The sequence below is a fragment of the Serinicoccus sp. CUA-874 genome, from assembly GCF_001942225.1.
In the GTDB taxonomy this organism is placed as follows: domain Bacteria; phylum Actinomycetota; class Actinomycetes; order Actinomycetales; family Dermatophilaceae; genus Ornithinicoccus; species Ornithinicoccus marinus.
The window spans coordinates 224203-277813 of sequence record NZ_MKJZ01000033.1 but is presented as its reverse complement, the minus strand read 5'-3'; the positions used below and the strand labels follow the sequence as shown (position 1 = coordinate 277813).

Annotated in this window: 57 protein-coding genes and 11 pseudogenes (2 of these 68 running past the window's edge); 30 read left to right on the top strand and 38 right to left on the bottom strand. The window is 73.3% G+C overall.

Annotated features, from left to right (window positions below):
• Window positions 1-570, top strand: the 3' portion of a protein-coding gene (gene hchA, locus BJF80_RS10275; protein ID WP_075813357.1) for a glyoxalase III HchA. The gene continues 288 nt to the left of window position 1, outside the view; only the last 570 of its 858 coding nucleotides appear in the window; its start codon lies beyond the left edge, outside the window; it ends in the stop codon at window positions 568-570.
• Between the two features lie 59 nt (window positions 571-629).
• Entirely contained in the window at window positions 630-1997 is a 1368-nt protein-coding gene (locus BJF80_RS10270) for a cryptochrome/photolyase family protein (protein WP_083673616.1), read from the top strand.
• A gap of 25 nt (window positions 1998-2022) precedes the next feature.
• On the opposite strand, the gene BJF80_RS10265 is transcribed toward BJF80_RS10270, so the two are convergent.
• The 19 genes and pseudogenes from BJF80_RS10265 to BJF80_RS10180 form a co-directional block, all read right to left on the bottom strand.
• On the bottom strand, window positions 2023-2529 hold the full coding sequence (locus BJF80_RS10265) for a GNAT family N-acetyltransferase (RefSeq protein WP_075813353.1): 507 nt from the start codon (window positions 2527-2529) through the stop codon (window positions 2023-2025).
• 179 nt (window positions 2530-2708) lie between these two features.
• Window positions 2709-3587, bottom strand: coding sequence for an aldo/keto reductase (locus BJF80_RS10260; RefSeq protein WP_143554073.1), 879 nt, complete (start codon window positions 3585-3587; stop codon window positions 2709-2711).
• Window positions 3588-3628: 41 nt separating this feature from the next.
• Entirely contained in the window at window positions 3629-3805 is a 177-nt protein-coding gene (locus tag BJF80_RS18860; RefSeq protein WP_158068519.1) for a hypothetical protein, read from the bottom strand.
• 11 nt (window positions 3806-3816) lie between these two features.
• The gene (locus tag BJF80_RS10255) at window positions 3817-4167 is read right to left on the bottom strand and encodes a hypothetical protein (RefSeq protein WP_143554072.1); all 351 of its coding nucleotides are present in this window, start codon (window positions 4165-4167) and stop codon (window positions 3817-3819) included.
• 99 nt (window positions 4168-4266) lie between these two features.
• Window positions 4267-5007 (bottom strand): aminoglycoside phosphotransferase family protein, encoded by a 741-nt coding sequence (locus BJF80_RS10250; RefSeq protein ID WP_237767539.1) that lies wholly within the window; start codon window positions 5005-5007, stop codon window positions 4267-4269.
• Between the two features lie 446 nt (window positions 5008-5453).
• On the bottom strand, window positions 5454-6188 hold the full coding sequence (locus tag BJF80_RS10245; protein WP_237767560.1) for a metallophosphoesterase: 735 nt from the start codon (window positions 6186-6188) through the stop codon (window positions 5454-5456).
• Window positions 6095-6460, bottom strand: a complete 366-nt coding sequence (locus tag BJF80_RS20185; RefSeq protein ID WP_237767538.1) for a hypothetical protein — start codon at window positions 6458-6460, stop codon at window positions 6095-6097. The genes BJF80_RS10245 and BJF80_RS20185 overlap by 94 nt, the downstream gene beginning before the upstream one ends.
• Window positions 6461-6610: 150 nt before the next feature.
• Window positions 6611-7362, bottom strand: a pseudogene (cobS, locus tag BJF80_RS21605) (adenosylcobinamide-GDP ribazoletransferase).
• A 6-nt stretch (window positions 7363-7368) separates the two neighbouring features.
• Window positions 7369-8496 carry a nicotinate-nucleotide--dimethylbenzimidazole phosphoribosyltransferase gene (gene cobT / locus BJF80_RS10230; RefSeq protein WP_075813343.1) on the bottom strand — a complete coding sequence of 376 codons (1128 nt, stop codon included), beginning with the start codon at window positions 8494-8496 and terminating at the stop codon, window positions 7369-7371.
• Window positions 8497-8501: 5 nt separating this feature from the next.
• Window positions 8502-9026 carry a bifunctional adenosylcobinamide kinase/adenosylcobinamide-phosphate guanylyltransferase gene (gene cobU / locus BJF80_RS10225; protein ID WP_022923631.1) on the bottom strand — a complete coding sequence of 175 codons (525 nt, stop codon included), beginning with the start codon at window positions 9024-9026 and terminating at the stop codon, window positions 8502-8504.
• 73 nt (window positions 9027-9099) lie between these two features.
• Window positions 9100-10263, bottom strand: coding sequence for a CobD/CbiB family cobalamin biosynthesis protein (locus tag BJF80_RS10220; protein ID WP_075813341.1), 1164 nt, complete (start codon window positions 10261-10263; stop codon window positions 9100-9102).
• Complete coding sequence (locus BJF80_RS20820) at window positions 10260-10589, bottom strand: adenosylcobinamide amidohydrolase (RefSeq protein WP_158068517.1); 330 nt, start codon at window positions 10587-10589, stop codon at window positions 10260-10262. The genes BJF80_RS10220 and BJF80_RS20820 overlap by 4 nt, the downstream gene beginning before the upstream one ends.
• The gene (locus BJF80_RS20815; RefSeq protein WP_075813337.1) at window positions 10556-10951 is read right to left on the bottom strand and encodes an adenosylcobinamide amidohydrolase; all 396 of its coding nucleotides are present in this window, start codon (window positions 10949-10951) and stop codon (window positions 10556-10558) included. The genes BJF80_RS20820 and BJF80_RS20815 overlap by 34 nt, the downstream gene beginning before the upstream one ends.
• On the bottom strand, window positions 10945-12555 hold the full coding sequence (locus tag BJF80_RS10205) for a cobyric acid synthase (protein ID WP_075813335.1): 1611 nt from the start codon (window positions 12553-12555) through the stop codon (window positions 10945-10947). Before BJF80_RS10205 ends, BJF80_RS20815 begins: the two co-directional genes overlap by 7 nt.
• A pseudogene (gene cobO / locus BJF80_RS20175) lies at window positions 12556-13058 on the bottom strand (cob(I)yrinic acid a,c-diamide adenosyltransferase). It lies immediately after the preceding gene.
• A gap of 68 nt (window positions 13059-13126) precedes the next feature.
• Window positions 13127-13462: an ATP-binding cassette domain-containing protein gene (locus BJF80_RS20170; protein WP_237767563.1), complete on the bottom strand. Its 336-nt coding sequence runs from the start codon at window positions 13460-13462 to the stop codon at window positions 13127-13129.
• Complete coding sequence (locus tag BJF80_RS10190) at window positions 13420-14076, bottom strand: ABC transporter ATP-binding protein (protein WP_075813331.1); 657 nt, start codon at window positions 14074-14076, stop codon at window positions 13420-13422. Before BJF80_RS10190 ends, BJF80_RS20170 begins: the two co-directional genes overlap by 43 nt.
• Window positions 14073-15152, bottom strand: coding sequence for a FecCD family ABC transporter permease (locus BJF80_RS10185; RefSeq protein WP_075813329.1), 1080 nt, complete (start codon window positions 15150-15152; stop codon window positions 14073-14075). Before BJF80_RS10185 ends, BJF80_RS10190 begins: the two co-directional genes overlap by 4 nt.
• A 29-nt stretch (window positions 15153-15181) precedes the next feature.
• Window positions 15182-16039: an ABC transporter substrate-binding protein gene (locus BJF80_RS10180; RefSeq protein WP_237767537.1), complete on the bottom strand. Its 858-nt coding sequence runs from the start codon at window positions 16037-16039 to the stop codon at window positions 15182-15184.
• A gap of 386 nt (window positions 16040-16425) precedes the next feature.
• Between BJF80_RS10180 and BJF80_RS21600 the strand changes: the two are divergent.
• The 3 genes and pseudogenes from BJF80_RS21600 to BJF80_RS10165 all read left to right on the top strand — a co-directional run.
• A pseudogene (locus BJF80_RS21600) lies at window positions 16426-16533 on the top strand (ArsR family transcriptional regulator); the annotation flags it as partial.
• Between the two features lie 49 nt (window positions 16534-16582).
• A pseudogene (locus BJF80_RS20160) lies at window positions 16583-16786 on the top strand (SRPBCC domain-containing protein); the annotation flags it as partial.
• Between the two features lie 235 nt (window positions 16787-17021).
• Window positions 17022-17222 (top strand): hypothetical protein, encoded by a 201-nt coding sequence (locus BJF80_RS10165; RefSeq protein ID WP_075813327.1) that lies wholly within the window; start codon window positions 17022-17024, stop codon window positions 17220-17222.
• Here BJF80_RS10165 and BJF80_RS10160 read toward each other — a convergent pair.
• A complete protein-coding gene (locus BJF80_RS10160) occupies window positions 17206-18117 on the bottom strand; it encodes an aminotransferase class I/II-fold pyridoxal phosphate-dependent enzyme (RefSeq protein WP_075813325.1) in 912 nt (303 codons plus the stop codon). The two genes, BJF80_RS10165 and BJF80_RS10160, sit on opposite strands and share 17 nt — an antisense overlap.
• A 110-nt stretch (window positions 18118-18227) precedes the next feature.
• On the opposite strand from BJF80_RS10160, the pseudogene BJF80_RS20155 reads away from it, so the two are divergent.
• The 3 genes and pseudogenes from BJF80_RS20155 to BJF80_RS10145 form a co-directional block, all read left to right on the top strand.
• Window positions 18228-18347, top strand: a pseudogene (locus BJF80_RS20155) (IMP dehydrogenase); the annotation flags it as partial.
• 130 nt (window positions 18348-18477) lie between these two features.
• Window positions 18478-18750: an HU family DNA-binding protein gene (locus BJF80_RS10150; RefSeq protein WP_022923642.1), complete on the top strand. Its 273-nt coding sequence runs from the start codon at window positions 18478-18480 to the stop codon at window positions 18748-18750.
• Window positions 18751-18895: 145 nt separating this feature from the next.
• Window positions 18896-19720 carry an SGNH/GDSL hydrolase family protein gene (locus tag BJF80_RS10145; RefSeq protein ID WP_075813321.1) on the top strand — a complete coding sequence of 275 codons (825 nt, stop codon included), beginning with the start codon at window positions 18896-18898 and terminating at the stop codon, window positions 19718-19720.
• Between the two features lie 37 nt (window positions 19721-19757).
• Here BJF80_RS10145 and BJF80_RS10140 read toward each other — a convergent pair whose 3' ends face one another.
• From BJF80_RS10140 to BJF80_RS10130, 3 genes and pseudogenes are all read right to left on the bottom strand, one after another.
• Complete coding sequence (locus BJF80_RS10140; RefSeq protein WP_075813319.1) at window positions 19758-20222, bottom strand: GNAT family N-acetyltransferase; 465 nt, start codon at window positions 20220-20222, stop codon at window positions 19758-19760.
• A gap of 80 nt (window positions 20223-20302) precedes the next feature.
• A pseudogene (locus tag BJF80_RS10135) lies at window positions 20303-21564 on the bottom strand (AAA family ATPase).
• Window positions 21565-21737: 173 nt separating this feature from the next.
• Complete coding sequence (locus BJF80_RS10130) at window positions 21738-22499, bottom strand: HEAT repeat domain-containing protein (protein WP_075813317.1); 762 nt, start codon at window positions 22497-22499, stop codon at window positions 21738-21740.
• 126 nt (window positions 22500-22625) lie between these two features.
• Between BJF80_RS10130 and BJF80_RS10125 the strand changes: the two genes are divergently transcribed.
• The gene (locus BJF80_RS10125; RefSeq protein WP_075813315.1) at window positions 22626-23549 is read left to right on the top strand and encodes a cation diffusion facilitator family transporter; all 924 of its coding nucleotides are present in this window, start codon (window positions 22626-22628) and stop codon (window positions 23547-23549) included.
• Window positions 23550-23569: 20 nt separating this feature from the next.
• Complete coding sequence (locus tag BJF80_RS10120) at window positions 23570-23959, top strand: ankyrin repeat domain-containing protein (RefSeq protein ID WP_022923648.1); 390 nt, start codon at window positions 23570-23572, stop codon at window positions 23957-23959.
• Window positions 23960-24052: 93 nt separating this feature from the next.
• On the opposite strand, the gene BJF80_RS10115 is transcribed toward BJF80_RS10120, so the two are convergent.
• Window positions 24053-24985: a LysR substrate-binding domain-containing protein gene (locus BJF80_RS10115; protein ID WP_075813313.1), complete on the bottom strand. Its 933-nt coding sequence runs from the start codon at window positions 24983-24985 to the stop codon at window positions 24053-24055.
• 77 nt (window positions 24986-25062) lie between these two features.
• Here BJF80_RS10115 and BJF80_RS20810 point away from each other — a divergent pair, with 77 nt between their 5' ends.
• Entirely contained in the window at window positions 25063-25185 is a 123-nt protein-coding gene (locus BJF80_RS20810) for a hypothetical protein (RefSeq protein ID WP_269087394.1), read from the top strand.
• Between the two features lie 30 nt (window positions 25186-25215).
• Here BJF80_RS20810 and BJF80_RS10110 read toward each other — a convergent pair.
• A pseudogene (locus BJF80_RS10110) lies at window positions 25216-26072 on the bottom strand (substrate-binding domain-containing protein).
• A 148-nt stretch (window positions 26073-26220) separates the two neighbouring features.
• Entirely contained in the window at window positions 26221-27543 is a 1323-nt protein-coding gene (fucP, locus tag BJF80_RS10105) for an L-fucose:H+ symporter permease (RefSeq protein ID WP_075813311.1), read from the bottom strand.
• A 107-nt stretch (window positions 27544-27650) separates the two neighbouring features.
• Here fucP and BJF80_RS10100 point away from each other — a divergent pair, with 107 nt between their 5' ends.
• Entirely contained in the window at window positions 27651-28463 is an 813-nt protein-coding gene (locus BJF80_RS10100; RefSeq protein WP_075813309.1) for an SDR family NAD(P)-dependent oxidoreductase, read from the top strand.
• A 24-nt stretch (window positions 28464-28487) separates the two neighbouring features.
• Here the strand turns inward: BJF80_RS10100 and BJF80_RS10095 are convergent, their stop codons facing one another.
• Window positions 28488-29180: a response regulator transcription factor gene (locus BJF80_RS10095; RefSeq protein WP_158068516.1), complete on the bottom strand. Its 693-nt coding sequence runs from the start codon at window positions 29178-29180 to the stop codon at window positions 28488-28490.
• 142 nt (window positions 29181-29322) lie between these two features.
• On the opposite strand from BJF80_RS10095, the gene BJF80_RS20150 reads away from it, so the two are divergent.
• From BJF80_RS20150 to BJF80_RS10055, 8 genes are all read left to right on the top strand, one after another.
• Entirely contained in the window at window positions 29323-29952 is a 630-nt protein-coding gene (locus BJF80_RS20150; protein ID WP_075813305.1) for a transglycosylase family protein, read from the top strand.
• A 146-nt stretch (window positions 29953-30098) separates the two neighbouring features.
• Window positions 30099-31253, top strand: a complete 1155-nt coding sequence (locus BJF80_RS10085) for an LLM class flavin-dependent oxidoreductase (RefSeq protein WP_075813303.1) — start codon at window positions 30099-30101, stop codon at window positions 31251-31253.
• 32 nt (window positions 31254-31285) lie between these two features.
• A complete protein-coding gene (locus BJF80_RS10080) occupies window positions 31286-31933 on the top strand; it encodes an FMN reductase (RefSeq protein WP_075813301.1) in 648 nt (215 codons plus the stop codon).
• Between the two features lie 29 nt (window positions 31934-31962).
• Entirely contained in the window at window positions 31963-32673 is a 711-nt protein-coding gene (locus BJF80_RS10075) for a matrixin family metalloprotease (RefSeq protein ID WP_075813299.1), read from the top strand.
• A 279-nt stretch (window positions 32674-32952) separates the two neighbouring features.
• Window positions 32953-33501, top strand: a complete 549-nt coding sequence (locus BJF80_RS10070; protein WP_075813297.1) for a LysR family transcriptional regulator — start codon at window positions 32953-32955, stop codon at window positions 33499-33501.
• Window positions 33399-33860, top strand: a complete 462-nt coding sequence (locus BJF80_RS10065; protein ID WP_083673594.1) for a LysR substrate-binding domain-containing protein — start codon at window positions 33399-33401, stop codon at window positions 33858-33860. Before BJF80_RS10070 ends, BJF80_RS10065 begins: the two co-directional genes overlap by 103 nt.
• Before the next feature lie 47 nt (window positions 33861-33907).
• Window positions 33908-34192: a ribbon-helix-helix protein, CopG family gene (locus BJF80_RS10060; RefSeq protein ID WP_075813293.1), complete on the top strand. Its 285-nt coding sequence runs from the start codon at window positions 33908-33910 to the stop codon at window positions 34190-34192.
• Entirely contained in the window at window positions 34189-34617 is a 429-nt protein-coding gene (locus BJF80_RS10055; RefSeq protein WP_075813291.1) for a type II toxin-antitoxin system VapC family toxin, read from the top strand. Before BJF80_RS10060 ends, BJF80_RS10055 begins: the two co-directional genes overlap by 4 nt.
• Before the next feature lie 25 nt (window positions 34618-34642).
• Here the strand turns inward: BJF80_RS10055 and BJF80_RS10050 are convergent, their stop codons facing one another.
• Window positions 34643-34954, bottom strand: a complete 312-nt coding sequence (locus BJF80_RS10050) for a DUF3072 domain-containing protein (RefSeq protein WP_083673593.1) — start codon at window positions 34952-34954, stop codon at window positions 34643-34645.
• 107 nt (window positions 34955-35061) lie between these two features.
• Between BJF80_RS10050 and BJF80_RS10045 the strand changes: the two genes are divergently transcribed.
• Window positions 35062-36819, top strand: a complete 1758-nt coding sequence (locus BJF80_RS10045) for an AMP-binding protein (RefSeq protein WP_075813289.1) — start codon at window positions 35062-35064, stop codon at window positions 36817-36819.
• Here BJF80_RS10045 and BJF80_RS19330 read toward each other — a convergent pair whose 3' ends face one another.
• The 4 genes from BJF80_RS19330 to BJF80_RS10030 all read right to left on the bottom strand — a co-directional run bounded on the left by BJF80_RS19330 (window position 36820) and on the right by BJF80_RS10030 (window position 41126).
• Window positions 36820-37041 (bottom strand): hypothetical protein, encoded by a 222-nt coding sequence (locus BJF80_RS19330; RefSeq protein ID WP_202817189.1) that lies wholly within the window; start codon window positions 37039-37041, stop codon window positions 36820-36822.
• A gap of 1 nt (window position 37042) precedes the next feature.
• Window positions 37043-37438 carry a TetR/AcrR family transcriptional regulator gene (locus tag BJF80_RS19325; RefSeq protein ID WP_202817188.1) on the bottom strand — a complete coding sequence of 132 codons (396 nt, stop codon included), beginning with the start codon at window positions 37436-37438 and terminating at the stop codon, window positions 37043-37045.
• 221 nt (window positions 37439-37659) lie between these two features.
• Window positions 37660-40437 carry a DUF4153 domain-containing protein gene (locus BJF80_RS10035; protein ID WP_075813287.1) on the bottom strand — a complete coding sequence of 926 codons (2778 nt, stop codon included), beginning with the start codon at window positions 40435-40437 and terminating at the stop codon, window positions 37660-37662.
• Window positions 40434-41126 (bottom strand): response regulator, encoded by a 693-nt coding sequence (locus BJF80_RS10030; RefSeq protein ID WP_075813285.1) that lies wholly within the window; start codon window positions 41124-41126, stop codon window positions 40434-40436. Before BJF80_RS10030 ends, BJF80_RS10035 begins: the two co-directional genes overlap by 4 nt.
• A gap of 90 nt (window positions 41127-41216) precedes the next feature.
• Between BJF80_RS10030 and BJF80_RS10025 the strand changes: the two are divergent.
• From BJF80_RS10025 to BJF80_RS10015, 3 genes and pseudogenes are all read left to right on the top strand, one after another.
• Window positions 41217-42012: pseudogene (locus BJF80_RS10025) on the top strand (PIG-L deacetylase family protein).
• Between the two features lie 37 nt (window positions 42013-42049).
• Window positions 42050-43285 carry an acyl-CoA dehydrogenase family protein gene (locus BJF80_RS10020; RefSeq protein WP_237767536.1) on the top strand — a complete coding sequence of 412 codons (1236 nt, stop codon included), beginning with the start codon at window positions 42050-42052 and terminating at the stop codon, window positions 43283-43285.
• Between the two features lie 119 nt (window positions 43286-43404).
• Window positions 43405-43983 carry a LiaF domain-containing protein gene (locus BJF80_RS10015; RefSeq protein WP_075813283.1) on the top strand — a complete coding sequence of 193 codons (579 nt, stop codon included), beginning with the start codon at window positions 43405-43407 and terminating at the stop codon, window positions 43981-43983.
• Window positions 43984-44002: 19 nt separating this feature from the next.
• Here BJF80_RS10015 and BJF80_RS18450 read toward each other — a convergent pair whose 3' ends face one another.
• Together BJF80_RS18450 and BJF80_RS10010 are read right to left on the bottom strand one after the other, a co-directional pair.
• Window positions 44003-44305: a hypothetical protein gene (locus BJF80_RS18450; RefSeq protein WP_143456563.1), complete on the bottom strand. Its 303-nt coding sequence runs from the start codon at window positions 44303-44305 to the stop codon at window positions 44003-44005.
• A 208-nt stretch (window positions 44306-44513) separates the two neighbouring features.
• On the bottom strand, window positions 44514-45548 hold the full coding sequence (locus BJF80_RS10010) for a saccharopine dehydrogenase (protein ID WP_075813281.1): 1035 nt from the start codon (window positions 45546-45548) through the stop codon (window positions 44514-44516).
• A gap of 79 nt (window positions 45549-45627) precedes the next feature.
• Between BJF80_RS10010 and BJF80_RS20805 the strand changes: the two are divergent.
• From BJF80_RS20805 to BJF80_RS10000, 3 genes and pseudogenes are all read left to right on the top strand, one after another.
• A pseudogene (locus BJF80_RS20805) lies at window positions 45628-46113 on the top strand (SLC13 family permease); the annotation flags it as partial.
• A gap of 173 nt (window positions 46114-46286) precedes the next feature.
• Window positions 46287-47234, top strand: a complete 948-nt coding sequence (locus BJF80_RS20800; protein ID WP_269087393.1) for an SLC13 family permease — start codon at window positions 46287-46289, stop codon at window positions 47232-47234.
• A 45-nt stretch (window positions 47235-47279) separates the two neighbouring features.
• Window positions 47280-48533, top strand: coding sequence for an MFS transporter (locus BJF80_RS10000; protein ID WP_075813279.1), 1254 nt, complete (start codon window positions 47280-47282; stop codon window positions 48531-48533).
• 98 nt (window positions 48534-48631) lie between these two features.
• Here the strand turns inward: BJF80_RS10000 and BJF80_RS09995 are convergent, their stop codons facing one another.
• On the bottom strand, window positions 48632-49783 hold the full coding sequence (locus BJF80_RS09995) for a MalY/PatB family protein (RefSeq protein WP_075813277.1): 1152 nt from the start codon (window positions 49781-49783) through the stop codon (window positions 48632-48634).
• A 35-nt stretch (window positions 49784-49818) separates the two neighbouring features.
• Between BJF80_RS09995 and BJF80_RS20795 the strand changes: the two are divergent.
• Together BJF80_RS20795 and BJF80_RS20790 are read left to right on the top strand one after the other, a co-directional pair.
• A pseudogene (locus BJF80_RS20795) lies at window positions 49819-50418 on the top strand (glycoside hydrolase family 32 protein); the annotation flags it as partial.
• Window positions 50409-51080, top strand: coding sequence for a glycoside hydrolase family protein (locus BJF80_RS20790; RefSeq protein WP_321166380.1), 672 nt, complete (start codon window positions 50409-50411; stop codon window positions 51078-51080). The pseudogene BJF80_RS20795 and the gene BJF80_RS20790, both read left to right, overlap by 10 nt.
• On the opposite strand, the gene BJF80_RS19075 is transcribed toward BJF80_RS20790, so the two are convergent.
• The 3 genes and pseudogenes from BJF80_RS19075 to BJF80_RS21595 form a co-directional block, all read right to left on the bottom strand.
• Complete coding sequence (locus tag BJF80_RS19075) at window positions 51070-51693, bottom strand: hypothetical protein (RefSeq protein WP_143554068.1); 624 nt, start codon at window positions 51691-51693, stop codon at window positions 51070-51072. The two genes, BJF80_RS20790 and BJF80_RS19075, sit on opposite strands and share 11 nt — an antisense overlap.
• Before the next feature lie 62 nt (window positions 51694-51755).
• The gene (locus BJF80_RS09975) at window positions 51756-52760 is read right to left on the bottom strand and encodes an aldo/keto reductase family protein (protein ID WP_075813269.1); all 1005 of its coding nucleotides are present in this window, start codon (window positions 52758-52760) and stop codon (window positions 51756-51758) included.
• Between the two features lie 244 nt (window positions 52761-53004).
• A pseudogene (locus BJF80_RS21595) lies at window positions 53005-53262 on the bottom strand (GNAT family N-acetyltransferase); the annotation flags it as partial.
• Window positions 53263-53309: 47 nt separating this feature from the next.
• Here BJF80_RS21595 and BJF80_RS09965 point away from each other — a divergent pair.
• Window positions 53310-53611, top strand: partial view of a DUF5701 family protein gene (locus BJF80_RS09965; RefSeq protein ID WP_075813267.1) — the 5' portion only. The gene runs 292 nt beyond the window's last position; only the first 302 of its 594 coding nucleotides appear in the window; the start codon lies at window positions 53310-53312; its stop codon lies off the right edge, out of view.

Here is a 53611-nt window from a genome sequence, read left to right as displayed (position 1 = left end):
ACCACTTCCGGTGGGCCGGGCAAGGTCGAGTGGTGGGCCTTCCCCCGCGAGGACGAGGCCGTCACCGGCACCTGGGACGCGACGCGCGCGGCGTTCAAGGCTCCGCACCGGCTGGCCGACGTCATCGACGCCGGCCTGGACGACTACGCCGCGGTCTTCATCCCCGGCGGGCACGGCGCCATGAACGGGCTCCCCTCCAGCCCGGACGTGCAGCGCGCCCTCGACTGGTTCCTGGACCACGACCGCCTCATCATCTCGATCTGCCACGGGCCTGCAGCCTTCGTCGCCGCCGGGATGGGGCGCGAGACCAACCCGTTGTCCGGCTACTCCGTCGTCGCCTTCCCCGACGCCCTGGACTTCGGTGCCAACCTCGACATCGGCTACCTGCCCGGCGAGATGCCGTGGAAGCTGGGCGAGACCCTCACCGAGCAGGGCCTGACCGTGCAGAACGACGACATGTCCGGCGCGACCACCCGCGACCGCACCGTGATCACCGGCGACAGCCCCTTGGCAGCCAACCAGCTCGGCAAGGACGCGGTCCAGGCGCTGCTGGAGTCCTTCGCCGACTAGCGCTGGCCGCCCGCCCCCGGCCGACCTAGGGTCGGGTCCATGACCTGTGAGGTATGCCGTTGACCGCCCTGCTCTGGCTCCGTCGCGACCTACGCCGTGGTGACCATCCGGCGTTGCTCGCGGCCCGCGACGCCTCCGACGACGGCCGGGTCTGCGTGCTCTTCGTCGTCGACCCCGGTCTCTGGGAGCGCGGCGGCCCGGTGCGCCGCGCCTGGCTCGCCGCCAGCCTGCAGGCCGCCAAGGAAGACTTCGACGGCAAGCTCGTGATCCGCCACGGCGACCCGGCGAAGGTCGTGCCTCAGGTCGCCGCCGAGATCGAGGCGGGCTCGGTGCACGTCACCCGCGAGGTCACGCCCGCCGGGGTACGCCGTGACAAGGCCGTCCGGGACGCGTTGCAGGACAAGGAGATCGAGTGGGTGGAGACCGGCACGCCGTATGCCGTCGGCCCGGGCCTCATCCGCAACGGCTCGGGCGACCCCTACAAGGTCTACACCCCCTTCCACCGCGCCTGGCACGAGCACGGCTGGCCCGAGCCCGCGGCATACCCCCGCTCCCTCGACCTGGTCGAGGTCGACAGCCACCAGAAGGCGCTCGACATGCTCGACAAGGCGGTGCGCGAGGACGACCTGCCGACGATGCCCGAGGCGGGGGAGAAGGCCGCGCTGCAGCGGTGGCGCGACTTCCGCGACGAGGCGCTCGACGACTACGACGGCGACCGCGACAAGCCGGCCATCGACGGCACCAGCCGGCTCTCGGCCTACCTCAAGATCGGCGCGATCCACCCGCGGACCATCCTCGCCGACCTGGCAGGCAAGCGGTCCAAGGGCGCCCAGACCTTCGAGCAGGAGATCGCCTGGCGGGAGTTCTACGCCGACGTGCTCTTCCAGAACCCGCGCAGCGCGTGGGAGGACCTGCGCGACGCGCTGCCCGGGATGGACTACGACGAGCCGGACGACGCGATCGAGGCATGGAAGGACGGGCGCACCGGCTTCCCTGTCGTCGACGCGGGCATGCGGCAGCTGCGCGAGGTCGGGTGGATGCACAACCGGGTGCGGATGATCACCGCCAGCTTCCTCACCAAGGACCTGCACGTGTGGTGGCCGACCGGCGCCCGCTGGTTCCTCGACCGGCTCGTCGACGGCGACATCGCCAGCAACAACCACGGCTGGCAGTGGGTCGCCGGGACCGGCACCGACGCCTCGCCCTACTTCCGCGTCTTCAACCCCATCACGCAGGGCGAGAAGTTCGACCCGACCGGCGACTACGTCCGCCGCTGGGTGCCCGAGTTGCGGCACCTGGAGGGCAAGGCGGCGCACCAGCCGTGGAACGCGGACGACGGGTATGCCGAGGGCTACCCCGAGCGTATCGTCGACCACGCCGAGGAGCGCAAGGAGGCGCTGGCGCGCTACGAGTCGTCGCGCAAGTGAGGGCGGGCCGCGTGGGCGAACGCCGTCAGGCTGCCGGCAGGTCGACGACCCGCACCGTCGGTCCGGTGAGCGCCGCGAGCAGCGTGCTGGCCGGCGGCTGGTCGAGGTCCTCCCCGGAGCCGCGCAGGTAGTCGGTGAGGTAGGCCCGGACCGGCGCGGCCGCGACGCGCTCGGGAACCGGGCCCGGGGTGAGCACGCCGAGCAGCATCCCCTCGACCCGTGGTCGACCGGGCGCGACAGGTGGTTGGAAGAACGGCACGTCCAGCGCCCGCACGCCGTGCCTGCGGTAGAACTCGATGCGCCGCCAGGGGTCGCCGAAGCCGCGGTCGGCGTGCGCCCGGGGGTCCTCGATCTCGATGAGCAGCATCGGCCCACGGGCGCGCAGGCGCTCCATGAGCCGGGACCCGACGCCACCGGCGCGGCGGACGGGATGGCTGGCGAGGTAGGACAGCAGCGCCACCGGGGCGTCCGGAGCGACGGCGTCGACGACCGACACCCCCACCGGCTTCGTGCCGTCGAGCGCGACGACCACCTGGCTCCGGTGAACTCCCCGAGGTCGACCCGCGAGGCGTGGATCGCGGTGCGCGTCGCGATGACGTCCCGGTCGCGGTGGAACTCGGTCGCCACCCGCGCCCAGTCGACGTCCATGGCCACGCCCGCCGGTGCGCTCATCCGCCGCAGCCTAGCGACAACCCGGCTCGCGCGGGAGGGTCAGCCGTCCAAGCGGGCCAGCTCCTCGTCGCTGAGCTGCAGGTCGGCGGCGGCCGCCGAGTCCGTGACCGACTGGGGGCGCTTGGCCCCGGGGATGGGAATGACCACCGGCGACTGCGCCAGCTCCCAGGCCAGCGCGACCTGCTGCGGGCTGACGCCGCGCTCCTGTGCGACCTCGGCGAAGGCCGGGTGGTGCTCGGCCAGCTGCTTGGCGTCGTTGAGGCCACCCAGCGGCGACCAGGGCAGGAACGCGAGGCCTAGCTCAGCGCAGACCTCGATCTCGGGGTGGCTGCTGCGGAACTTGGGGCTGAACTGGTTCTGCACGCTCACCAGCGCGTCGCCGAGGACCTCGTGCGCCGCGCGGATCTGTGCCGGGTCGGCGTTGGACAGGCCGATCATCCTGACCTTGCCGGAGTCCGCGATGTGCTTGAGCGTGGCGAACATCTCCTCGTCCGAGGTGTCCGGGTCGGGGCGGTGGTGCTGCCAGAGCGCGATCTGCTCGACCCCGAGCCGCTCGAGGCTGGCGTCGACCGCGGAGGTGAGGTGGCTGCGGGTGCTGTCGGTGGCCCAGTCGCCGCCGTCGGTGCGCACGTGCCCGCCCTTGGTCGCGAGCAGGACCTCGTCACGCACGCCGAGCTCGTCGAGGAGGGAGGCGATGAGGCGCTCGTTCTCGCCCTGCGCGCCGGCTCCCTTGTCGCCCGGGCCGTAGGCGTCCGCCGTGTCGAAGAGTGTCACGCCCGCGTCCAGCGCGGCGCGGACGGTGTCGAGGAGCTGCTCGCGGGGCTGCTCGCCACTCTGGTCGAAGGTCATGAGCCCCAGGCCGATCGCACCGACCTGGTGCTCGCCTACGGAGGAGTTGCCGATCGTCCGTGTCTGCACCCCTCGAGCGTATGCCGGGGGTCGCGGCGGCGCTCAGCCAGTCACCGGGTCCGCTGCTCCAACCTCCGGTGCCAGGCGGTGTGGCCGTCCACGTTGGCGCGGGGGACCAGCGCGAAGCACTCCTCGCAGACCCGCGGGCCGTCGACGATCGCCTGCGCACCCTGATCGCGCGGTCGCAGAGCGAGGTACTCCTTGGTGCGCTCCCATGCCTGGCCCATGAACGCGGAGCCTAGTGCTGTTGCCCGTGATCTGCGGTCAGCAGCGAGCCGCTGCGGCGGGAGTCTGAGCACGTGGCAGCGGCCACCGCCAGCATCCCGCCCGCCGCGAGGTAGCCCACGCCCACCGACAGCAGGCTCGACACCCCGAGGGCGGCATAGCCCGCCACCGCGAGCCACAGGAGAGCGCGACGCGACCCTGCAGAGTCGACCCACCCTGCTGCCAGCGCCGCCGCGGCCGGCAGCACCATGGGGACCGTCCACCCTGCGGCCGCCGTCGCGGTGCCGCTGTCCTGGCCCAGCAGCCACACCTGCAGTGCCGCCGTGCCCAGGCCGCAGCCGCCGCGACGACGACGAGCCGCCACCAGGTCCACAGCTCGTGCGCTGCATCCTCGGGTTGCTGGACCATCTGCTCCTCCCTGGAGTGCTTCCTGTCGAGCCTATGCCGGGGTCCGCGTCGGCGCTCAGTCGGTGAACGCCTTCCCCAGAGCGATCATCCTCGCCCGGAAGTCGTCGGAGGCGGGCGCGTGCGGCGCCGCCCACACGGCGTTGAGCACGAGCCGGACGAAGGTCCAGGCCCGCACCCGGTCCTCATCCAGCCCGGCCGCTTCGGCGACGACATCCGCCCGCAGCCGCGCATGGGTGCGCAGGTTGCTGGCCCGCGCGGCCTCCTCGGCGCGGTTCCAGACGACGGGGGCGACGGCATACGCCCACTCGGCGGCCACCGGCTTGGGGTCGATCGCGAGCCAGTCACCGCGGTTGGTCGCGCCGGGGAGCGGGGCGAGCACGTTGAGGTCGTGCAGGTCCTCGTGCACCAGCGAGGCGGAGGTGCCGGTCAGCAGGTCGGGGAGGGTCGAGGCGGCCTGCTCGGTGAGCCGGCGCGGCACGAGCGGGCTTCCGTGGGAGAGCTGCTCGGCCCAGCGCTGCCCCTTGGTCTCGATCGTGTCGATGCGGGGGAGTGCGGGCCGGTCGAGCGCACGGATGAGGGTGCCGATGACCTCGCAGGCCGCGAGCAGCGGCTGGTCCCGCAGGCACCGCTCGGGGTCGAGGCGCTCCAGCAGCAGCGCGGAGGCGACCGGGTCGGCGGAGAGCAGTCGCACCGCGCCCCGGCCGTCCCAGGCGCGCAGCGCCAGGTGCTCGTGCCGCGCCTCGGCGTGCGGCCAGGTCACCTTGAGCGCGGCCGCCGCGCCCGTATGCCGTCGCACCGGCACCACGAGCGCGCACTCGCCGTGCCGGCTGGGGCCGTCGACGCGCAGCCGCCAGTCCTGCAGCAGCCGGTCGAGCAGCGCGGGGAGCCGTCCAGCCAGGTCGCGCCGTCCACCGCCCGGGGCTGCCCCGCCCGCCCGGGCAGGCTCTGGAGGAGCTCGTCGGCAGGGCGGTCCCGGACCAGGTCGCGAAGGCCGGGGGGATGAGGTCGGGCACCGGGTCAGCCTAGGGCTCGATGGATCGCCACCGGCCCTCCGGCCGACCGGGAAAGTTCTGCCGGGGCAACCTTTCGACGGTCACCCCCGACCGGAGCCCTCCGACTGACCGGGGAAATGGCGCCGGGGCAGGCATTCTACGGTCAGGTGGGAGACGGGCCGGGCTACTGACCGGGGAAGTCGCGCCGGGGCAGGCATTCGACGGTCGGCCGTCACAGCAACCCGACCCGCTACCCGCTATTGAGCGGCGAGTCCTTCCGCGACACCAGCTCGCGCCGTTCCTCCGGGCTCATCTGCGCGAGCTGCGCGGCCACCTCGGCAGGGTGACCCGCCACCTCCGGGGCCGTCGCGACCGGGACGATCGAGTGGACGACGCGGTCGGCATACACGTGGACGACGTTGACCGACTGGTGCGCGTCGACCGCCGAGGTGAAGCGCGCGTCTGGGGCAGGGTCCTCGAGATAGCAGGTCGCCGCGGCCACGCTCACCGGGATCCCCGCGAACGTCGAGTGGGAGGAGAAGTGGAAGTGCCCGCCGAGGATGCTGACGACATCCGTGCCGGCGAGCACCGCGGCCAGCCGGTCCTGGTCCAGCAGCTCGATGATCGCGGCCGCCGGGACCAGCGGGACAGGGATCGGCGGGTGGTGCAGCGCGAGGATGGTGCCGTGCTCGGCAGGTGTCGACAGGACCTCCGCGAGCCAGGCGAGCTGGGCCTCGCCCAGCTCGCCGTGGTGGTAGCCGGGCACCGTCGTGTCCAGCGAGATCACCCGCAGCCCGCCGATGTGGTGCACCGCGTCCTGCGGCTCGTCCGTGGTCGCCTCGCGGTCGAAGAGGCCCGCGGCGTAGGCCGGTCGCTCGTCGTGGTTGCCCATCACCCACACGATCTGGGCTCCGAGGTCCGCGGCGAGCGGGTCGAGGAGGTCGCGCAGCTGCCGGTATGCCCCTGGCTCGCCCTGGTCGGCCAGGTCACCGGTGACGACGATCGCCTCGGGCGCGGGTCGAGCCGGGTGAGCCGCTCGAGGGCGGTGCACAGCCGGGTGGTGGTGTCGATCGCGCCGAACTGCAGCGTCCCGTCGGCGAGCAGGTGGGTGTCGCTGAGGTGGACCAGCGTGCGCAGCGGTGCCGGGTGCTGGCCGAACTGCACCGGGTCGGCCGGCGTGTCGGAGGGGTCGGCATGTTGGGATCGCTGCTCCGGCTCCGGCTGGACTCCTGACTCCGGGCGTCCTGACTCACTCACGTGGGCCAACCTACCCACCGAGGACCCGGGGGCAGCCGGCTCTGCCCTCGGGATAGGTGGCAGCCGGCTCTGCCCTCGGGAGGCGGGACCGGAGAGTCGGTCGGGGCGCACCGTGCATCGAGGCAGAGGCGAGAGACAGTGAGCGGTGGCTCAGAGACCGGGCAGCGCCAGGGCGCCGAGCAGGCCGGCCAGCTGGGTGAGCACCGCGGTGGCCCCCAGCACGTCGCCGGTCACGCCGCCGAGCGTCCGCTCCGCCCACACCTCGACGAGCAGCGGCACGACGAGGGCGGCGAGCAGCACGCATACCCCCAACCAGACCCCGATCGGCCAGAGCGCGAGCGTCGACAGCCCCGCCAGGCCGCCTGCCACGACCACCGGGCCGGTCCGCAACCCCAGCACGAGCGGCCCCGCCGTCCCCTCGGGCCGCCCCGACGCAGCCGCAGCGCTACGGTGAGCATGCCCGAGCGCGACAGCGCGCCGACCGAGGCGAGCACCGCGACGACGCCCCACCACTCGAGCGACCCCAGCAGCGCTTGGACGGCCGCGATCTGCAGCACGAGCGCCAGCACCACTGCGGCCGTGCCGTAGACCCCGACGGCGTGGTCCTTCATGATCCGCAGCCGGCTCTCCCGGTCGCGCCCGCCGCACCCGTCCGCGCAGTCGGCCAGCCCGTCCAGGTGCAGGGCACCGGTGAGCAGGACCTCGGCCAGCACGGCGAGGGTCGCGGCCACGAGGGGCGGCACCAGCAGGCTGGCGCCCCAGGCGAGCGCACCCACGACCGCCCCGACACCAGCCCCCACGATCGGGAACGCCCAGGCCGCCCGGGCCAGGTCGAAGCCCTCGCGCTGTGGCAGCGGCACCCGGGTCAGGAAGCTCGTCGCGTCCCGCAGCGCGGCGATCATCGGTGCTCAGGCACCGTCGGCCGACGCACCGCCGCCGTCCGCGCCCGCAGGCCCGCTGCTCAGATCGGCCAGCTCGCCCATGTCCTGCAGCAGCGCCAGGCTGGAGCGGATGAGCGGGATCGCGAGGGCCGCCCCGCTGGCCTCGCCGAGCCGCATCTGCAGGTCGAGCAGCGGGGTGAGCCCCATCTCCTCCAGCTGCATGGAGTGGCCGGGCTCGGTCGAGCGGTGCGCGGCGATCATCGCGTCGGCGGCGGACGGGCACAGACGCCAGGCGACCAGCGCCCCCGCGGTGCTGATGAACCCGTCCAGCAGCGCCGGCACGCGGTGCGCGGCGCACCCCAGCGCCACTCCCGCCAGCGCGGCGATCTCCAGGCCGCCCATCGCGGCCAACACGTCCCACGGCTGCTCGACGTCGTCGTGCCGCGCGAGCACGGCGTCGACCGTCTCGACCTTGTGCGCCAGCGCCTCTCCCTCGAGCCCGGTCCCGGCACCCACGACGCGTGCCGGGTCGCGGTCGAGGATCGCCGAGGTGAGGATGCTGGCGGTCGTCGTGCTGCCGATGCCCATCTCGCCCAGCGCGATGAGGTCGGCGCCGTCCTCGATGAGCTCCTCGGCCAGGCGGATCCCCACCGCGACCGCCTGCTCGGCCTCGGCACGGGTCATGGCCCAGCCCTCGGCGCTGTTGTCGGTCCCGGCGCGCACCCGCCGGTCCAGCACCGGGGCATACGTGTGCGTGGGGTGCAGCTGCAGTGGCTCGACCACCCCGAGGTCGGCGACGACGAGCTGCGCGTCGGCCTGGTGCGCGAGGATCGACACGGCCGCTCGACCGCTGACGAAGGTCGTCAGCATCTGCGCGGTGACCTCCTGCGGGTAGGCGCTGACGCCCTCGCGCGCGATCCCGTGGTCGGCGGCGCACACCAGGACGACCGGGGAGTCGACCCGGGGCGTGGTGGTGCGCTGGATGCCGGCGACGCGCGCGGCGAGCCCTTCCAGGCGCCCGAGGCTCTGCCGCGGCTTGACCTTGCCGTCGAAGGCGCGGGCGACCGCGGCCGAGCTCTCGTGGTCCGGGCCGCCGATGGCAGCGATCGTGCGGTCGATCAGGGCGCGGTCGGCGCTCTGCTCGGTCTCGCTCATGCTGGTCAGTCCTCCGGAGGGTCGAGGGTGAGGGTACGGCCGGCGACGACGAGCTGCGCGAGGTCGGCCTCCGCGGCCAGGACGGCGTTGACCCGGCCGAGACGGTCACGGTAGTCCCTCGACACCGGGTGCAGGGGGACGATCCCCAGGCCGACCTCGTTGGTGACGACGATCACGCGCCCGCGGTATGCCGAGGCCCACCCTGCCAGCGAGCGTGCCCGACCGAGGGTGGTCGCCTCGTCGTCGCCGTGCTCCAGGAGGTTGGAGACCCACAGGGCCAGGCAGTCGACGACGACGCAGGCGCCGGGGTCGAGCGCCGCGCAGGCGTCGACCAGCTCGACGGGCGCCTCGACGGTGCTCCAGCCCGTCGGGCGCTCGGCACGGTGGCGGGCTATCCGGTCGGCCATCTCCGCGTCCCGCGGCTGGCCGGTGGCGACGAAGACCACCGGGTCGTCGCCGTGCCGTGCCCGGCGGACGGCGAGGGCGGACTTGCCGCTGCGCGCGCCCCCGGTGAGCAGGGTCAGGCTCATGCGGGTGCTCCTCGGCGGGTCGGCGCGGTGGCGGGGCGTGCCGCCCTAGCGTCCCACGCCTGTCGGCGCGGCGTCATCGGTGACTCGATGGCGTCCGGGTGAGCGACCGCCGAGCCGGTAGCGCCGATCCTGCGCCTCTCGGGTGCCGGCGACGTCCCACGAGGGCCGCGGCACCGAGGCACCCGGCGACGACGGCGAGTTCGACCCGACCCACCAGCTGCCGTGCCCGGGCGATGTCGGCCGGACCGGGCCGTGGGCCTGAGCCGAGCCGGGGCCGCTCCTCGCGACGGCCGGCATACTCCAGCGGGCCGCCGAGCTCGACGCCCAGCGCCCCCGCGACGACGCTCTCCGCGACGCCGGCGTTGGGGGAGGGGTGGGCCGGTGCGTCCCGGCGGACGATCTGGAGCACCTCGATCCCGGTCGGCCGCTGACCCGGGCCCGCGCCCTCCTCGTCGACCGACTCCTCGGACCTGTGCACGGTTCCTGCCCCCTGTCCGGACCTGTGCACGCTTCCTGGACCGGAGCGGAGGAAATATCCGCCGCTCTGCCCCAGCAAGCGTGCACAGGCGGCGTCCAGGGCGACGAGGCCGGCGAAGAGCCGTGCCGGCGCCCAGGCCAGGACGTCGTCGGCGCGCGCGGCGACGGTGCCGAAGCGGGCATACCGGGGGCTGCGGTGGCCGACCATCGCATCCATGGTGTTGACCGCGCGGTGGACGAGCACGCCCGGTGCTCCCGCGACGAGACCCCAGAGGGCCGGGGCGATGACGGCGTCCACGGTGTTCTCGGCGAGCGACTCGACCACTGCCGCCGCCACGCCGGACTCGTCGAGGCCGCTCGGGTCGCGCCCGACGAGCCAGGGCAGGCGCTCGCGGGCGGCGGTCAGCTCGCCGGCGCGCAGGAGCTGCTCGATGTCGCGCGAGGTATGCCGCAGCATCCGCCCGGCGCTCGCGACCCCCACCGCGAGCGCGAGGCCCGGGACACCGGCCCGGCCCAGCACGAGCCCGGCCCCGGCACCCAGGCCCGCACCCGCCGCGGCGTAGGCCGCGCCTGCGTCGCGGCGGTCGGCGTACAGGGCCTGCTCGAGACGGCCCATCACCGTCCCGAACCATGCCACCGGGTGCCAGGCGTCCGGCGGCTCGCCGAGGGCGCGGTCCAGCAGCAGCCCGGTGGCGACGCCGAGTGCGCGCCGGGCGAGGACGTGCCGGACCGAGGTCGGCCGCGGGTGGGCGAGACTCACCAGACCACACCTGCCCCACCCGATGCGTCGGGCTCCCACGGGTGGGCGGCCAGTCCGTCGCGGACCGCGCCGTGGACCGCGGAGGCGATCCGCCCGCCCCACTCCGAACGGACCCCGGCGAAGACGACGGTCCCTGCATGCCCCGCGTCGCCCGGTGGCTCCGGGCTGAGCACGACCACCGCGTCGCTGGCGGTGCCGGTGCCGGGTACGCCCGCCTCCACGAGGGCCTGCGCCTTGGCCTCCGTGGTCGTACCCACGGCCTGCACCAGCGCCGAGGCCGACAGCGGCACCGTCACGACGACCACGATGTTGATGGTGCCGGGCACGTAGCCCACCCGACCGGACACACCGTCGTGACCAGCCCGCTCCGGCGGCACCGCCCATGTCGGCTTGGTGACGCGACCGTCGCCCAGACCCGTAGGCCGTCCACCTCGGTCGCCACGACCTGCGACACGTCGGCCGCGGTGAGCAGTGCCGTCCCCGGGCCGGAGACGCCGAGACCGTCGGCGCGGGAGGAGGCATACCGGTCGAGGTCGGTGCGGGTGAAGTCGTCCCCGACGCCGAGGTTGAGCACCCAGCGCGGCCGGACGAGCCCGCCACCGACTGCCGCCGAGCTGAGCCCCCACCAGCCGCGGGGCACCCTCCAGACCAGCGCACCCTCGGCGCGCTCGAGGTCGACGCTCACCATCCGGGCGCCTCGTCGGGCGAGGTCGCGGTGTACGCCAGCGCGCGGACCGCGGCCACGTCGAGGTGCTCCTCGACCCAGTCCGCCAGGTGGTCGAGGTGCGCGTCGAGCGCGGCGGGGTAGGGGACGGGGGAGGGCCGGAAGTCGCGCCCGTGCACCGCCGCGACCGCCCCGAGGAGGGCGTGCCGGAGGTCGTCTGAGTCCAGGACCCCGTGGACCGTCGTGCCGCGCACCCGGCGGTCCGGGCTCACGCACCCCTCGGGTTCGCCGCGCGCCGCCTGCCCGCCGCGCTGTTCGTCGTCCGGGTCAGGAGCGAGCAGCGTGAGCCACGGTTCGCCGTCGCCGTGCCGACGCGCCCGACCGAGGTGGATCTGGTAGCCCGTGACCGGCAGCCCCGGGGGACCGGCGGTCTGTCCGGTCGCCAACCGCACGACCTTGGGCCGGGCGAAGCAGGTCGTCACCGGCAGCAGGCCGAGCCCGCGCACGACGGCGGGCTGAGAGGTCCCTCGGGTGGTCCCCGGCTCCGATCGCGGTGCCTCGAAGCCGTCGTCCTCGACGCTCTCCCCGAGCATCTGGAAGCCGCCGCAGATGCCGAGCACGTGCGGCCCCACCGGGTCCCCTGCCGCCCGGACGATCGCGTCGGCGAGGCCGCGCTCGCGCAGCCAGGCCAGGTCGGCCACGGTCGCCCGCGTGCCGGGCAGCACGACGAGGTCCAGGTCGTGCAGCTCACCCGGCCGCGTCACCCAGCGCAGCTCGACCGACGGCTCCAGCACGAGCGGGTCGAGGTCGGAGGGGTTCGCCAGGTGGGGCAGCGCCACCACGCCGATCCGCACCGGGCGATCCGGCTTCTCGCCCGCGCCCATCCCGAGCCCGGGCCGCCCCGGGGCCCGCAGGTCCAGCGAGTCCTCGACGCCGAGCATGAGGTGGTCGCCCAGGTGCGGCAGCACCCCCAGCACCGGTATGCCCGTGCGCGCCTCGAGGTCGCGGACCGCCGGTCCGAGCAGTGACACGTCGCCGCGCATCCCGTTGAGCACCACCCCGCGCAGGCACGCCCGCAGCCGCTCCGGCAGCAGCGCCCACGTGCCGTAGGCCGCGGCGAAGGCGCCGCCCCGGTCGATGTCGACGACCAGGAGCGCGGGCATGCCGGCCGCTGCGGCGAGCGGGAGGTTGACGACGTCGCGGTCCAGGAGGTTCGGCTCCGCGGCACCCCCGGCGCCCTCGCACACCACGAGCTCGTGCTCGCGACGCAGCGAGGTCAGCGCGTCGAGCACGACCGGCCGCAGCGCCCGCGCCCGGTCGCCGTAGCCGACCGCGTCGTCCACCGCGACCTCCTCGCCGAGGACGACGACGTGCGAGCGGCCACCCGAGGGCTTGAGCAGCACCGGCCCCATCCGCCGGTCGGTCGCCACCCGCGCGGCGAGCGCCTGCATGGCCTGCGCCCGCCCGATCTCGCCGCCGTCCGGGGTGACGGCCGCATGGTTGGACATGTTCTGCGCCTTGAACGGCGCGACGTCGACCCCGCGCCGCGCCAGCGCCCGGCACAGCGCTGCGGTGACCGTGGACTTGCCGGCACCGCTGGTCGCCCCCGCGACGAGCAGCGCGCCCACCTAGTAGTCGATCCCGCGCCGCGCCCGGATGCCCTGCTCGAAGGCGTGCTTGACCGGCACCATCTCGGTGACCGTGTCGGCGACGTCGATCACCGGCTGCGGCATCTCCCGCCCGGTGAGGAAGACGCTGACGTCCGCCGGCCGGTCGCGCAGCGCCGCGACGACGGCGTCGGTCTCGATCCAGCCCCAGTTCATCGGTAGGAGATCTCGTCGAGCATGACCATCCGGTGCTCGCCCGCCGCGATCAGCCCGGCGCTGAACTCCCACGCCGCGACCGCCTTGGCCCGGCTCTCGTCGAGGTCGGTGCTGTCCCAGGAGAAGCCGTCGCCGGCGCTGAACCACTCCACCCCGAGCTGGCGCAGCATCGCCTCCTCCCCGGTCCGCCACTTCCCGGACTTGAGGAACTGCACGCACGCGGTGGGCCAGTCGCGCCCCCGGCTGCGCAGCAGCGTGCCGAAGGCGGCGGTCGACTTGCCCTTGCCGTGCCCGGTGTTGACCAGCACCAACGACGGCGCTGAGCGCAGCTCGCGCCGGTCGTAGGGCCGCTTCGTGCGCGGTGCGTCGTGCTCGGTCACGAGACCTCCTCGATGGCGCCCCGCTGACGGGGACGTCCGGACATCGGCCCCCGAGGCCCGTCGTCCACGGTGCTCGGTCCAGGACGGCGAGGGGGCGGGGTGGCCCGGTCCGGCAGGGAGATCGGCTCCGCCGCCGGGGTATGCCCGCTGCGCGCCTCCGGGAGCACCACCAGGTGGCCGTCGACGTGGTGGACCCGGACCGGGTGGGCGTAGACGCGGCTGAGCAGGCCCTCGTCGAGGACCTCCTCGGGGGTCCCGAGCGCCACCGGGGTGCCGCGCTCCAGGAGCATCAGGCGGTCGGCATACCGGGCGGCCATGCCGAGGTCGTGCATCGCGGCGACCACGGTGAGCCCGTCGCTGCGCCGCAGCTCGTCGACCAGCTCGAGGACCTCGACCTGGTGGCCGACGTCGAGCGCGCTCGTCGGCTCGTCCAGCAGCAGCACCGGGCTCTGCTGCACGAGGCGCGGGCGATGACGACCCGCTGCGCCTCGCCGCCGGAGAGGTTGCGGACCTCACGCCGGCCGAAGGACGCCAGGCCCAGGCGCCGCAGCACGTCGGTCGCGATGCGGCGGTCCTGCCGCGACTCCAGCGCCAGCCAGCCCAGGTGCGCGGTGCGCCCGAGCAGGACGTACTCCACCACGCTCATCCCGGGCGGCAGCTCGGGGGACTGCGGCATGAGTGAGAGGTCGGTGGGCCCGGGCTCGCTGCCGTCGCCCAGCTCGACGGACCCGGTGCGCGCGACCAGCCCCACCAGCGCCCGCAGCAGGGTCGACTTGCCCGAGCCGTTGGGCCCGATGAGGCCGAGCCACTCGCCGGCCCGCAGGTCCAGGTCGACCCCGCCGACCACCTCGGCGCCGTCGAAGGCGACCCGCACCTCGCGGGTGCGGACCGCGTGGGCGGGGGTGAGCGGCCGGACCTCGCCGTCGCCGACGGTCTCGCTGGTCACATCCCCGCCTTCCGTCGCCACAGGACCACGCAGAAGAAGGGCGCTCCGACGAAGGCCGTGATGACCCCGACCGGCAGCTCGGCGGGTGCCACGAGGGTGCGCGCCCCGATGTCCACGGTCGCCAGGAAGGCCCCGCCCAGGATGGCCGACAGCGGCACGATGAGGCGGTAGGAGTGCCCGACGAGCAGCCGCACCAGGTGCGGCGTCACCAGCCCGACGAAGGCGATGAGGCCGCTCACCGACACCGCGGCCGCGGTGATGAGCGTCGCCGCGCCGACGACGACCAGCCGGGACCGCGACGGCTTCAGCCCGAGCGACCTCGCCTCGTCGTCGCCGAGCCGCAGCACGTCCAGGTGCCGCGCGTGCAGCCACAGCACCGCTCCGGCGAGCAGCACGTAGGGCAGGAGCAGCGTGACCGGCCCCCACCCGCTCGTCGCGAGCCGGCCGAAGAGCCAGGAGAGCACCTCGCGGGAGCGGGTCTCGTCGAGCCGGGTGAGGGCATACGTCTGCGTCGCGGAGAAGAGCGCCGCCATCGCGACCCCGGCGAGCAGCAGCGTCGCCGGGTCGCGGAACGAGCCCCGCGCCACCAGGACCGACCCGGTCACCGCGAGCAGCGCGCCGAGGAAGGCCGCCATCGGCAGCGCCGCGATCGGCCCCCACGACAGGTCGAGCCCGAAGCCGAGGGCGAGCACCGCTCCCAGCCCGGCCCCGGCGGACACGCCGAGCAGGTAGGGATCGGCCAGCGGGTTGCGGAAGACGCCCTGGTAGCCGGCTCCCGCCATCGCCAAGCTCGCGCCGACGAGCGCCGCCAGCATCGTGCGCGGCAGCCGGATCTGCCAGAGCACCGCCTCCTGCGTCGAGCTGAGCGTCTGCGCCGGCTCCACACCGGGGAGGGCACCCACGAGCGCCCGGACGACACCCTCGACCGGCAACCCGGCCGCGCCCTGGGTGACCGAGGCGAGCACCGTGAGCACGAGCAGGGCGGTGCACCCGACCAGCGCCGGCACCGACAGCCGGAACGCGCGGTCGGCCGCCTCGTCCAGCGCGTCGGTCGGCGCGTGCGTGCGGGTGCTCATCGGGTATGCCCGTGCCCAGGTGTCGCCGGTCAGCGGCCCGCCGGGACCGTGACCTCGCTCATGGCCTCGGCGAGGGTGGACACCAGCTGCGGCAGGCGCGGCCCCCAGCGGGAGGCGATGTCGGCGTCGACGGTGACGATGTTGTCGTTCTGCACCGCGCTGATCTCGGACCAGCCGGGGCGCTGCGCGACGTCCTCGGCGGTGTAGGACACCTGGTCGGTGATGACGATGAGCTGCGGGTCGGCCTCGATGATGGCCTCCTCGGTGAGCTGCGGGTAGCCGGTGCCGTCGGCGTCGGCCTCGTCGGCGATGTTGACCGCGCCGAACTGGCTGTAGACGTCGCCGATGAAGCTGTTGCTGCTCGCGGAGAAGTAGGTGTCGTCCAGCTCGTGGTAGACCCGCAGCCCTTCCGCCCCGTCGAAGCCGGCGAAGGCGTCGTCCACCTGCTGGCGCAGGTCGGCGATGGTGTCGGCGGTCTCGTCGACGTGGCCGGTGGCCAGGCCGAGGGCGGCCATGCCGTCCCAGCCGGCCTCGATCGTCGTGGGCGCGGGGTTGTCGATGACGGGGATGTCGAGCTCGCCGAGCGAGGCGGTGAGGTCGCCGGTGTCGCCGGAGATGACGACGAGGTCGGGCTCGTAGCCGGCGATGGCCTCGACGTTGGGCTCGTAGCCCGACAGGTCCGTGGTCGGTGCTTCCTCCGGGTAGGTGGAGAAGGAGTCGGCCGCGACGACCTGGTCGCCGGCGCCGATCGCGAAGAGGATCTCGGTGGCCGACGGCGACAGCGAGACGATGCGCTGCGGCTGCTCCTCCAGGGTCACCTCACCGGCGGCGGTGTCGACGGTGACCGGGAAGTCTCCGGAGCCGGCCATCTCCCCCTCGGAGGTCATGTCGGCGTCGTCGCCCGCCTGGTCCGAGGCGCTCTCCTGCTCGGAGGCGGTGTCGCCGGCGTCGGAGTCGGTGCTGCCGCCGCCGCAGGCGGCGAGGGTGAGGCCGAGCGCCAGGGCGCGACGAGCGGGAGGGGCTGGCGGAGGTGCATACGGTGTCTCCTGTCGGTCGAGGAGGGAGTGCTCGAGCGACCGAAGGGTTCCTCCGCCGTCCGAACCGGCCCTGGGTCCTCGCGGGCGTGTGGCTTCGGATCGCCGGGCAGCTCGACCGGACTCGGCCACCTGCTGCCAGGCGGCTCCACCGTTGCGGGACAGTGCCGGGTTCGCACCGGACTTCGTCTGCACGACGAGCGCCAGTGTAGCGCCGCGGCGGATCCGCGCGCCGCGACCTCGTGGCGCGGCTCGCCGACGGGGACGCCACCGTCACCGAGCTGTCCGCGCCCTACGACATCAGCCTGCAGGCGGTGTCCAAGCACCTCAAGGTGCTCGGGGCCTGCGGCCTGGTGAGCCGGACCAAGCCCCACCGAGATCAGCGCGGACCCCGACGTGCCCGGCGTCCGGATCCAGCGCGTCTTCGACGCCACGCCCGAGCAGCTGGTGCGGGCGCATACCGACCCCGACCTCGTCGTCCGCTGGCTGGGCCCGCGGGACCTGACGATGACCATCGACCGGTGGGAGGCCCGGACCGGCGGGGAGTACCGCTACGTGCACCATCGCGGTGAGGAGGAGTACGCCTTTCACGGCTGCTTCCACGAGGTCGGGCCGACCCGGATCGTCCAGACGTTCACCTTCGAGGGCTACCCCGAGGGCGTCAGCTGGAGTGGCTCACCCTCACCGACCTGGGCGAGGGGCGCACCCGGCTCGAGGTCTTCTGCATCGTGGAGGGCTTCGAGGCGCGGGACGCCATGCTCGCCTCCGGCATGGAGACGGGCGTCGTCCAGGGCTACGAGCAGATCGACGAGCTCCTCCTGGACGGAGCGCTGTGATGAAGTACCGCCTCGAGGTCCTCGTCCTCCCGGCCTCCGACGTCGACCGCGCCAAGGAGTTCGGCGACCCCTTCCACTTCGGCGAGAGCGGCCAGGGGCCGGGGGTCCACCCCGAGCGCATCGACGACGGCAGCTACGCCAACCTCGAGGACCCGGACGGCAACACCTGGCTGCCGCAGGGGGTCAGCGATCGCGGCTGACCCGCAGCGCCGACCCCAGCCGCGTGAGCCCCGCCGCGTCGGGGACCGCGACCCGGGCGACGCCGGGCATACCGAAGGAGGCGCAGTCGCGCACCAGCACCCCGTGCGGTGCGAGGGTCTCCCGCAGCCCTTCCTGGTGCACCAGCACCCAGGGCGCGTCGGTGTCGTCGGCGGTGAGGCCGTGCCCGCGCAGCAGCGTCAAGAGACCGGCCCGGAGCTCGCGTATGCCGGCCGCCCACCCCGGCAGGTCGGCGGCGGTGAGCAGGTCGGGCAGCACGGCCAGGGCCAGCGAGCTCACCGACCAGCGCGGCTGCCGACGACGCAGCCGCTCGACGAGACCGGGGTCGGCGATGACGTAGCCCAGCCGCAGGCCGGGGCAGGCGAAGGTCTTGGTCAGCGAGCCGACCGTCACACCGGGCCGGCCTGCGGTCCAGCGCCCGGTGGCCAGGGCGTAGAACGCCTCGTCCCAGACGTCGGCCTGCTCGTGCGACGCGGCGAGCCGGCCGCTCGGGCTGTGCGGGTCCGAGCGCCAGCGCGGGCCGTCCGGGTGGCGCGGGTGCAGGCCGAAGTCTGGCTCCTCGCGGACCCCGCCGCCCAGCTCGGCCGCCACGAGCGAGATCGCCTCGCTGCCGCCGTTGGTCAGCAGCAGCGCCTCGGAGTCCACGTCCAGCGCCCGGGCCAGCTCGCGGGTCGCGGCGCGGTCGTCCGGGTAGGCCCGGAGCGCGCCCAGGTGCCGCCCGACCAGTGGCTCCACGGGCGGGGCCAGCGGGTTCATCGTCTGGCTGAGGTCGAGCAGGTCGGCCGGGTCCAGGCCCAGCGCCCGGGCGACCGCAGGCCCGTCCCCGCCGTGCTTCCCGGCGGGCGGGATCGCCGGCACCCGGCGCACGCTGCTCACGCGGCCCAGCCTATTGCCGGGCCGGGGGGCACCAGCAGTCCCTCCCACGGCCCTGGCGCACGGGCATACCGTGGACGGCGACCCGGGCGGATCCCTGCCCGCCCGGCCGGCTCATCTGGGACGGCACGATCGACCCGGGCAAGGTCGTCCACCTGACCCTGCCGCTGGAGGAGGCCGCTGAGGGCTACCGGGCGGTGGACGAGCGTCGTGCCACCACGGTCATGCTGACGTTCGGAGGGGCCCACGACACACCGTCGAGAGCCAGAATTCCGCGACGCGCCGGGCTTCGGAGTTGGCAAAACGCGCTGGTGTCTGCCTACGGTGTGGCCGACTCATTGGCTCTATCGAAAGGCTGTCAGCATGAGCAAGAAGGTTATCGTTGAGGCCGTCGCCCGCGAGGCGGGCATGACCCAGGCCGCTGCCGACAAGATCGTCAGCTCCGTGCTCGAGGCCATCTCGGCCGAGCTCGCCAAGGGTGAGAAGGTCTCCTTCCCCGGCTTCGGCACCTTCGAGGTCCGCGAGCGTTCCGCCCGCACCGGCCGCAACCCGCAGACCGGCGCCGAGATCCAGATCGCCGCGAGCAAGGCCCCCGCCTTCAAGGCCGGCTCCAAGCTCAAGGAGCGCGTCTCCTGAGCTGAGGCTCCACGCACCATCCACGACGCCCGGTCGGCCCGCGAGGGTCTGCCGGGCGTCGTGCGTCCCGGCACCATGCCGTGGGGGAGGTCGCCACGCCGGTCCGGCTTCCGCCTGACGCAGCGTCAGTTCTTATCCTGCCGGTATGCCCACACGCCCTGACTCCCCGCAACCGCGGGTCTGGGAGCGCTTCGTGGCCCTGGGGGACTCCTTCACCGAGGGCCTGGTCGACGCCCATCCCGACCGCCCGGACGACCACGTCGGCTGGGCCGACCGTGTCGCGGCGGCGCTCGCCGCCCGCAACGCCAAGCTCGACCGGCCCTTCGGCTACGCCAACCTCGCGATCCGCGGGCGCCTCATCGACGCCGTCATCGGTGAGCAGCTCGAGCCCGCCCTGGCGCTGCGCCCCGACCTGGTCAGCCTCTCGGCCGGCGGCAACGACGTGCTGCGGCCCCGGGTGTCGCTGCCCGCCGTCATGGAGCGGCTGGAGGAGGCCACGCTGCGCATCCGGGAGACGGGCGCCGATGTCATACTCGTCACCGCTCCGGACGTCTCCTGGGCGCCGCTGGTCAACCGGGTCCATCCACGCATGGTGGAGTACACCGCCCACCTGTGGGCGGTCGGCCAGCGCACCGGGTCCTTCGTCGTCGACGTCTACACCCTGCGCGCTCTGCACGACGCCCGGATGTGGGGTCCGGACCGCATCCACTTCAGCAGCGAGGGGCATACCCGGATCGCGTCGCAGGCGCTGTGGACCCTCGGCCTGGAGCAGGAGCTCGACTGGACCACGCCGCTGGAGGCGGCCCCACCGCTTCGCCGCATCGAGTCGCTGCAGGCGGACCGGGAGTGGGTCGCCGCCCACCTGCGGCCCTGGATCCGGCGGCGCATCCGCGGCGAGAGCTCGGGCGACAACCGCGTGCCCAAGCGCCCGCAGATCACACCGGTGGACGACCTGCCGGCGGCCCCCTGAGGTCTCGAACCGCCTGGCCACGGGTCGTCACGGGTGCTCACCCGCCGAGGTCGCGGGTCAGCACGACCTCCTCGGTGACGTAGCCCAGCGCCGCGTAGAACGACCGCGCCGCGGTGTTGGTGGCCCCGGTCTCGAGCGTCAGCCGGGTATGCCCCCGCTCGCGCGCCCACCCCTCGGCCCGGGACATGAGCCGGCGTCCCGTCCCGGTGCGCTCGTGCGTCGGCGCCACCACCAGCTCGCCGACGTAGGCGTCGACCTCGCCCGACCAGTGCACCCGCGTGCCGGCGTGCACGACGCCGACGACCGCGTCCCCGTCGAGCGCCACCCAGACCGGCCCGGTCTCCGGGTCGACGACGTCGAGCGCCTCGGCCACCCAGGCGGTGACCGTGCGCCGCACCGCGACCGGGTCCCGCCACGGCGCCGTCCCCGTGGTGAGCCGTGCCGCGAGGGACAGGACGGCGTCACGGTCGTCCGGGGCGTAGGGGCGGATCGAGACATCCATGGCAGGACTGTGTCACGCGGGGGCCACCCTAAAAAAAGGGGCGCTGAGCTGCGTCTTCGCACTCGCGCAGGGTCTGGCGCTCACCTCCGGCCCCACTCCCAGGTCGGGGTGGTGAGCAGCCCCTGGCCCGCGACGACGGTCTCGCCCAGGTCCTTGGTCAGCTCGTGGACCAGCAGCGGGGTGGGCCGACCCGGCTCCACGTCGACGTCGCGGGGGTCACCCGCGAGACCCCGCTGCTCGCGGACGGCCTCGGCGAGGGCGTCGACCAGGTGCCGCGAGTGGGTGACGACGACGACCTGGGTGCGCCGCGACGCCGTCGCCGCCGCGCGGGCCAACGGCGGCACCAGGCTGGGGTGCAGGCTCGTCTCGGGCTCGTTGAGCGCGAGGAGCCGCGGTGGGATCGGGGTGAGCAGGGCCGCGAGCCACAGCAGGTAGCGCAGGGTGCCGTCGGACAGCTCGGCGGACCGCAGCGGCCGCAGCATCCCTGGCTGGTGCACCTCGAGGTCGAACAGGCCGTGGGACTCCGCCACCGAGAGCCGGGCACCGTCGAAGGCGTCGGAGACCGCGTCGTCCAGGAGGGACCGGGAGCCTCCCGGATGGTCTGCAGGGCCGCGGCGACGTCGGAGCCGTCCTCGGCGAGCGACCAGGTGCGGGTGCCCACCTGCGGGCGACGGGCGGGTGCGGCGGCATCCACCCGGAAGCCGTCGTAGAAGCGCCACGTCTGCAGCGCGTCCCGCACCGCCCACAGCTCGGGAGCCCCGTGCGGGTCGACCACCTCGGTCAGCAGGCTGGTCCAGGGTGGCAGGCTCGCCGGGGCCTGGCCCCAGCGTCCCTCGTCGTCGCGCAGCTCCACCCGCTGGTGGCGGCGTCGGGCGACCTGCCGAGCGGGGTGCATCACCGGCCCCCGCCAGACCACCTCGCGCTTGATCTCCGGATCGCGGTTGAACAGCGTCGGTCGCGGGTCGGGGTCACCGGTGTGCAGCAGCGGGGTCTGCGACTGGACCGGGATGCCGAGGTCGACGAGGTAGGACAACTCGTCGTCCTGCCCACCCACCCCGAGCCGGAGCGAGACAGGACCGGACCGCATGGTGCCCTCCACGGCATACCCGCGTCGTGCCTGCGCGAGCGACTCCGGCCCGGCCCAGAGGACCGAGACCAGGCCACCCTCCTGCGCCAGCGCGCGCACCGCCTCGCCGCGCCCGCAGGCGCCGAGCAGGCGCAGCGCCCGGTAGACGCTGCTCTTGCCCGAGCCGTTGGCGCCCGTGATCACGGTGAGGTCGCCCAGCGGCAGCACCACGTCGCGCAGCGAGCGGTAGCCGCTGACGGCGACGGTCGAGTACATGCCCGCGACGCTAGGGCTCACCACCGACATCCCACCGAGCGTCGCGAGTGGTTGTCCTCACACCGACCGAGCGCCGCGAGTGGTTGTCCTCTTACCGACCGAGCGTCGCGAGTGGTTGCCGGTATGCCGACGGCGACCACCTCAGAGGCAGTCGCCGTCGGGGAGACCGGTGCTCAGTCGCTGCGGCGCTCGGCGCGGTCGGCCAGGAGCCACTGCGCGGTGAGCGAGCGGAACCTGTCCTCGCCGTCGCGCAGCCGCTCCAGCGCCGGCTCCACCTCGGGGCTGTCGAGGGCGGCCAGTGCCTCGAGGGCGACCATCGCGACCTCCTGCTCGTCACCCTCGGCGGCGGCGACGAGGGCCGCGGCGGCGGGTCGGGCGGCGGGGTCGCCGACCAGCACGAGGGCGCGGGCGGCGTGCAGCCTGACCTCGACCTCCTCGTCCGCGAGCGCGGCGGCCAGGCCTGTCACGCCGGGTTCACCGAGCTGCTCCAGCGCGCGCGAGAGCTCGCGCTGCTGCTCCTCGCCACCGCGGCCGAGATGGGGCAGCAGGGCAGGCGCGGCCTCCGGGGTGCCGGTGCGGCCGAGCGCCCACCACGCCTTCATCGCGACGGCGGGGTCGTCGTCCTCGGCGAAGGGTAGGATGCGCGCCACCGCCTCGGGCGCCTGGATCTTGCTCAGCGCGTGCAGCACCTGCACGCGGGACCCCGGGGAGGAGTCCAGGGCCGCCAGCAGGTGCGGCAGCGCCACCCGCGGGTGGCGGCAGACCGCCCACGTCAGCGTCTCGCGCACGAAGAAGTCGGGCTCGGCGACGAGGAGCGCGACGAGCTCGGCCGTGTGCGAGTCGTCACCGTGCGTCCCGAGGTGCACGGCGGCACGCTGGCGGGTGGTGGGGCTGACGTCGTACACGGCCCGGCGGGCCTGCTCCAGGGTGGTCACTGGTCTCTCCTTCGTGTGCTCCGACGCGGAACGCGTCTGCCCTCATCCTCATTCCTCACGCGGCGTGAGGGTCAAGCGGATGTATACCCGTGGGGGGGTATGTCTGTCCTGTGTCATACTCGGACCATGAGCGCCGAGCACAGCCACGACCACGCGGCCGGGGCGAGCAGCGCACGACTCCTGCTGGCCTTCCTCATCACCGCCACGATCCTCGTGGCCGAGGTGGTCGGCTCGGTGCTCACCGGCAGTCTGGCGCTGCTCGTGGATGCCGGGCACATGCTCACCGACGCCGGTGGCCTGCTCCTCGCCCTGCTCGCCGCGCGGCTCATGGCCCGGCCCCCGTCGGAGCGGCGCACCTGGGGCTTCGCGCGGGCGGAGGTGCTGGGGGCGGGGGCGCAGGCGACCGTCCTCCTGGCGGTCGGGATCTACGCCGTCGTGGAGGGTGTCCAGCGGTTGCTGAGCAGCGAGCCGACCGAGGTGACCGGCGGACTGCTGCTGGTCTTCGGTGTCGTCGGGCTGCTCGGCAACATCGCCTCCCTGCTCATCCTGGCCGGCGGGCGGGACAGCAATCTCAACCTGCGCGCGGCCTTCCTCGAGGTGGCCGCTGACGCGCTGGGGTCGGTCGCGGTCATCGTCTCGGCCGTGCTCATCCAGACCCTGGGTTGGACCAGGGCGGACGCCGTCGCAGGTCTGGTGATCGCCGTGCTCATCATCCCGCGAGCGGTCTCCATCCTGCGCGAGGCGGGCAGCGTGCTGCTGGAGTCCGTGCCCCCGGGGCTGGACCTCACCGAGGTGCGCGAGCACATCCTCGGGGTCGACCACGTGCTCGACGTGCACGACCTGCACGCCTCCCGCATCGGCACCGGCACCCCGGTCCTCACGGCCCACGTGGTGGTCGAGTCCGGCTGCTTCGAGGACGGCCACGCCCCGCAGATGCTGGATGCGCTGCAGACCTGCGTCGCGGGCCACTTCGACGTCAGCGTGGAGCACTCGACCTTCCAGCTCGAGCCGCCGCAGCACGCCGAGCACGAGCACGAGCACCACCGCTGACCCACGTAGGCTGCGCGACCATGACCGACTCCGAGCAGCCCGATCCCGCCGCAGCGGCGGTGGAGCTCGCGCACGCGCTCTTCGACCTCGCCCGGGCGGGGGACACCGAGCGGCTGGCGGCGTATGTCGACGCCGGCGCCCCGGTCGACCTCACCGACCCGGCGGGCAACACGCTGCTCATGCTGGCGGCCTACCACGGGCATCCGTCCACGGTCGCGGAGCTCGCCGACCGCGGCGCCGACGTCGACCGGCTCAACGACCGGGGTCAGTCGCCGCTCGCCGGGGCGGTCTTCAAGGGCGAGGCGGAGGTGGTCGCGACCCTGCTGCGGCACGGCGCCGACCCCGAGGCCGGGCAGCCGACCGCGCGGGAGACGGCTGCCATCTTCGGCCGCGAGGATCTGCTCGCCTGACACACCGCGCGGCCGGTTCTGCCTCATGCCGTGCGGTCGGTCCGCGCAGAGCGCGCGGCCGCTGGGTGCATACCGTGCGCTCGGTCGGGGGAGTCAGGTGTCGGTCGGGGGCACCGGGCGCGGCAGGAGGCCGGCCTCGGCGCGGTCGAGGACGTGGCGGCGGAAGAGCTGGGCCGCGGGCAGCAGCCGGCGGCCGGGGGCCCAGGACAACCCGACGTCCCGGGTCGCGGTGCGGTCGCTCAGCTCGAGCACGTGCAGCCCGGCCACGGGGGCTGCGACCGAGCCGCCCCACCGCGTCGGCGCGACCCCGACCCCGAGCCCGGCCGCGACATACCCCCGCAGCGTGGGCAGGTCGGCGGCGACGAAGGCGACCTCGGGCGCGAAGCCGGCCTCGCGGCACAGCTGGTCGGTGTGCTTGCGCAGCACCGAGGTCGGCACCATGGCGACGAACGGATCCTGCGCCACCTCGGCGAGCTCGGCCCGGGACCGCCCGACGAGCCGGTGCTCCGGCCCGACGAGGAGGCGCAGCGGCTCGGCCACGAGCGCCCGCCAGCGTGGCTGGTCCTCGCCCGGGTGCGGGCGCAGGGTGGACAGCTCCAGGTCGACCGCGCTGTGCGCCCCGACCGCCGCGAGCGTCTCGTCCTCCTTGGACCGCAGGTCGAGCCGCACGTCCGGGTGCTCGGCGCGGAAGCTCGTGACGAGGTCGGGGACGAGCCACGTCCCGAGCGAGGGTTGGAAGGCGACGGTGACGGTGCCCGTCTCTGGGTCGAGGAGCTGGTGGACTGCGGCGAGCCCGTCGTCGAGCTGGTGCAGCACCCCGTCGACGTGCCGCTTGAAGACGGTGCCGGCGTGGGTCATCCGCAGCACCCGCCCCTCGCGGCGCAGCAGCGGAGCCCCCACCTCCTGCTCCAGCCGGCCGAGGGCTCGCGAGACCGCGGGTTGGGAGACCATCTCGATCTCGCTCACCTCGGTGACGGTCACCCCGTCGGCGACGAGTTGGAACCAACGCAGGGAAGCGACGTCCATACCTATGACGCTAGCGCATGATTTGGGCTCACGACCGACATTGGACGTATGGGTGGCTGCTGCCGGATCGTAGAGGCATGGCCAAGTTCCTGCTCTCGCTCATGGTCGCCGGCTCCCGCCACGACATCCGTTCTCTCCCCGCGACGCGCAGCGCCGCCGTGGTCGCCTGGCCGACCGCCGCGCGGCGCAGCACCCGCTGAGCCCGGCTCGGCGCCTCGCCTGCTGAGGTCCTAGGACCCCCAGCAGGTCCGCACCCCGAACTCGACCCGGCGCGACTCCACGCCCTCTGCGGGGTGGTCGCTGATCAGCTCGGTCCCGGTGTCGAGGTAGCCGGTCGGCTCATCGCCCTCGCGCACCGCGTCGACGATGGCCTCCACGCCCTCGCGCGCCATGTTCTGCGGGTACTGCGACGCGGTCGCGTCGATCAGCCCGGGGCGCACGCCCTCCCGCATCGTGCGGCAGCCTCCGTCGACCGACACCAGGACGATCTCGTCCATGTCGGCACCGGCGTCCTCGAGCGCGGCCAGCGCCCCGAGCGCTGCCGGCTCGTTCACCGTGTAGACCACGTTGACGTCCGGGTTGTCGGCGAGCACCTGCGTCATCGCGACGGCGGCGTTGTCGCGGTCGCCCTCGGTGTCGACCGAGGCCACGATCGCGTCGTCGCCCTCCTCGATGCCGAAGCCGGACAGGAAGCCGGTATGCCGCTCCTCACCCGTGCTGACGCCTGGCGTGAGGTCGAGGGTGACGATCTGGGGGTCGAGCCCGAGCTCCTCGGCCTTGGCCGCGGCATACTCTCCGATCAGCTCACCGGCCCGCTCGTTGTCCGTGGCGAAGGTCGCGTCGACCGCCTCCGGGGGATCGGTCGGGGTGTCCACGGCGATGACGAGCACCCCCGCCTCCCGCGCGGCGGTGATGGCCGGGTCGAGCGCCTCGCGTCGGTGGGCGCGATGAGGATGCCGTCGGCGCCCCGCTCCACCATGTCCGCGATCGCGGCTTCCTGGGAGGCCACGTCGGTGTCGCTGGTGCCGGTCGCGGTGAGCAGCTCGGCGTCGAGCTCCTCGGCCGTCTCCTCCGCGACCTCGCGCATCTCGACCCAGTAGGGGTTCTCCTCCTGCTTGGTGATGAGCCCGACGGTGACCGGCTCCTGCTCCTCACCGGTGCAGCCGGCGAGCCCGATCCCGGCCAGCAGTGCCGCTGCCGTCGTCCATGTCCGCGTCCGCATGGTCGTCATCACCTCACGCCTCCATCGTCTGCTCGCCCACGGCTGGTCGGGTGTTGCGCAGGTCGAAGACCGCGTACCCCGCGACCAGGAGCAGGCATACCCCCGGCACGACGTAGCCCGCCGAGGAGCCGTAGCCGTCCATGACTGCCGCCTGGATCATCGGCACCAGTGCCCCGCCGAGGATCGCCATGACCAGCCCGGCCGAGCCGAACTTCGCGTCCGGCCCGAGCCCCTGCAGCGCGAGCCCGTAGATCGTCGGGAACATCAGCGACAGCCCGGCCGAGATCGCCACCACCGCGACCAGGCCCACGATGTTGAGGACGAACATCGAGGTGAGGCAGCAGGCGGCGCCGAAGAGCGCCATGACGAGCAGCAGCTTGGCCGGCCGGAAGATGCCCAGCAGCCAGGTCATGACGAAGCGCGAGACCAGGAAGATCAGCAGGCTGGCCTGCAGCCACCAGCCCGCGGCGTCCTGGCTGAGCCCCACGACGTCCTGGGCGTAGAGGATCGTGAACGTCCAGGTGCAGGTCTGGGCCGCGACGTTGAAGAACTGCGCGACCACGCCGTAGCGGTAGTGCCGGTTGGCCCACAGTCGGGCGAAGGTCCCGCCCCCGCCGGAGGTGAGGTCGACCGCCTCCGGCTGCGTGGGCAGGTGCATCTTGCGGAAGGCGATGAGCAGCCAGATGAGCACGAGCACGCTGGCGATGAAGACGTAGGGGCGCAGCACCTGGAAGAGGTCCGCCTCCTGCGCGGCGAGGAGCTCGGCCTCGCTCATGATCGTCTTGCTCTCCTCCGGCGTGAGGTTGGGCAGGATGAGCACCGCACCCATGAGCACGCCGAGGTTGGCCCCGACCGGGTTGAAGGACTGCGCCAGGTTGAGCCGCTGGGTCGAGCTCGCCTCGTCGCCCATGGCGATGACGAAGGGGTTGGCCGAGGTCTCCAGGATCGACAGCCCCGCGGCCAGCACGAAGAGCGCCAGGAGGAACATGTTGTAGGCGAGCATCTGGCTCGCCGGGATGAAGAGGAAGCCGCCGAGAGCCGCGAGCCCCAGGCCTACCAGCACGCCGGCCTTGAAGCCGAAGCGGGAGTTGATGAAGGCCGCCGGGATGGCCAGCAGGAAGTAGGCGCCGTAGTAGGCGAACTGCACCAGTGAGGACTGGAAGTTCGACATGTCGAAGATGCCGCGGAAGACCCCGACGAGGACGTCGGTCAGGTTGGCGGCCATCCCCCAGGCCGCGAAGCACAGCAGCAGCAGGATGAACGGCACCCGCAGGTGCTTGGCCACCAGCGGTGCTGCGCGCTCATCCGTGCTCGTCTCGGTCGGCACCGTCGCCATACCGTCCCTCCTGACGCAACGTCAACTCTGTCGTGCGGCTGACTGTAACCCAGTGACGACGCGCGCACTACCCTGAGCCCTCTAGCCAGCGACGAGACGGAGCACCCGTGCAGATCTCCCACCAGACCTTCGTCGTGACCGGCGCCGGCAACGGCATCGGGCGCGAGATCGCCCTCGAGCTGCTGCGCCGGGACGCCCGGGTCGCGGGGGTCGACCTGCGGGAGGAGGCACTCGCCGAGACCGCCCGGCTCGCGGCGGCGGGGGAGCGGCTGTCGGTGCACACGCTCGACATCACCGATCGCGAGGCAGTGGCGGCGCTGCCCGAGGCCGTGGTCGCCCACCACGGCCACCTGGACGGCCTGCTCAACGTCGCCGGCGTGATCCAGGAGTTCGTCCCCTTCGCCGAGCTCTCGCCCGAGGCCATGCACCGGGTCGTGGACGTCAACCTCTGGGGCACGGTCCACACCACCCAGGTCTGCCTGCCGCACCTGGTCGAGCGGCCCGAGGCCTGCGTCGTCAACGTCTCCAGCATGGGCGGCCTGGTCCCGGTGCCCGGGCAGACGCTCTACGGCGTGAGCAAGGCCGCCGTCCGGCTGCTGACCGAGGGCCTGTATGCCGAGCTGCGCGGCACAGCGGTCGCGGTGAGCGTGGTCTTCCCCGGCGCGATCGGCACCGAGATTACGACGAACTCCGGCGTGACCGTCCCCGGTGGTGATGCCGAGGCGCGCCGGGAGCAGGGCGGTCACCGGACGCTGTCGCCCGCGAAGGCCGCGAGCATCATCGTCGACAAGGCGGTGGGCCAGGGTGGCTTCCACGTGAGCGTCGGCTCCGACGCCGCGCTGCTGGGTCGCCTGTCACGGCTCTCGCCGCAACGGGCGACCGACCTCGTCGCGAGGCGTATGGCCGACCTGCTCGGCTGAGCCGCGCTGTCGTGCCGACCCGGCTCAGGCGGCCGGGTCGAGGCGGTAGCCGCGCCCCCGCACGGTCTGCAGCGACCGGCGGCCGAAGGGGGTGTCGATGCGTCGACGCAGGGCCGCGACCGACTGCTCGACGACGTTGGAGGTCGGGTCGTGGGCCGGGTCCCACACCGCCTCGACGAGCACCGCGCGGGTGAGCACCTGGCCGGGGTGCCGGGCGAAGGTCTCCAGCAGGGTGAACAGGTGCGGCGACAGCTCGATGGTGTCCTCGCCCCGACTCACCCGCTGTGCGCCGAGGTCCAGCGTCAGGTCCCCGACGACGAGCCGAGGCGTCGGCACGACCGGCTCGCGCCGGGCCAGGGCCCGCAGCCGGGCGACGATCTCCGGGAGCCGGACCGGTCGGCAGACCACGTCGTCGGCACCGCTGTCGAGGGCCGCGACGACATCGTCGGTGGCAGCGCGCCCGGCCACCACGAGCAGCGGGGTGGCGATCCCGGCCGCGCGCAGGCGCAGCGACAGGTCGCGCTCGACCCGGCCCGTGGTCGGCACGCAGGCCACGGCCACCGCGATGCCCCCTGGGCTCTGCGGGGGCGACTGGCCGCAGACCCATACCGCCTCGGCGATGCCGCCGAGCACGTCGACCACGCACCCCTCGGCATGCAGAGCACGAGCCAACCGCTGCGACCCCTCGTCGCCCAGATCGATCAGCAGGATCCTCATGTCTCCCACCGTCCCGGCGCTCGCTGTGCCCGTCCTGTGCTGCGCGCCGGTCCGAGATGTGGATCCGGCACACGGACGGCACATCGACGGCACACCTGTGCGGGTGAGCCTGACAGCGCAACCCCGATCGAAGGAGTGACAGATGAAGCTCATCACCCGCACCCTGGGCACCGCTGGTGCCACCGTGGCGCTCGCGGGCGCCGGCGTCGTGATCGCCGGCTCCGCCTCGGCCGCCGACACCGGGATCCCGGTGCTCGAGGCCATCAAGCAGTGCGAGAGCGGCGGCAGCTACACCGCGCAGAACCCGACGTCCACGGCGTCCGGCGCCTACCAGTTCCTCGACAGCACCTGGCAGGGCATGGACGCCGCCGCCGGCTATGCCCGCGCCGTCGACGCGCCGGAGTCGGTCCAGGACGCCGCCGCGATCGAGCTCTACACCGAGCAGGGCACCACCCCGTGGCTGGCCTCCGCCTCTTGCTGGCAGGGCATGGGCTTCGAGTCGACCAGCGGCTCGGGCGAGATGGCGACCGCGACGGACACGACGTCGGCCGACACGGGCACGGCGGCCACCGTGGGCGACACGAGCACGACGACCGCCGCGGGCGACGCGGGCGGCGCGCCGAGCTCAGCAGCAGACCCGGCATCCCGGAACGGCGGGGCCGAGGGCGCGGCCCCGCAGGGCCCGCGCGAGGGCGGACCGGGCGCGCAGGGCGCGGCCGGGGCCCACGGCGCGGGCCGCGGTGGCGGAGCGGCGGGCGACTGCTCCCGCTGACGCCACCGCATACCCGGCCGGGCCACCGACTCCCCTGCGGTGGCCCGGCCGGTGCGCGTGGAATATCTCGGGCGGTCCTGCGTTGATATAGTTGATTCGTCAATCAGACGTCGATCAGCCGCTCCACCTCCGGAAGGGTGAGTCAGATGCAGTTCGGGATCTTCAGCGTCGGTGACGTCACGCAGGACCCGACGACCGGCCGCACGCCGAGCGAGGGTGAGCGCATCTCCGCGATGAGCGCGTATGCCCTCAAGGCCGAGGAGGTCGGGCTCGACGTCTTCGCGACGGGCGAGCACCACAACCCGCCCTTCGTGACCTCCGCCCCGACGACGCACCTCGCGTGGATCGCGGCGCAGACGCAGCGGCTGCAGCTGTCCACCTCGACCACCCTCATCACGACGACCGACCCAGTCCGGATCGCGGAGGACTACGCCTTCCTCCAGCACCTGTCCGGCGGCCGCGTCGACCTCATGACGGGCCGCGGCAACACCGGCCCGGTCTACCCGTGGTTCGGCAAGGACATCCGCCAGGGCATCCCGCTGGCGATCGAGAACTATCACCTGCTGCGTCGGCTGTGGCGCGAGGAGGTCGTGGACTGGAAGGGGAAGTTCCGCACCCCGCTGCAGGGCTTCACCGCCACCCCGCGACCGCTGGACGGCACCCCGCCCTTCGTCTGGCACGGGTCGATCCGGTCCACCGAGATCGCGGAGCAGGCCGCTTACTACGGCGACGGCTTCTTCCACAACCACATCTTCTGGAACATCGAGCACACCGCGCAGATGGTCGACCTCTACCGCCGCCGGTTCGAGCACTACGGGCACGGGTCGGCCGACCAGGCGATCGTCGGGCTCGGCGGGCAGGTCTTCATGGCCGGCTCCGAGGCGGAGGCGAAGAAGGCCTTCCGGCCCTACTTCGACGAGGCCCCGGTCTACGGCCACGGCCCCAGCCTGGAGGAGTTCACCCGGATGACCCCGCTCACCGTGGGCACGCCGGAGATGGTCATCGAGCGCACCCTCGGCTTCGCCGACGCGGTCGGCGACTACCAGCGGCAGATGTTCCTCATCGACCACGCGGGCCTGCCGCAGGACGTCGTCCTGGAGCAGATCGAGATTCTCGGCCGGGAGGTCGTGCCGGTGCTGCGCCGCGAGTTCGAGGCGCGTCGCCCGGCCCACGTGCCCAGCGACCCGCCCACGCACGCCTCGCTCGTCGCCGACGGCCCGGGCGCGCCGCACCACCTGGTCGCTCCGGCGGCCAAGGTCGACCTCACCGTCCCCACCACCGGGGCGCGCGCCACCGCCTGAGCGGCGCGCGGCATACCGAAGGGAGCACGCCCATGACCAGGCGCATCGTCGTCCTCACCGCGGGCCTGTCGCAGCCCAGCTCCACCCGGCTGCTCGCCGACCGCCTCGCCGACGCCGTGACCACGCAGGTCTCGGCACGCGGCGAGGCCGCGAGCGTCGAGGTGATCGAGCTGCGCGAGCTCGCCCACGACCTCGCGACCACCATGACCACCGGCGGGCTGCCGACGCCGGCCGTGGAGGCGGCGCGTGAGACCGTCGCCGCAGCCGACGCGGTCATCGCCGTGACCCCGGTCTTCGCTGCGAGCTACTCCGGGCTGTTCAAGATGTTCATCGACGTGCTCGACCCCGAGTCGATCACCGGTATGCCGGTCCTCATCGCGGCGACCGCGGGCACCGCCCGGCACCAGCTCGTGCTGGACCACGCGCTGCGGCCGCTGTTCAGCTACCTGCGCGCGGCAGTCGTCCCGACCGGCGTCTTCGCGGCCACCGACGACTTCGGTGGGCCGGGCTCGCCGGACCTGGGGCACCGGATCAGCCGCGCCGCGGGGGAGCTGGCCACCGCCGTCGTCTCGGCTGGGGTCGAGGGCTTCGGCCAGGAGGCGCGACGTCGCTCGGTCCGCAGCGTGACCGACGGCGAGGTCACCGACTTCGAGGACCTCCTCGCCGGGCTCGGTCAGTAGGACCGCGTCCGCCCCGGCACACTGGAACCATGAGCGAGCGGCGCGGCGGCGGGTGCACGAGCGTGCTGAGCCTGCTCCTCGTCCTCGGCCTGGTCATCAGCATGGTGGTCTACGTCTCGCCCGGCCTCGACCTCGGCAACGTCCGCCGGGCCGTCTCTCCCGACCGCGCCGCGGGCGTGCCGGGATCCGGTGGCGAGGGCTACACCTTCATGGAGGTCACCGACGGAGGTGGCCCGGTCACCTGGGAGTGCGGCGCGGTCATCGAGCTCGAGGTGAACCCGCAGGGGGCGCCAGAGGGGTATGCCGACCTCGTCGCGGCCGCCGTCGCGCAGGTCGACGAGGTCTCGGGCTTCACCTTCGAGGTGATCGGCGAGACCGACGACCGCGAGTTCACCGGCCGCGGCAGGGGGCCGGTCCTGCTGGGCTGGGCGGACGAGGGTGAGGTGCCTGAGCTCACCGGGCCGACCGCCGGCCTGGGCGGGGCGTCCTACGTCATCGGCCCCGGTGGCGGGGCCAGGTCGGTCGGCGGCATGGTCGTTCTCGACACCGACCAGCCCGGCGGGTGGCTCGGGGGCCTGGACGACCAGACCGTGCTGGTGCACGAGCTCATCCACGTCCTGGGGCTGGGCCACTCCGAGGACCCGGACCAGCTCATGGCGGCCGAGAACTCGGGGCAGGACGAGCTCGGCGAGGGCGACCTGGCCGGTCTCGCGGCGCTGGACGACGCGGCCTGCGGCTGATCCCCGCCACCGGCGGCACCCGGATGCGACAAGAGCCGCCCTCGGACCAGGTCCGGGGCGGCTCTCGCGGGTGCTGAAGGGTCAGCCGCGCAGGTGCTCGATCGGGCGCCAGGAGCGACCGATCTCGAGGATCACGTGGGTGCTGCTGCGGAGAGCCTTGGACAGAGCGGTCATGATGGCCACCTTTCTTCGTGTCGGGGTCTGACAGGTACTACTCTGACAGGATTTTTCTGTTAGGACAAGCGAACATTTCTTACGAGTATGTGTCAGACTTGCTACATGTTTTCTCCCGAGCAGCTGGTCAGTCTGAAGGCCGTCGTCGAGGAGGGCACGGTGCTCGCCGCGGCCGACCGGCTGGGGCTCACCGCCTCGGCTGTCAGCCAGCAGCTGAGCCGCCTGCAGCAGGAGGCCGGGCAGCCCGTGCTCGTGCGCCGCGGACGCAACGTGGTGCCTACGGACGCCGCCGAGGTCCTGGTCCGGCTCGCCACCCAGGTCGAGCAGCTCGACGAGGCCGCGCGGGCCGAGCTGGAGCACCTGACCAGCGACGTCTCCGGGCCGCTGGTGCTGTCCTCCTTCGCGACCGGGGTCGTCGGGCTGCTGTCGCAGGCGCTCCCCGGACTGCTGCAGACCTACCCGCTGCTGCGTCTCACCGTCCGTGAGCTGGCGCCCGAGGCCTCGCTCGGGGCCGTGCGACGCGGCGAGGTCGACCTCGCCCTCGTCCACGACTGGACCGACCACCACATGACCTTCCCCGGCGGGCTCACGCGACCGAGCTCGGGCACGACGTCGTCGACCTCATCGCGCGCGAGGACCACGGCCTGCGACTGAGCCGCAGCGGCGCGGTGAACCTCGCCGACCTCGACGGCCGGGAGTGGGTGGACGACTCCCCGGGCGTCTTCAGCGAGTGGCTGCTCTCGGCGCTGCACCAGCGGAGCCTGGACTACCGGATCGCCGCGACGGCCGACAGCTTCCCCAGCAAGATCGCGCTCGTGGCCGCTGGCTTCGGCATCGGCCTCATCCCCCGCCTCGGCCGCCCCCCGCTGCCGGACGGGCTCGTGTCCCTCCCGGTGCGCAACCCTCCCACCCGTCGCATCATGCTCGTCCACCGCGACTCCAGCGTGCGCCGCCCCGCGGTCGTCGCCGTCGGGCGCGAGATCCGGCGCATCTGGTCGGACCAAGAGGGCTGAACCTGCATACACATGAGCATGCGCATGCCGCCTGCTACCCTGGATCGATGTCGGTCATGGATCGTCGGTTGCAGCTTCTGCTGGACGCGGAGCGGTATGCCCGGGTGTCCCAGGAGGCGGCGGCCTCTGGCCGGAGCGTGGCGGCGGTGATCCGCGAAGCCATCGACGCCCGCTTCGCCCCGGACGACGACGCGGCTCTCCGCACGGCCGGGAGCGAGCTTCTGGAGCGCGCTCGTCTCGCCCGGGCAGACGCGCCACATCCTGGCGAGGGTCCGGATGATCTCAAGCGGGCCTACGCGACGTCGGTAGACGCCAAGCTGGCTCGTCGATGAAGGCCATCTTCGTCGACTCCTCCGTCCTGCTCCTCCCCTTCGGTGGCGAGCACCCGGACCGCGCGGCCTGCTCCCGGCTCCTCGAGCTGGCCGCGACGGGGCGGGTCCGGCTGCACGCCAGCGTCGAGGCCGGGCAGGAGTTCCTCTTCCACCGCCTCCGGCGTGGTGCGACCGCCGTGGCCGTCGAGGACTTCGACGCCCTCGATCGGCTGGTTGTCTGGTATGACTTCGACTCCGCCGTCCTGCGCCGGAGCCGGGATCTCGTCGAGGCGGAGGAGGCCCGAGGCCGTGACGCGGTCCACGCGGGCACGGCGCTGTGCGCGGGATTCGCCCAGATCGTCACCACCGATCAGGACTTCGAGGGAATCACCGGTCTGGATCGCGTCGATCCACGTGACCTCGGGCCGGCGGACGCGACGAGCTGACGCCGGCAGGAGGCCGCCCGTGCCGTCAGGACTCGCGCGGCTGCATCCCGGTCTGGCCCTGGAGCCGGTCGATGTGCTCGGAGGCCTGCGCCTTGGTGAGGCCGTCGGCGGGGATCTGCTCGCCGGCAGCACTGGCCAACCGGTCGAGGTAGGACTTCTGCGCCTCGGTGGCGGGGTCGTCACCGGTGGCCCAGTCCTCGGGGTCGCGCTCGACCTGCTCCTGCGGCGACTGCGGGCTGCTCGCACCGAGCATCTCGGCCCCACCAGGCTGCTGGTCGGGCTGGGCTCCGTGGTCGGGGTCGGTCGTGGGGGTCGTGTCGTCCGTGGGGTTCGTCATGCCCCCGACTGTAGGTGCGGGGTCCGACAGCGTCGCGACGAAGCCGTCGGCCGATCGGGCCCGGGCCCGGCTGGCAGGCATCCGGGCGCGGGTGTAGGCATGGGGTCATGACGCCGACGTCCACGGACCAGCCGACCACCGCGGCCTACCGGGCCGCCCGCGACCAGCTCGTCGACCTGCACGGAGACCCCGAGCGCGCCCGCGCGGAGTTCCGCTACCCCGACGTGGGGGAGCGCTTCAACTGGGCGGTCGACTGGTTCGACGCGATCGCCCGCGGCAACGACCAGCCCGCGCTGATCGTGGTCGAGGAGGACGGCAGCGAGGTCACGCTGACCTTCGACGAGGTCGCCACCCGCTCCGACCAGGTCGCCGCGCGGCTGGCCCACCTCGGCATCGGCAAGGGGGACAGCGTCATGGTCATGCTCGGCAACCAGGTCGAGCTGTGGGACACCATGCTCGGCGTGATGAAGCTGGGCGCGGTCATCATGCCGACGACGACCGCCGCCGGGCCGGCCGACCTGCGCGACCGGCTCGAGCGCGGGGCTGCCCGTGCCGTCGTCGTCAACGCCGCCGAGGTCGACAAGTTCGACGACGTGCCGGGTGACTACCTGCGGGTGAGCGTCGGCGAGGCATACGGCTGGGAGGACCTGCGCGCGGCCTACCGCGAGCACGTCGAGCCGGTCGAGCATCCGGGCACCGCACCGCAGGACCGGCTGCTGCTCTACTTCACCTCCGGCACCACCAACCGGCCCAAGCTGGTCGAGCACACCCAGGTGAGCTACCCGGTGGGGCACCTGTCGACGACCTACTGGCTGGGCCTGCGGCCCGGCGACGTGCACCTCAACATCTCCAGCCCCGGCTGGGCCAAGCACGCGTGGAGCTGCTTCTTCGCGCCGTGGATCGCCGAGGCGACGATCCTCGTCTACAACTACTCCCGCTTCGATCCTGCTGCCCTGCTGCAGGTCATCCGCAGCCACCGGGTCACGACCTTCTGCGCCCCGCCCACGGTCTGGCGGATGCTCATCAACGCCGACCTGTCCGGTGGGCCGGGCGCGCTGCGGGAGGTCATCGGCGCCGGGGAGCCGCTCAATCCCGAGGTCATCGCGCAGGTCCAGAAGCAGTGGGGGCTCACCCTGCGCGACGGCTACGGCCAGACCGAGACCACCGCGCAGATCGGCAACTGCCCGGGCGGGCGGGTCAAGCCCGGGTCGATGGGTATGCCGCTGCCCGGCGTCCCCTCGGTGCTCGTCGACGTCGAGAGCGGGCAGGTGCTCGACGGCCCGGGCGAGGGTGAGATCTGCCTGGACCTGTCCGCCTCGCCGGTGGCGCTGATGACCGGCTACCAGGGTGACGAGGGGCGCAACGCCGAGGCGATGGCCGGCGGTTTCTACCACACCGGCGACGTCGCGGAGCGGGACGCGAACGGTCTCATCACCTACGTCGGGCGCACCGACGACGTCTTCAAGGCCAGCGACTACAAGATCAGCCCCTTCGAGCTGGAGTCGGTGCTCATCGAGCACCCGGCGGTGGCCGAGGCGGCCGTCGTGCCCGCCCCGGACGAGGTCCGGCTGGCCGTGCCGAAGGCCTACGTCGCGCTGGTCGAGGGTCACGAGCCGACCGCCGAGACCGCCCGCACGATCCTGGCCCACGCGCGCGAGCACCTGCAGCCCTGGCAGCGGGTGCGCCGGGTCGAGTTCTACGAGCTGCCCAAGACGATCAGCGGCAAGATCCGCCGGGTCGAGCTGCGGGCCCGTGAGGAGGAGCTGGCCGGCGGCTCCGGCGAGGCAGCGGGTGGCGCGTCCGGTGGTGGTGCGCAGGCTCAGACCGAGTGGCGCGACAGCGACTTCCCGGACCTCAAGGGCTGATCAGGCCAGCAATCGAGGGAGCACCGCGGCCACCCGCTCGCCGAGCTGGTCCGCGGCCGCCTGCGGGTCGTCAGCCGCGGCGACCAGGGCCTGCTCGAAGAGTCCGTCCAGGAGGGCATACACGCTGGGGGCGTCCAACAGCGCCGTCGTCCCGGCGAGCGCGGCGTAGCGCGACACGATCCGCCAGGTCATCGCCTCGAGCAGCTCGTCGATGGCGCGCACGTCATCGCGCAGCGCCCCCCTCGAAGAGGCTCTGCGTCCGTAGGTCGTACCAGTGCCGGTGCATCGGCGTCTCCTCGACCAGGGTCCGGGTCATCCGCTCCAGGAAGCCCGCGGCCAGCTCCTCCGGCGTGACGGCCGACTCCACGACCTCGTCGTAGCGGCGCGAGCAGATCGTCTTGTAGTGCCGGACGCAGTAGGAGATGAGCTCCACCTTGTCGCGGAAGTAGTAGTGGACGACGCCGTGGCTGAACTCGGAGTTGCTCGCGATCTCGCGCAGCGACGTCCGGGCATACCCGAGCTCGCCCAGCGTCTTGAGGGCCGACTCGGCGAGCTCGAGCCGACGCCGCCCGACCTTGTCCAGGGGTGCGGGTGTCCCCTCGGTGGTCGCGATCCCCATACCGGCCTCCTTCGCCGACACTCCAGCCTAGCCCTCCACCGCGCCGGAGCCGTTCCTTGACGATCGTCGACCGGGCCAGGGACATGATCATCAGCCGCGGCTCCAACGCGTCGCCGCCCATCGCCGACTCGTGGCGCCTTGGTGTTCTCGTGCCCAGATGCAGCCGGCCATAGGAACACGAAGGCGCCACGAGTGCGGGGCCTCACCGTCGTTCGGCCGCGTCAGCGGCCCGGGAGCTCCACGGGGCACGTGCCGAGAGCGTATGTCGGGTAGCCGGTCCCGTCGATGGTGGTCAGGCTCACCGCGCCGGCCGCCTCGGCCCTGGCCCGGCCGAGGTTCCAGCTCAGCGCGTCCTCGGTCAGCTCGTCGTCCGGGCGCCAGCCGACGGCGCAGTCGGCCAGCATCACGCCGTCGTCGTCAGCCACCGTCCGGCCGACGACCTGCTCGTCCCCCAGGCCCTCGCGGATCGTCGGCACCGCGTCGGCCCCGAGGGTCTGCAGGTAGGTCAGGTCGAGGCGACCGGATTCGGCATACCGGTCGATGTTGCGCTGCGCCACCCACGCCTCGGGGTTGGCCAGGCCGATGACGAGCAGGAAGGTCGCGCCCGAGGCGAGCGCCGCACGCGGCACCCAGCCGCCGCGCAGCCGCCAGCCCGCCACCATGACCAGCACGACCAGCAGCCCGAGCCACAGCTCGAAGGCGTCGACGAGCACGCGCAGCACGGTGAAGCCGTAGGCCTCCTGATAGACGTGCATCCGGTAGAGCGCCGAGCCGACCACGACGAGCGTGAGGCCGCAGAGGACGCCGAGCACGCTGCGCAGCAGCACCCGGTCGCGCGCTGTCTCCCGCGAGGCCCGGCGGCCGACGATCGCGACCGTCACCAGCGTCAGCGCGGTCGCGAGCGTCAGCTGGCCGAAGCCCTGGTGGACGGACTCGGCATACGTCATGCCGGTGGTGCGCTGCACGAAGTCGTGCCCGCCGAACATCGCGGCACCCTGCGCGAGCAGGAAGACCACGAAGGTCGCGATCACCACGCCGACCGGCACGACCCACTCCCACGCGCGGGCCAGCCGGCGCCCTGCCGGCAGCTCGACCAGGTCGACCCTCGGCGGGTTGAGCGCGAGGTAGCACGCCGCCAGCACGATCCCGCCGACGACGAACCACGTGAAGCTGCGGAGCACGAGGGACTCGGCGATGTCGACCTCCGGGAGCAGGTCGCTCACCCAGGCCCCGACCACCGCGTCGCCGGAGGCGAAGAGCCCGCCGAAGACCACGAGCGCGACCAGCGAGATCGCGGCCGTGCGCACGACCGGCCAGAGCAGGGTGTGCCGGGACGTCGCCGTGATCGTGCGGCCCAGGAGCGGCAGCCCGCGCAGCCCGCTGAGCACCCACGCCGCGGCGCCGGCGACCATCGCGGGCATGCCGCGGGCGCCGGTCAGCGCGGTCGTGACGAGCAGGGCCGCGGTGAGCAGCGCCAGGACCGCGAGCCACTCGGCGGCCCGGAGCACGAGCAGGCTGGCGAGGCCGACGCAGAGCGCGGCCGAGGCGAGGGTCCACGGGTCACGCCGCCGCGGCGAGAGCCGCAGGACGAGGGCGCCCGCGGCGAGCAGGACGAGGGCATACGCGATCCCGATGCCGCGGTAGGGCAGGAGCACGGCGGCGAGCGCCCCGATCCCCACCGAGGCCCACAGTGCGACGGGTGCGGTCCGCAGGGGTGTCGGCTCCGGCCAGAGCCGGCCGAAGAGGGTGTCGAAGACCGACGGGGTCGGCACCGGGATGGGGGTGCCCGAGACCGGTGGCGCGGGCACGTGGGCAGGCCGGTCAGCGGCGTCGTCGGCGGTGCGCTGCGCCGGGAGCGGCGGGCTGTCATGCGTGGCCATCGGGCTCTCCTCGCGGTCGTCGGTCGTCTGAGCTGTCGTTCTGGACATCGCTTCCTGGGGAGGGGGTCCCACGTCCCGCTGTCCACGTCGGTATGCCGGGGGCGTGAGCGGCAGCTCGACCCGCACGACGGCTCCGGTCGCCGTCTGGCGCGGCTCCGCCTCGAGCGCCCGGACCGTGCCGCCGTGCAGCTCGCACACCCAGCGGACGATGGAGAGCCCGAGGCCGGTGCCGCCGCCGGCGTCGTCGCCGACGCCGAACCGGGCGAACATCTCCTCGCTGCGGCCGGGCGGGAAGCCCGGCCCCTCGTCGTGGACCTCGAGCGACCAGCCGGTGCCGGTGACGTCGGCCACCACGCGGACCGTCCCGCCTGCGGGGCTGTGCCGGACGGCGTTGTCGAGCAGGTTGGTGACCACCTGGGCCAGCCGGGCCCGGTCGGCCCGGACCCCCAGGTCCTCGGGGACGTCGACCTCGACGGACACCTCGTGGCCGCGGGCGGCGACCGTGGCCCGGGCCTCGTCGGCGCAGCGCGCCAGCAGGTCGGCGACCTGCACCGGCTCGACGTCCAGCGTCGCGACGCCGGCCTCCACCCGGCTGAGGTCGAGCAGGTCCTGCACCAGCGCGCTCAGCCGCTCCGACTGGTCCAGCGCGGTCTGCAGCGCGCGGTCGTCCGGGGTGACGACGCCGTCGACGAGGTTCTCCAGCAGCGCCCGCTGCGCCGCCAGCGGCGTCCGCAGCTCGTGCGAGACCGTGGCGAGCAGCTCGCGCCGCTGCCGGTCGGCGCCGTCCAGCTCGGCCGACATCGTGTTGAAGGCGGTGCCGAGCTGGCCCACCTCGTCGCTGGCGCTCGCGGTGACCCGGGTCGAGTAGTCCCCACCGGCCATCCGCCCGGCGGCCACGGTCATCTGCCGCAGCGGCGAGGTCATGCCCCGGGCCAGCCACTGGGTGACGAAGAGCGCTGCCGCGACGGACACCGGGATCGTCAGCCAGGCCGAGACCCCCGCGCGGTCACCGACCTCGGAGACGACGACGGCGGCCAGGATGCTCAGCGTGACGAGCACGCCGATCTTGACCGTGATCGAGCCGACGCCGTCGAGCGGGCGCTCGGGTGCCCGGCTCACCGGCCGCTCTCCAGGGCATACCCCACGCCGTGCACGGTGCGGACCCGGGCGCTGCCGATCTTGGCGCGCAGGGCCTTGACGTGGCTGTCGAGGGTGCGGGTGCCGTGCGCGTCCGACCAGCCCCATACCTGCGTCATCAGGTCCTCGCGGCCGCGCACGCTGCCCGGCCGCTCCGCGAGCGCACCGAGCAGGTCGAACTCCAGCGGCGTCAGGTGGATCTCCTCGCCGGCAACCCGCACCCGGCGCGCGGAGGCGTCGATCTTCAGGTCGCCGACGGTCTGCACCGGCAGGCGGGTGTCGGCGAGCTCGGTGGCCCGCTCGACGCGCCGGAGCAGCGCCTGCACCCGGGCGACGACCTCCCGCATCCGGAACGGCTTGGTGACGTAGTCGTCGGCGCCGGCGGCAAGGCCGACGAGGATGTCGGTCTCGTCGGTCTTCGCGGTGAGCATGAGGACCGGGACCGGGCGCTCGGTCTGCAGCCGACGGCAAACCTCCAGGCCGTCCAGGCCGGGCAGCATGAGGTCCAGCACGACCACGTCCGGGGTGTGCCGGGCCGCCTCGGTCAGGGCGGTCGGCCCGTCGACCGCCCGCGCGACCGCGAAACCCTCGGCGGTGAAGCGGTCGGCCAGCGCCTGGTTGATCGTGAGGTCGTCCTCGACCACCAGCACGGTGCGCGTCGTCTCGGTCATGGGTTGGAGCCTAGGTCTGCGCTGGTGGAGAGGGTGCTGGGCAGATGTGGAGGTTGTGTGAATGTCGCTGCCTGGCCCTAGGTTGGCGCCGTGAGCACCATCGTCTTCCTGCACGCGCACCCCGACGACGAGGCGAGCCAGACCGCGGCCACGATGCGGCTGGCCGCCGACGCCGGGCACCGGGTGGTGTGCGTCTACGCCACCAACGGCGACCACGGCACCGTGCCCGCGGACCTGCGGGAGGGGGAGACGGTGGCGGACCGGCGTCGCGCCGAGGCCCAGGCGTCGGCCGTCGCGCTCGGCACCGCGCGGGTCGTGTGGCTCGCTACGCCGACTCCGGCATGACCGGGTGGGAGCAGAACAGCCACGAGCAGTCCTTCCACGCCTGCAGCACCGACGAGGCCGCGGCGCGGCTGGCGCGGGTCCTGGACGAGGAGGACGCCGACGTGCTCGTCGGCTACGACTGGCACGGTGGCTACGGCCACCCCGACCACGTCAAGGTCCACGCCGTCGTGCACCGGGCGGCGGAGCTGGCGGCACGGCGACCACGGCTGCTCGAGGCGACGATGAACCGCGACCACATGCGGCGCATGTTCGAGGCGGCCACGGCGGCCGGGATGGCGCCCGAGGACGCGGACTGGGATCCGGACGCCCCGCCGACGACGGCAACCCGGTCGGCACCCCCGAGGCGGAGATCCACTGGCACGTCGACGCCCGGCCGGTGCTCGCGGCCAAGCGGGCGGCGCTGTCGGCCCACGCCAGCCAGGAGGACGTCGGCTGGATGCTGGGTATGCCGGAGGAGCAGTTCGCCGCGGCCTTCGGGGACGAGTGGTTCATCGAGCCCGGGCGGGATCCGGGGATGACCGACGGTCACCCGGTGGGCTGAGGGCGCGACCGGGGGAGGCCGCGCCTACCCTCGAAGGATGAGCGACGAGCCGCAGCCGATGCCCGAGTCCGACCGCGCGGTGCCGGACGGCGCCGACCTGGGTCGGTCCCTGGGCACGGACTTCATGCACCTGGACGACCTGCTCACCAATACCGAGCGCGAGCTGCGGGACGGCGTGCGCGCCTGGTGCGACGACGAGGTCGTCCCGGCGGCGCAGGAGTGGTGGGAGGCGGCGCGATACCCCGTCGAGATGGTGCCGGGGTATGCCGCGACCCGGGTCGCCGGTGCCTCGATCGAGGGCTACGGCTGCGCCGGGGTCTCCACCCTCGCCGACGGGATGATGTGCGCCGAGCTGGCCCGGGGGGACGGCTCGATCGCGACCTTCAACGCGGTCCACTCCGGGTTGGCGATGACCTCGGTGCACCTGCTGGGCAGCGAGGAGCAACGGGAGCGATGGCTGCCGGGGATGGCCCGGGTGGAGACGGTCGGCGCGGTGGCGCTGACCGAGCCCACGCACGGGTCCGACGTCGTGAGCATGGAGACCCGCGCCCACCGCGACGGCGACCACTGGGTGCTCGACGGCGCGAAGCGGTGGATCGGCAACGGGTCGGTGGCCGACCTCGTCGTGGTCTGGGCGCGCGACGACGACGGCGACGTGGGTGGCTTCGTCGTCGAGTCCCCGCAGCAGCTCGACGGCTGGGACGCCCAGGTCATCCAGGGCAAGATCAGCAACCGCGGGGTATGGCAGGCGCACATCCGCCTCGACGGCGTGCGGATCCCGGCCGACAACCGGCTCCCCCAGGCGCGCACCTTCGCCGACACCAACCGGGTGCTGGCCCGGTCGCGGCAGGCGGTGGCCTGGGAGGCCATCGGCCACGCGGTCGCGGCCTACGAGGGCGCGCTGACCTATGCCCTGCGCCGCGAGCAGTTCGGTCGTCCGCTGGCCAAGAACCAGCTCATCCAGGACGATCTGGCCCGCATGGTCACGCTCATCACCACGATGCAGCTCACCTGCATGCGGATGAGCCAGCTCGAGGACGAGGGCCGCTGCACCATCGAGCACGCGGCGATGGCCAAGCTGCACACGACCACGGCGGCGCGGGAGGTCGTCGGCATCGCCCGCGACATGCTCGGGGGCAACGGGATCCTGCTGGACCACCACGTCGCCCGGCACTTCGCCGACCTCGAGGCGACCTACACCTACGAGGGGAGCCGCACCGTGCAGTCGCTGCTCGTGGGCCGCTCGGTGACCGGCACCAGCGCCTTCCGCTGAGCCGCCCCCGACCCCATGCCGACCGGGCGTCGTGAGTGGTTGGCTCCGGTCCGACCGGGCGTCGCATCTGGTGACGGCTGTCATGTCCAGCGGTCACGCGGCCTGACTAGGGTGACGGTATGCCCGATCCCGCCGCGCCCGACCCCTCCGCCCAGGGACCCTCGGACGTGCCGCCCGACTGGCGGCCCGACATACCGGTCCCGGGGCAGCGCCCCGCACCTCGCGAGGAGCTGCCGGCGCAGTGGCGCGGCAACCACCCCGCCGCCGCTGCGGACCGGGACGCGCCGGTGCCCATGCGCGCGCCGACCCAGACGCTGGGGACCCTCATGGGAGACGTCGTGCGGACCGGCGCGTGGGACGCGGCGGAGCGCACGACCACGATGCTGCTTGTCGGCGATGTCAAGCTCGACCTGCGCGAGGTGGTCCGTCCCGGCGAGACGCTGGAGATCTCCTCCTTCACCGGGATGGGCGACATCCGGATCGCGGTGCCCCCCGGCACCCGGGTCGAGCTGTCGGGCTTCAACCTTCTCGGCGACCTGCGGCACGACGTCGACCCCCAGGCCCAGTCCTCGGCCGACACGGGTGCCTGCGTCCGCATCAACGCCACGAGCCTGCTCGGTGACGTCTCGGTGCGCACGATGCCGCCCGACGACGGCACCAAGCCTCCCCGCGGCTGGCGCTGGACCCGGAAGCGCTGAGCGCCGGTGGGTCGGGTCTCTACCAGAGCGGCAACATGCCCCAGCGGCCGAATACCAGGATCGGCACCAGGAAGACGACGACGAGTAGGCCGAAGAGGACGAGCAGCCGTGGGCGAAGGGCCGAGCCGGTCACGGTCTGCACCGAGACGATGAGGAGACCGATCACGCCCAGCGCCACCCCGAGCGCAGGGGCCAGTGCACCGGCGAGGAGGGCGGCTACCGCGAGCGCGGCAAGGCTACCCGTAGATGTGGCAGGTTCCGCTGCTGTTGTACGCCGCATTTGCGTACCCCTTTGCCCGGATGCAGAGGTGCCTGTGCTCATCGACGGGACCTCTAGCGACGAACTGTCTTTGATACAAGGCTCTAGCGATGTTGTTGGACAGGACATGGTGGTTGTTGAGCGTCACGCCTGCATCACACGTGAGGTGAGCATCTTGCGACTGTCCGCTCATCCACGGTGAGTAGACTCGTGGTCCCATTCCGGACGCCCTCGCGCTCATATCACTGAACACAGGCCCACGATGTTCGAGTCAGCCCAGGGGCACGTGCCGGCGGAACCACTCCAGGCTCGCCGCCCACGGGCCACGCCGCTCGGCGAGATCCTCCAGCAACGGCGTCAACTCCGCGGAGAAGCTGATCGAGGACTCCAGCGGCAGCAGCGACGGGAGGTTGTCGATGGCGATGACGTCGAGCGGGGCGTCGGCGGTGCCGACCTGACGCACCGGCTCGGCCCATGTGGTGACCGCGGTGTTGACGGGGAGCAGGTTGTTGTCGGAGGTGACGTCGCAGGTCACGTCACCGATCGTGCGCAGGCGACGGGTGGCCGCCACGTCCTCGCCGCCGACGAAGGGCTCGCGCGGGGTGCTGCTCACGACGCAGTTCACGAGGATGTCGTGGTCCAGCAGCGCTGCCTTGTCCAGCTCGACGGTGTCGGCCCGGTCCCAGCGGGTGACCGCGCAGCCGGCCAGCTCCAGCGCCTCGACCGCGCCGCGGCCGGAACGCCCGCGGGAGCCGATGACCAGCGCGCGCTCCGGCTCGTGACCGGCCGCGCTCTCGCGCAGCTGGCCGTCCAGCTCCTCGCGGCCCATCGGTGCGACCCCGCCGGTCAGCAGGCCGCGGTGCCGGAGCACGGCGAGCGCGGCACCGACATACCCCGCCCAGAAACCGAACGCGACGACCCGCTTGCCGTCGAGCGTGAGGTACTCCACGTCCAGCAGCTCGCCACCACCGCGACGGAATCGCTCGAGCGTGACGTCCGCGCCCTCCTGCCCCTTGTAGGCGTGGGCGAAGAAGACGTGCGTGTGCGCCAGGTCGGGCGGGTCCTGCGGCAGCTCTTTGATCCCGACGACGACGGCGCCCTCGGGGGCGTCGGTCCACGAGCCGTAGGGCGCGACCGAGCACCCGGCCGCGACGTAGTCCTCGAGGTCGACGACGCGGCTCGGTGACTCCTCGACGGTGACGACATAGCCGTCGGCGACGAGGCGCTGCGCGTCGGCGGGGACGATCGGCACGCGCTGCTCGCCGGGGCGGGCCTCGGCGCGGATCCACAGGTGCGGTCGGGTCATGGAGCCAGGGTATGCGCCCGCGCAGGTTGTCCTTGCGTTAGGTTGAGCCGATCACACACCGGAGTGGAGGGGTTGCGAGATGAGCGGCGAGGTCGTGCGCGAGCAGGGCGAGTTCGACAACGAGCCCAGCGACCGGGAGCCACCACGCGCCGCCGGTCGCACTTGGGCCTTCCGGCTGGGTGGGCTGGCGCTGGCCGTCGTGGTCTACCTCCTCCTGGGTGGCGCCGAGATGTCCGGCGACGCCCGCTTCGTCGCTGCCATCGCGGTGCTCATGGCCGTCTGGTGGATGACCGAGGCGATCCCCCTCGCGGCGACCTCGCTGCTGCCGATCGTGCTCATCCCGCCGCTCACCGGGTTGGGCGTCTCCGACGCGACGGCGCCCTACGCCAACTCGATCGTCTTCCTCTTCCTCGGCGGCTTCCTCATCGCCATCGCCATGCAGAAGTGGAACCTGCACCGCCGGATCGCGCTGCTCACGCTGCGCCGCGTCGGCACCCACCCGCGCCGGATCATCCTCGGGATGATGATCTCGACGGCCTTCCTGTCGATGTGGGTCTCCAACACGGCCACCACGCTGATGATGCTGCCCATCGCGATCTCGGTGCTGGCGCTCGTCGTGGAGAACAGCCAGCGTGGCGTGGCCGCCGCCGACGGCGACGTGGCCGAGGAGGTCTCCAGCGGGCGGGCGGTGAGCGACGTCGTCGACGACCCGGACGTTCGCATCTTCGGCGTCGCCTGGTGCTGTCCATCGCGTGGGCCGCCTCGATCGGCGGGCTCGGCACGCTGCTCGGCAGCCCGCCCAACGCCATCGTCGCCGGATATCTCGCCGACGAGGTCGGCCAGGACGTGGGCTTCCTCGCCTGGATGGTGCTGGGCGTGCCGATCGTCGTCGTCTTCATCGGGATCGCCTGGCTGCTCATCACGCGGCTGATGTTCCGCTTCACGCTCGAGGAGATCCCCGGCGGCCGCCAGCTCATCGACACCGAGGTCGATGAGCTGGGCCCGATGAGCCAGGGGGAGAAGGTCGTGCTCGCGGTCTTCTGCGGCGCCGCCTTCCTGTGGATCGTCCCGGGCCTGCTGTCCAACATCCCCGCCCTCGGCGAGGCGCTGCCCTGGCTCGGGGAGCTGGACGACACCGCCATCGCCATCGGCGCGGGCATCGTGCTCTTCCTCATCCCCGGCGACCGCGAGGGCCGGATGACGCTGGAGTGGGACGACGCGGAGGAGGGCCTGCCCTGGGGCGTGCTGCTGCTCTTCGGTGGTGGCCTCAGCCTGGCCGCCGCGGTCGCCGGCACCGGCCTGGACGAGTGGTTCGGCCAGCAGGTCACCGGGCTGGGCTCGCTGCCGATCGTGCTGCTGCTCGCCGCTGTCGTGACGATCGTGCTCTTCCTCACCGAGGTCACGAGCAACACCGCGACCGCGGCGACCTTCATCCCGGTCCTGGGCGGTGTCGCCGTCGGCATCGGTGTCGACCCGATGACGCTGCTCATCCCGGCCGCCCTGGCGGCGACCTGCGCCTTCATGCTGCCGGTCGGCACCCCGCCCAACGCGATCGTCTTCGGCACCGGGGCGGTGAAGATTCAGGAGATGGCCCGTGGTGGAATCGTCCTGAACGTCGTCGGGGTGGTGCTCATCACCCTCTTCACCGTCCTCATCGGTCCCTTCGCCCTGGGGCTCGTGCTGTAACGGCCGGCGGCGGGTCCGGATCACGGGAGGAGGACGCGGCATCGCATGTCCCCTGCCCCCCGCCGTGGCCGGTCCGCCCTGGTGATGGCGGTCGCCTCCGCCGTCACCACGCTGGGCGCCCTCCCGCCGTTCCTACTGGGGGCTCAGGCGGTGGCGATCCGCGACGACCTCGGCTTCGGGCTCGGAGCCTTCGGTGTCGCGGTCAGCCTGTTCTTCGCCACGGCGGCGGTGGCCACGCTGTCCACCTCGACGTTGGTCGACCGGATGAGCCGCGGCCTGCTGCTGCTCCTGGCCGGAGGTGTCGTGACCGCCGGTGGCCTCGCCATGAGCCTGCTCGTCTCCGGGTGGTGGTCGCTCATGGCGGTCATGGTGGTGCTCGGCCTCGGCAACGCCGCCTGCCAGGCCACCGCGAACTCGTTGATGGCGCGCACCCTCCCGCCCGGTCGGCGCGGGCTCGGCTTCGGCGTCAAGCAGTCCGCCGTGCCGCTGGCGATCATGCTGGGCGGGCTCGCGGTCCCGACGACCGGGGCGCTGTGGGGGTGGCGCTCGACCTTCGTCGTGACCTGCTGCCTCGGGGTCGTGGTCATGCTCGGCGCGGTCGGGCTGCTGCTGCGGGGCCGGCGTCGCGGATCGCGCAGAGCCGCTGCGTCCAACGCCGACCTGCTCGAGTCCCCGCCGACCCTGCCGCTCGTGCTCGCCGCCCTGGCGATCACGCTGGCCAGCGCGGCCGCCAACTACGTGGGCGCCTTCGCGGCCTCCTGGGGCTTCGAGGTCGGGCTGACACCCTCCCAGACCGGTGTGCTCATGGCGGTCGGCTCGGGTGGCTCGATCGCGATCCGGGTCTTCTCCGGGTGGCGCGCCGACCACCGGCACGGGGCGAACCTGCCCGTCGTCGCCACCCAGATGTGGGTCGGCGCGCTCGGGTGCCTGGGCCTGATGATCGACGCACCCTGGGCGGTCTGGGTCTTCGGGCTGCTCGCCTTCAGCATCGGGTGGTCCTGGCCCGGTCTGCTGCTGTATGCCGTCGCCCGGCTCGGGCGCGACAACCCGGCCCAGGCGTCGGCTGCGATCCAGGCGGGCGCCTTCGCGGGCGGGGCGCTGGGCCCGGCGGTCCTCGGTGGGCTCTCGGGAGCCGCCGGCTTCCCCGTGACCTGGGCTGTGGCCGCGGGCTGCTTCGCGCTCGCCGGCGCCCTCATCCTGCTCTCCCGCCGGCTCTTCACCGCCGACCTGCTGGCCCGGCCTCCCCGCGAGCCCTTCACCTACGGACGCTCCAAGGTCACGCCGCCGCGCGAGCCGTGAGCCAGGAGGTCGCGCGTTCCGGCGACACGCCGACCGCGACCGGCTCAGCCGCACACGTGAACGCCTGAGTCGCTCTCCTCCGGCGTGTCGTCAGCACGTCAGTGCAGGGCCTCCGCCATCCGGCGGACCGCCTCGCCCATGAGCTCGGCGCTCGTGCCGATGTTGAGCCGGGCGAAGCCCTCGCCGGTGGCCCCGAACGCCGGCCCCGGCGACAGCAGCACCCGGCCCCGCTCCAGGAAGGCCTGCGACGGGTCGTCGCCGAGGCCGAGGGCGCGGCAGTCCAGCCAGGCGAGGTAGGACGCGTGCCCCGGATGGAAGCGCACCTGCGGCAGGTGCTCCTGGAGCAGGGCGGGCAGCTCCTGGGTGCGCGCCTGCAGCTCGGCCACCGTGCCGGCGAGCCACTCGCGGCCCTCGGTGTAGGCGGCGATCGCGGCATACTGCCCGAGGATGCTGGGTGCCCAGTCGGTCTCGGCCTGCGCCTGCGGCCAGCGTCCCTCCACCGCCGTGAGGCCCAGGGCGAGCTTGAGGCCCGCGGTGTTCCACGCCTTGGAGGGCGAGTGCAGGGCGATGCCGACCTCGCGGGCCGCCTCGCTCACGGTGAGGAAGGGCACGAAGGGCCGCGGGCTGCCGGGGTGCACGAGCGGGGCGTGGATCTCGTCCGAGATCACCACGGCGTCGTGCTCGGCGGCCATCTCGGCCAGCGCGGCCAGCTCCTCGCGCGAGTAGACGTAGCCGAGCGGGTTGTGCGGGGTGCACAGCAGGACCACCTTCGCCCCGTCGGCGAGCGCCGCGCGCATGCCGTCCAGGTCGAGGCGGCCACCGGAGGCGACGTCGAGCATCGGCACCTCGAGCGGCTCCAGGCGCAGGTCGCGCAGCCAGGGGTAGAAGGAGAGGTAGACCGGGGGGTTGAGGACGACCCGGTCGCCGGGTGAGGTGAGCGCGCGCAGCGTCTCCTTGGCCCCCTGGCCGACGTCGGCGAAGAGCCGGGTCCGCCCCGGCATGCCCTGCGGGTCCCAGCCCCAGGTGTCGCGGGCGAAGCCGGCGAAGGCATCGATCACGGCAGAGGGCTCACCGGCATACCCGAAGTCGGAGCGCTCGATCGCCGTCTGCAGCGCCTGCGCGATAGCGGGGGCGGTGCTGACGTCCATCTCCGCCGTCCAGGCGGGGAGCACGTCGTCCGGGACCCGGCTCCACTTGGCGCTGCGGTGGGTGCGCATCTGCTCCAGGGACAGGTCGAAGGGTGAGTTCATCCGCCCAGCCTGCCCTACCCGTCACAATCATCGGTATGCCCCCCGCGACCCCCGGCCACGCAGTTCACTCCACGCCTGGCTCCACACCGCTCGTACCCGAAGCTGGGCCGGGTGCGACGACGACCTTCCACCTGCGCCCGGCGCAGGGCTGGCTCAACGACCCCAACGGCATGGTCCGGCACGAGGGGCGCTGGCACGCCTTCTTCCAGCACAACCCGGACGCGCCCCGGCACGACGCCATCGCGTGGGGCCACTGCAGCAGCGCCGACCTCGTGACCTGGCGCGGGCACCCGGTCGCCTTCACCCCCACGCCGGGAGGTCCGGACGGCTCCGGCTGCTGGTCCGGGGTCTTCGTGCCCGGGTTGTCGCGCCCGGCCGTCGTCTACTCCGGGCTCGCCGGGCCGGGCTTGACCAGCACGGTCTGCCTGCGCTGGGGGTCCGGTGCCGACCTCGACGAGTGGTCGGCACCCGTGGTGGTGGCCCGCCAGCCGCAGGCTGACGGTGTCGCGGTCATGCGCGACCCCTTCGTGCTCACGCACGAGGGTCATCGGTTCGCCCTCGTGGGCGCCGGCCTCGACGACGGGACGCCCGCGGTGCTGCTCTACTCCTGCGACGACATCGAGGCGTGGGACTACCTCGGCGTCTGGCTGCGCGGCGCGGACCTGCCGTCGCCGGGAGCGGCCCGGCCGACGTGTGGGAGTGCCCGCAGCTCGCGGTCGAGGGTGAGCGTGCCGCCCTGCTGCTCTCACTGCACGACGACGGCGTGCTCGGCGACGTGGTCGCCTGCGCGGGCCGGCTCGTCGACGACGACGGGCGTCCACGTCTGGAGGTCGAGGACGTGGGGGTGCTGGACCGGGGTGACGCGTTCTACGCACCGCAGATCGCCGACGACGGCGGCGAGGGGTGGTGGCTCATGGGATGGGTCCGCGAGGACGGCCAGCAACCCGGCGGCAGGGACCAGGCGGGCTGCCTGACGCTGCCGCGACGGCTGACGGTCGACCCGTCGGGGGTCCGGCTCGAGCTGGACCTCGCGGTCGGCGAGACGCTGCCCCTCGGCCCGGCCTGTGCCGCGGAGGGCGAGCTCCCGCCCGCGGCGGTGGTCGAGGTCGGGCCAGGCGAAGCCGTGCTCGTGCACCCTGAGCTCGGCGCCCGGCCCATGCCCGAGGGGACCAGGGCCGTCGTCGACGGGGACGTGCTGGAGGTCTACCGGCCCGACGGCGTCCCGGCGACCTTCCGGCACCCGGTCGCTTGGCAGGTGCGGGGCGACGCCGAGCTGCGGCCGGTGCTCAGGCCGTGAAGGCCCAGCGGTCGAGGACGCGCTGCAGCTCGTCGACGTGCCACCGGGGGACGTAGGCGACGGTGATCCGCTGCCCGTGGCGGACGTGCGCGCTGGCCTGGCCGGGCAGGCATACCGCGTCGACGAGCCAGGGCAGGACCTCGAGGTCGGCGCGGTCGTGGTCGAGGCGGGGGTGCAGCTCGCGGGTGACGCGACCCACGCGGAAGCGCACCACCCACCGGTTGCGCTCGCGGTCCTGGCTGCCGCGGACCTCGCTCAGCTGCGGGGTCGAGCCCGCCGCGGCCGCGAGCTTGCGCACCAGGTCGGGATAGGAGTCCGGTCCCACCACGTGTTCCAGGTCCACGGTGGTCACCCGCGGGTGGTGGGTGAGGTTGCCCTCGGGGTCACGGGCGAGGCAGTGCATCGCCGCGACGAAGGGGTGGTCGTGCAGCGCCTGGGCGATCTCCCGGTCGGCGCGCAGCTCCTCGGCCGTCACCCCGTCCTGCGCCTCGAGCCCGAGGCGTTCCAAGGTGGTGAGCTGGTCACGGGGTGTCGGCCGCCGTGCGGGAGTGACCAGCGCCGTGCGGTCCGGGCTGCCGTCGCTGCGCCGGGCGAACACCTCCGTGATGTTCATGCTCCCGAGTCTGCCACCGGCGCCGGCCGCGCACAACGGTGCGGCCGGCACCGGCCGTGAGCTCAGGCGACGCGGGTCTGGGGCGCGTTCGCCGCGGTCTTGCCGGCGTCCATCTCCGCGACCCCGCCGATGACGTCGTCGATCTTGGCCATGAGGTCGGCGTCGAGCTTCACGCCGGCGGCCTTGACGTTGTCCTCGACCTGGGAGGGCTTGGAGGCGCCGACCAGCGCGGCGGCGACGTTGGGGTTCTGCAGCACCCAGGCGACCGCGAGCTGCGGCATCGTGAGGCCTGCTTCCTCCGCCAGCGGCTTGAGCCCCTGGACGGCGGTGAGCACCTCCTCGCGCATGAAGCCCTGCATTCCCTTGCCCATCGACTCGTCCGCGGCGCGGCCCTCGGTCGGGGCCTGGCCCGGCTGGTATTTCCCGGACAGCACGCCCTGCGCCATCGGGCTCCACACGATCTGCGAGATCCCGAGCTCCTCGCAGACGGGGACGACCTCGGGCTCGATGACCCGCCACAGCATGGAGTACTGCGGCTGGGAGGAGATGAGCTGGATGCCGAGGTCCTTCGCCAGGGCGTGCCCGGCGCGGATCTGGTCGGCGGTCCACTCGCTCACGCCGATGTAGTGCGCCTTGCCCTGCCGGACGACGTCGGCGAAGGCCTGCATCGTCTCCTCCAGCGGCGTCTCGGTGTCGTAGCGGTGCGCCTGGTAGAGGTCGACGTAGTCGGTCTGCAGCCGCTGCAGGCTGCCGTCGATCGACTCCATGATGTGCTTGCGGGACAGGCCGGTGTCGTTCTTGCCGCCGGGGCCGGTTGGCCAGTAGACCTTGGTGAAGATCTCCAGGCTCTCGCGCCGCTCTCCCTTGAGCGCGTCCCCGAGCACGCTCTCGGCCTTGGTGTTGGCGTAGACGTCCGCGGTGTCGAAGGTGCTGATGCCGGCATCGAGCGCCGCGCGCACGCACTGGTGGGCCACGTCGTTCTCGACCTGGCTGCCGTGCGTCAGCCAGTTGCCGTAGGTGATCTCGCTGATCTTGAGGCCGCTGTTGCCGAGGTATCGAAACTCCATGGCGGCACCGTATGCCTCGCGTCCGACAGGCCCGACCCTCGGGGGTGTCAGTCCGACCCGGCACGGGTCGTGGGAGGCGGACCCGCGACGGCTGGGCCCACGTCATACCGGGGGATGACGGGGTGGACGTGAGGTCGCCCCCGCCGTCGGACGCGGGCGGTCCGAAGGACAGCCGGAAGACCACCTCACCGATGCCCTCGTCGGCGATGTTCTCGATGATGCCGTTCGAGGTGAAGCCGAGGTGGCGGTGCCAGGCCTGCGGCTCCGGCTCGTCGGTCTGCGACGAACTGAGCAGCGCGACGTAGCCCTGCTCCCGCAACCGGGCGACCAGGTCGTCGACGAGCACCCGCGACAGCCCGCGGCCGCGGGCGTCCTCGGCCAGGACGATGAGGCTGAGGAAGGGCACCGTCGCCCACGGGATCGTGTAGTGCAGCAACCCCACGACCGTGCCGTCCTCCTCGACGACGAAGCGGTTTTCGGCGCCGACCGGTCGCGCGGGAATCGCCGGGCGTGCCCCGGCGTTGCGGTGGACCCACCCCGAGGAGGACCGTGCCCGTTCCCGCGCTGCCCGACCTGCCCGCCCAGCACCGTCGTCTCACCGACCTCGGCCTCACGCTGCCCGCGCTGCCCGAGGACCTCGACGGCGACCTGCTCGTCGTGCACCCCCGCCTGGTGTCGACCGCCCGCCTCGTGCCGCTCCTGGCCCTCGGCGACCGTCGAGGGTTCGTCGTGGAGGACCTCACCGACCTCGACGAGTTCGGCGCCGCCCCGGGAGTCCAGGTGCCGGAGGCAGACCTCTACGCGGTGGACACGCCCGACCGCGGTGACGAGCACGCCGACCGCAGCCCGGA

Excerpts from the sequence above, each read along its gene's own strand:
- BJF80_RS18860 (WP_158068519.1), bottom strand. The coding sequence starts at position 3,805 with ATGGGCCAGGCATGGGAGCGCACCAAGGAGTACCTCGCTCTGCGACCG.
- cobT (WP_075813343.1), bottom strand. The coding sequence starts at position 8,496 with ATGAGCGAGACCGAGCAGAGCGCCGACCGCGCCCTGATCGACCGCACG.
- cobU (WP_022923631.1), bottom strand. The coding sequence starts at position 9,026 with ATGAGCCTGACCCTGCTCACCGGGGGCGCGCGCAGCGGCAAGTCCGCC.
- BJF80_RS20815 (WP_075813337.1), bottom strand. The coding sequence starts at position 10,951 with ATGGTGAGCGTCGACCTCGAGCGCGCCGAGGGTGCGCTGGTCTGGAGG.
- BJF80_RS20170 (WP_237767563.1), bottom strand. The coding sequence starts at position 13,462 with ATGCACGACCTCGGCATGGCCGCCCGGTATGCCGACCGCCTGATGCTC.
- BJF80_RS10185 (WP_075813329.1), bottom strand. The coding sequence starts at position 15,152 with ATGAGCACCCGCACGCACGCGCCGACCGACGCGCTGGACGAGGCGGCC.
- BJF80_RS10180 (WP_237767537.1), bottom strand. The coding sequence starts at position 16,039 with ATGACCTCCGAGGGGGAGATGGCCGGCTCCGGAGACTTCCCGGTCACC.
- BJF80_RS10165 (WP_075813327.1), top strand. The coding sequence starts at position 17,022 with ATGAAGTACCGCCTCGAGGTCCTCGTCCTCCCGGCCTCCGACGTCGAC.
- BJF80_RS10150 (WP_022923642.1), top strand. The coding sequence starts at position 18,478 with ATGAGCAAGAAGGTTATCGTTGAGGCCGTCGCCCGCGAGGCGGGCATG.
- BJF80_RS10145 (WP_075813321.1), top strand. The coding sequence starts at position 18,896 with ATGCCCACACGCCCTGACTCCCCGCAACCGCGGGTCTGGGAGCGCTTC.
- BJF80_RS10140 (WP_075813319.1), bottom strand. The coding sequence starts at position 20,222 with ATGGATGTCTCGATCCGCCCCTACGCCCCGGACGACCGTGACGCCGTC.
- BJF80_RS10125 (WP_075813315.1), top strand. The coding sequence starts at position 22,626 with ATGAGCGCCGAGCACAGCCACGACCACGCGGCCGGGGCGAGCAGCGCA.
- BJF80_RS10120 (WP_022923648.1), top strand. The coding sequence starts at position 23,570 with ATGACCGACTCCGAGCAGCCCGATCCCGCCGCAGCGGCGGTGGAGCTC.
- BJF80_RS10115 (WP_075813313.1), bottom strand. The coding sequence starts at position 24,985 with ATGGACGTCGCTTCCCTGCGTTGGTTCCAACTCGTCGCCGACGGGGTG.
- BJF80_RS20810 (WP_269087394.1), top strand. The coding sequence starts at position 25,063 with ATGGCCAAGTTCCTGCTCTCGCTCATGGTCGCCGGCTCCCGCCACGAC.
- fucP (WP_075813311.1), bottom strand. The coding sequence starts at position 27,543 with ATGGCGACGGTGCCGACCGAGACGAGCACGGATGAGCGCGCAGCACCG.
- BJF80_RS10095 (WP_158068516.1), bottom strand. The coding sequence starts at position 29,180 with ATGAGGATCCTGCTGATCGATCTGGGCGACGAGGGGTCGCAGCGGTTG.
- BJF80_RS20150 (WP_075813305.1), top strand. The coding sequence starts at position 29,323 with ATGAAGCTCATCACCCGCACCCTGGGCACCGCTGGTGCCACCGTGGCG.
- BJF80_RS10085 (WP_075813303.1), top strand. The coding sequence starts at position 30,099 with ATGCAGTTCGGGATCTTCAGCGTCGGTGACGTCACGCAGGACCCGACG.
- BJF80_RS10080 (WP_075813301.1), top strand. The coding sequence starts at position 31,286 with ATGACCAGGCGCATCGTCGTCCTCACCGCGGGCCTGTCGCAGCCCAGC.
- BJF80_RS10075 (WP_075813299.1), top strand. The coding sequence starts at position 31,963 with ATGAGCGAGCGGCGCGGCGGCGGGTGCACGAGCGTGCTGAGCCTGCTC.
- BJF80_RS10070 (WP_075813297.1), top strand. The coding sequence starts at position 32,953 with ATGTTTTCTCCCGAGCAGCTGGTCAGTCTGAAGGCCGTCGTCGAGGAG.
- BJF80_RS10060 (WP_075813293.1), top strand. The coding sequence starts at position 33,908 with ATGTCGGTCATGGATCGTCGGTTGCAGCTTCTGCTGGACGCGGAGCGG.
- BJF80_RS10055 (WP_075813291.1), top strand. The coding sequence starts at position 34,189 with ATGAAGGCCATCTTCGTCGACTCCTCCGTCCTGCTCCTCCCCTTCGGT.
- BJF80_RS10050 (WP_083673593.1), bottom strand. The coding sequence starts at position 34,954 with ATGACGAACCCCACGGACGACACGACCCCCACGACCGACCCCGACCAC.
- BJF80_RS10045 (WP_075813289.1), top strand. The coding sequence starts at position 35,062 with ATGACGCCGACGTCCACGGACCAGCCGACCACCGCGGCCTACCGGGCC.
- BJF80_RS19325 (WP_202817188.1), bottom strand. The coding sequence starts at position 37,438 with ATGGGGATCGCGACCACCGAGGGGACACCCGCACCCCTGGACAAGGTC.
- BJF80_RS10030 (WP_075813285.1), bottom strand. The coding sequence starts at position 41,126 with ATGACCGAGACGACGCGCACCGTGCTGGTGGTCGAGGACGACCTCACG.
- BJF80_RS10020 (WP_237767536.1), top strand. The coding sequence starts at position 42,050 with ATGAGCGACGAGCCGCAGCCGATGCCCGAGTCCGACCGCGCGGTGCCG.
- BJF80_RS10015 (WP_075813283.1), top strand. The coding sequence starts at position 43,405 with ATGCCCGATCCCGCCGCGCCCGACCCCTCCGCCCAGGGACCCTCGGAC.
- BJF80_RS18450 (WP_143456563.1), bottom strand. The coding sequence starts at position 44,305 with ATGAGCACAGGCACCTCTGCATCCGGGCAAAGGGGTACGCAAATGCGG.
- BJF80_RS10010 (WP_075813281.1), bottom strand. The coding sequence starts at position 45,548 with ATGACCCGACCGCACCTGTGGATCCGCGCCGAGGCCCGCCCCGGCGAG.
- BJF80_RS10000 (WP_075813279.1), top strand. The coding sequence starts at position 47,280 with ATGTCCCCTGCCCCCCGCCGTGGCCGGTCCGCCCTGGTGATGGCGGTC.
- BJF80_RS09995 (WP_075813277.1), bottom strand. The coding sequence starts at position 49,783 with ATGAACTCACCCTTCGACCTGTCCCTGGAGCAGATGCGCACCCACCGC.
- BJF80_RS19075 (WP_143554068.1), bottom strand. The coding sequence starts at position 51,693 with ATGAACATCACGGAGGTGTTCGCCCGGCGCAGCGACGGCAGCCCGGAC.
- BJF80_RS09975 (WP_075813269.1), bottom strand. The coding sequence starts at position 52,760 with ATGGAGTTTCGATACCTCGGCAACAGCGGCCTCAAGATCAGCGAGATC.